43 protein-coding genes are annotated in these 41,212 nt (G+C 66.2%); 24 read left to right on the top strand and 19 right to left on the bottom strand.

Going from position 1 to position 41,212, the window contains the following annotated elements:
• Both F9K20_RS19085 and F9K20_RS19080 read right to left on the bottom strand, forming a co-directional pair.
• Nucleotides 1-367: Clp protease N-terminal domain-containing protein (locus F9K20_RS19085; protein ID WP_291005709.1), on the bottom strand; the 367-nt coding region annotated here is incomplete at its 3' end.
• A gap of 135 nt (nt 368-502) precedes the next feature.
• Nucleotides 503-1,228, bottom strand: a complete 726-nt coding sequence (locus F9K20_RS19080) for an SOS response-associated peptidase (protein ID WP_291005706.1) — start codon at nt 1,226-1,228, stop codon at nt 503-505.
• Here F9K20_RS19080 and F9K20_RS19075 point away from each other — a divergent pair.
• From F9K20_RS19075 to F9K20_RS19065, 3 genes are all read left to right on the top strand, one after another.
• Nucleotides 1,227-1,685, top strand: coding sequence for an NUDIX hydrolase (locus F9K20_RS19075; RefSeq protein WP_291005703.1), 459 nt, complete (start codon nt 1,227-1,229; stop codon nt 1,683-1,685). The two genes, F9K20_RS19080 and F9K20_RS19075, sit on opposite strands and share 2 nt — an antisense overlap.
• Before the next feature lie 40 nt (nt 1,686-1,725).
• Nucleotides 1,726-2,124, top strand: a complete 399-nt coding sequence (locus F9K20_RS19070; protein WP_291005699.1) for a TIGR02301 family protein — start codon at nt 1,726-1,728, stop codon at nt 2,122-2,124.
• 169 nt (nt 2,125-2,293) lie between these two features.
• Nucleotides 2,294-2,539, top strand: coding sequence for a hypothetical protein (locus F9K20_RS19065; protein ID WP_291005696.1), 246 nt, complete (start codon nt 2,294-2,296; stop codon nt 2,537-2,539).
• A gap of 5 nt (nt 2,540-2,544) precedes the next feature.
• Here F9K20_RS19065 and F9K20_RS19060 read toward each other — a convergent pair whose 3' ends face one another.
• A complete protein-coding gene (locus F9K20_RS19060) occupies nt 2,545-3,210 on the bottom strand; it encodes a LysE family transporter (protein WP_291005693.1) in 666 nt (221 codons plus the stop codon).
• 75 nt (nt 3,211-3,285) lie between these two features.
• Between F9K20_RS19060 and F9K20_RS19055 the strand changes: the two genes are divergently transcribed.
• Nucleotides 3,286-3,906: a hypothetical protein gene (locus F9K20_RS19055; RefSeq protein ID WP_291005690.1), complete on the top strand. Its 621-nt coding sequence runs from the start codon at nt 3,286-3,288 to the stop codon at nt 3,904-3,906.
• Between the two features lie 342 nt (nt 3,907-4,248).
• Nucleotides 4,249-5,178: a L,D-transpeptidase gene (locus F9K20_RS19050; protein WP_367115908.1), complete on the top strand. Its 930-nt coding sequence runs from the start codon at nt 4,249-4,251 to the stop codon at nt 5,176-5,178.
• Between the two features lie 6 nt (nt 5,179-5,184).
• On the opposite strand, the gene F9K20_RS19045 is transcribed toward F9K20_RS19050, so the two are convergent.
• Nucleotides 5,185-6,513, bottom strand: coding sequence for a dihydroorotase (locus F9K20_RS19045; RefSeq protein ID WP_291005687.1), 1,329 nt, complete (start codon nt 6,511-6,513; stop codon nt 5,185-5,187).
• A gap of 78 nt (nt 6,514-6,591) precedes the next feature.
• On the opposite strand from F9K20_RS19045, the gene F9K20_RS19040 reads away from it, so the two are divergent.
• From F9K20_RS19040 to F9K20_RS19005, 8 genes are all read left to right on the top strand, one after another.
• A complete protein-coding gene (locus tag F9K20_RS19040; protein ID WP_291005684.1) occupies nt 6,592-7,485 on the top strand; it encodes a folate-binding protein in 894 nt (297 codons plus the stop codon).
• The gene (locus F9K20_RS19035; RefSeq protein WP_291005681.1) at nt 7,482-8,093 is read left to right on the top strand and encodes a DNA-3-methyladenine glycosylase I; all 612 of its coding nucleotides are present in this window, start codon (nt 7,482-7,484) and stop codon (nt 8,091-8,093) included. The genes F9K20_RS19040 and F9K20_RS19035 overlap by 4 nt, the downstream gene beginning before the upstream one ends.
• The gene (locus tag F9K20_RS19030) at nt 8,090-8,713 is read left to right on the top strand and encodes an HD family hydrolase (RefSeq protein ID WP_291005679.1); all 624 of its coding nucleotides are present in this window, start codon (nt 8,090-8,092) and stop codon (nt 8,711-8,713) included. Before F9K20_RS19035 ends, F9K20_RS19030 begins: the two co-directional genes overlap by 4 nt.
• 115 nt (nt 8,714-8,828) lie before the next feature.
• Nucleotides 8,829-9,869, top strand: a complete 1,041-nt coding sequence (locus tag F9K20_RS19025; protein WP_291005677.1) for an NAD regulator — start codon at nt 8,829-8,831, stop codon at nt 9,867-9,869.
• A 217-nt stretch (nt 9,870-10,086) separates the two neighbouring features.
• Nucleotides 10,087-11,151 carry a quinolinate synthase NadA gene (gene nadA, locus F9K20_RS19020; RefSeq protein WP_291005674.1) on the top strand — a complete coding sequence of 355 codons (1,065 nt, stop codon included), beginning with the start codon at nt 10,087-10,089 and terminating at the stop codon, nt 11,149-11,151.
• Nucleotides 11,152-11,214: 63 nt separating this feature from the next.
• Complete coding sequence (locus F9K20_RS19015; RefSeq protein ID WP_291005672.1) at nt 11,215-12,885, top strand: L-aspartate oxidase; 1,671 nt, start codon at nt 11,215-11,217, stop codon at nt 12,883-12,885.
• On the top strand, nt 12,882-13,751 hold the full coding sequence (gene nadC / locus F9K20_RS19010) for a carboxylating nicotinate-nucleotide diphosphorylase (RefSeq protein ID WP_291005669.1): 870 nt from the start codon (nt 12,882-12,884) through the stop codon (nt 13,749-13,751). Before F9K20_RS19015 ends, nadC begins: the two co-directional genes overlap by 4 nt.
• An 88-nt stretch (nt 13,752-13,839) precedes the next feature.
• Nucleotides 13,840-14,061: a hypothetical protein gene (locus F9K20_RS19005; protein WP_291005666.1), complete on the top strand. Its 222-nt coding sequence runs from the start codon at nt 13,840-13,842 to the stop codon at nt 14,059-14,061.
• A gap of 9 nt (nt 14,062-14,070) precedes the next feature.
• On the opposite strand, the gene ppdK is transcribed toward F9K20_RS19005, so the two are convergent.
• Nucleotides 14,071-16,788, bottom strand: coding sequence for a pyruvate, phosphate dikinase (gene ppdK / locus F9K20_RS19000; protein ID WP_291005663.1), 2,718 nt, complete (start codon nt 16,786-16,788; stop codon nt 14,071-14,073).
• A gap of 339 nt (nt 16,789-17,127) precedes the next feature.
• On the opposite strand from ppdK, the gene F9K20_RS18995 reads away from it, so the two are divergent.
• From F9K20_RS18995 to F9K20_RS18985, 3 genes are all read left to right on the top strand, one after another.
• A complete protein-coding gene (locus F9K20_RS18995) occupies nt 17,128-18,537 on the top strand; it encodes a dipeptidase (RefSeq protein ID WP_291005660.1) in 1,410 nt (469 codons plus the stop codon).
• A 10-nt stretch (nt 18,538-18,547) separates the two neighbouring features.
• The gene (locus F9K20_RS18990; RefSeq protein ID WP_291005657.1) at nt 18,548-19,375 is read left to right on the top strand and encodes a ribonuclease T; all 828 of its coding nucleotides are present in this window, start codon (nt 18,548-18,550) and stop codon (nt 19,373-19,375) included.
• 124 nt (nt 19,376-19,499) lie between these two features.
• Nucleotides 19,500-19,940, top strand: a complete 441-nt coding sequence (locus F9K20_RS18985; RefSeq protein ID WP_291005655.1) for a hypothetical protein — start codon at nt 19,500-19,502, stop codon at nt 19,938-19,940.
• Nucleotides 19,941-19,965: 25 nt separating this feature from the next.
• Here the strand turns inward: F9K20_RS18985 and F9K20_RS18980 are convergent, their stop codons facing one another.
• The 5 genes from F9K20_RS18980 to F9K20_RS18960 form a co-directional block, all read right to left on the bottom strand.
• Nucleotides 19,966-20,718, bottom strand: coding sequence for a hypothetical protein (locus F9K20_RS18980; RefSeq protein WP_291005652.1), 753 nt, complete (start codon nt 20,716-20,718; stop codon nt 19,966-19,968).
• 398 nt (nt 20,719-21,116) lie between these two features.
• A complete protein-coding gene (locus F9K20_RS18975; RefSeq protein ID WP_291005649.1) occupies nt 21,117-21,959 on the bottom strand; it encodes a TorF family putative porin in 843 nt (280 codons plus the stop codon).
• A 252-nt stretch (nt 21,960-22,211) separates the two neighbouring features.
• Nucleotides 22,212-23,033 carry a TorF family putative porin gene (locus tag F9K20_RS18970; RefSeq protein WP_291005646.1) on the bottom strand — a complete coding sequence of 274 codons (822 nt, stop codon included), beginning with the start codon at nt 23,031-23,033 and terminating at the stop codon, nt 22,212-22,214.
• A gap of 289 nt (nt 23,034-23,322) precedes the next feature.
• The gene (locus tag F9K20_RS18965) at nt 23,323-23,553 is read right to left on the bottom strand and encodes a hypothetical protein (RefSeq protein ID WP_291005644.1); all 231 of its coding nucleotides are present in this window, start codon (nt 23,551-23,553) and stop codon (nt 23,323-23,325) included.
• Nucleotides 23,513-24,109, bottom strand: a complete 597-nt coding sequence (locus F9K20_RS18960) for a TorF family putative porin (protein ID WP_291005641.1) — start codon at nt 24,107-24,109, stop codon at nt 23,513-23,515. The genes F9K20_RS18965 and F9K20_RS18960 overlap by 41 nt, the downstream gene beginning before the upstream one ends.
• Before the next feature lie 362 nt (nt 24,110-24,471).
• Between F9K20_RS18960 and F9K20_RS18955 the strand changes: the two genes are divergently transcribed.
• From F9K20_RS18955 to F9K20_RS18945, 3 genes are all read left to right on the top strand, one after another.
• A complete protein-coding gene (locus F9K20_RS18955) occupies nt 24,472-25,206 on the top strand; it encodes an SDR family oxidoreductase (protein ID WP_291005714.1) in 735 nt (244 codons plus the stop codon).
• 231 nt (nt 25,207-25,437) lie between these two features.
• Nucleotides 25,438-26,799 (top strand): glucosaminidase domain-containing protein, encoded by a 1,362-nt coding sequence (locus tag F9K20_RS18950; RefSeq protein ID WP_291005638.1) that lies wholly within the window; start codon nt 25,438-25,440, stop codon nt 26,797-26,799.
• Between the two features lie 122 nt (nt 26,800-26,921).
• Nucleotides 26,922-28,340 carry a glucosaminidase domain-containing protein gene (locus F9K20_RS18945; RefSeq protein ID WP_291005635.1) on the top strand — a complete coding sequence of 473 codons (1,419 nt, stop codon included), beginning with the start codon at nt 26,922-26,924 and terminating at the stop codon, nt 28,338-28,340.
• A 15-nt stretch (nt 28,341-28,355) separates the two neighbouring features.
• On the opposite strand, the gene F9K20_RS18940 is transcribed toward F9K20_RS18945, so the two are convergent.
• The 3 genes from F9K20_RS18940 to F9K20_RS18930 all read right to left on the bottom strand — a co-directional run bounded on the left by F9K20_RS18940 (nt 28,356) and on the right by F9K20_RS18930 (nt 31,741).
• Complete coding sequence (locus tag F9K20_RS18940; protein WP_291005632.1) at nt 28,356-29,501, bottom strand: ceramide glucosyltransferase; 1,146 nt, start codon at nt 29,499-29,501, stop codon at nt 28,356-28,358.
• A 112-nt stretch (nt 29,502-29,613) separates the two neighbouring features.
• Entirely contained in the window at nt 29,614-30,612 is a 999-nt protein-coding gene (locus F9K20_RS18935) for a hypothetical protein (RefSeq protein ID WP_291005711.1), read from the bottom strand.
• 133 nt (nt 30,613-30,745) lie between these two features.
• On the bottom strand, nt 30,746-31,741 hold the full coding sequence (locus tag F9K20_RS18930) for an NAD(P)H-quinone oxidoreductase (RefSeq protein WP_291005629.1): 996 nt from the start codon (nt 31,739-31,741) through the stop codon (nt 30,746-30,748).
• Between the two features lie 127 nt (nt 31,742-31,868).
• Here F9K20_RS18930 and F9K20_RS18925 point away from each other — a divergent pair, with 127 nt between their 5' ends.
• Together F9K20_RS18925 and F9K20_RS18920 are read left to right on the top strand one after the other, a co-directional pair.
• The gene (locus tag F9K20_RS18925) at nt 31,869-32,060 is read left to right on the top strand and encodes a DUF1192 domain-containing protein (protein WP_291005627.1); all 192 of its coding nucleotides are present in this window, start codon (nt 31,869-31,871) and stop codon (nt 32,058-32,060) included.
• A gap of 369 nt (nt 32,061-32,429) precedes the next feature.
• The gene (locus F9K20_RS18920; protein WP_291005624.1) at nt 32,430-32,978 is read left to right on the top strand and encodes a DUF1465 family protein; all 549 of its coding nucleotides are present in this window, start codon (nt 32,430-32,432) and stop codon (nt 32,976-32,978) included.
• Nucleotides 32,979-33,068: 90 nt separating this feature from the next.
• On the opposite strand, the gene rpmE is transcribed toward F9K20_RS18920, so the two are convergent.
• Nucleotides 33,069-33,293, bottom strand: coding sequence for a 50S ribosomal protein L31 (rpmE, locus tag F9K20_RS18915; protein ID WP_291005621.1), 225 nt, complete (start codon nt 33,291-33,293; stop codon nt 33,069-33,071).
• A 228-nt stretch (nt 33,294-33,521) separates the two neighbouring features.
• Between rpmE and F9K20_RS18910 the strand changes: the two genes are divergently transcribed.
• Both F9K20_RS18910 and F9K20_RS18905 read left to right on the top strand, forming a co-directional pair.
• On the top strand, nt 33,522-35,348 hold the full coding sequence (locus tag F9K20_RS18910; RefSeq protein ID WP_291005619.1) for an ABC transporter transmembrane domain-containing protein: 1,827 nt from the start codon (nt 33,522-33,524) through the stop codon (nt 35,346-35,348).
• A gap of 100 nt (nt 35,349-35,448) precedes the next feature.
• Nucleotides 35,449-36,018 (top strand): hypothetical protein, encoded by a 570-nt coding sequence (locus F9K20_RS18905; RefSeq protein ID WP_291005616.1) that lies wholly within the window; start codon nt 35,449-35,451, stop codon nt 36,016-36,018.
• A gap of 5 nt (nt 36,019-36,023) precedes the next feature.
• Here the strand turns inward: F9K20_RS18905 and F9K20_RS18900 are convergent, their stop codons facing one another.
• From F9K20_RS18900 to F9K20_RS18880, 5 genes are all read right to left on the bottom strand, one after another.
• Nucleotides 36,024-37,052 (bottom strand): peptidoglycan -binding protein, encoded by a 1,029-nt coding sequence (locus F9K20_RS18900; RefSeq protein WP_291005614.1) that lies wholly within the window; start codon nt 37,050-37,052, stop codon nt 36,024-36,026.
• A gap of 6 nt (nt 37,053-37,058) precedes the next feature.
• Nucleotides 37,059-38,111 carry a flagellar motor protein MotA gene (locus F9K20_RS18895; RefSeq protein ID WP_291005612.1) on the bottom strand — a complete coding sequence of 351 codons (1,053 nt, stop codon included), beginning with the start codon at nt 38,109-38,111 and terminating at the stop codon, nt 37,059-37,061.
• Between the two features lie 104 nt (nt 38,112-38,215).
• Nucleotides 38,216-39,019 carry an inositol monophosphatase family protein gene (locus F9K20_RS18890; protein ID WP_291005609.1) on the bottom strand — a complete coding sequence of 268 codons (804 nt, stop codon included), beginning with the start codon at nt 39,017-39,019 and terminating at the stop codon, nt 38,216-38,218.
• A gap of 91 nt (nt 39,020-39,110) precedes the next feature.
• Nucleotides 39,111-40,178: a hypothetical protein gene (locus F9K20_RS18885; protein ID WP_291005607.1), complete on the bottom strand. Its 1,068-nt coding sequence runs from the start codon at nt 40,176-40,178 to the stop codon at nt 39,111-39,113.
• Nucleotides 40,175-40,816, bottom strand: a complete 642-nt coding sequence (locus tag F9K20_RS18880; protein ID WP_291005605.1) for a thiamine phosphate synthase — start codon at nt 40,814-40,816, stop codon at nt 40,175-40,177. The genes F9K20_RS18885 and F9K20_RS18880 overlap by 4 nt, the downstream gene beginning before the upstream one ends.
• A gap of 153 nt (nt 40,817-40,969) precedes the next feature.
• Here F9K20_RS18880 and F9K20_RS18875 point away from each other — a divergent pair.
• Nucleotides 40,970-41,212, top strand: a 243-nt coding sequence (locus tag F9K20_RS18875) for a hypothetical protein (protein ID WP_291005603.1), incomplete at its 3' end; no start/stop codon positions are given.

The raw sequence follows: 41,212 nt of genomic DNA, 5'->3' as shown, positions 1-41,212 counted from the left end.
CATCGGCACCCATCGCCGGCGGCTCGCCCGCGATGGCCACGGCGCTGTCACGGCGCAGCGAGGCGACACGCACGCCGCGCGCCTCCAGCGCCGCCGCCGCACCTTCGATGCGCGTCATGGCGAGCAGGAGGTGCTCGAGCCGCACCTCGGCCGAGCGGTAGGCGAGCGCCACGTCGTAGGCGTGGTTGGCACAGGCGAGCAGCGTCTCGTCGACCCAGATGGGGCCCGAACGCTGCGCCGCTCGGGCGCCCGTGGGCCCCGGGTGCTGCGGCGCGTGCGGGGAAGCCTCGCGCCAGCCGGCCGGATCGGTCGAGGAGGCGCTCCAGCGTGACGTCCTCAGGTCGAGATCGGGCCCCCGGTAGTCCATGCGCACAACTCCTCACCAATCTGGCGCGCACCTTACCCCTGAACGACCGCCACGGCGAGGGCCGGCAGGGCACACCCGCCACCAGGCACTTACGGCAAAAACTGTGATTTCAACAGCTTCGCAGGCATCGCGGTTCTAGAGCAACGTCCCCGTGCTCACCGGCTCCTGCACCTCCGGACCCTCGTTGCGCGGGTTGTTCAGCTTGCGGCTGACCTCGACGATGTCGAGGTAGCCGTCGGGGGCAGGCGTCAGAAGGTGCATGATCTCCGCCGTGGTGCCAGCGCGGCAATCGAGCCAGACGTCAAAATGCTCGGGCGCGATGATTACCGGCATGCGGTCATGCAGCACCGAGACGGCGCGGTTGGCAGCGGTGGTGAGGATGGCCATGGTTTCGATCTCGCTGCCGTCGGCGCCGAGCCAGTTCTCGTAGATCGCCGCCATGCCCATGGGCCCGCGGCGTCGCGGCCGGACGAGATGCGGGCGCTTGCCGCCGACGCTGCCCGTCCATTCGTAAAAGCCGTCAGCGGGGACGAGGCAGCGCTTGTGGCGCAGGGCGGCACAGAACGACGGCTTGTCGGCAGCGCTTTCTGAGCGCGCGTTGATCAGCATCTTGAAAGCGCGCGGATCCTTCACCCACGAAGGGATGAGGCCCCAGCGCACCAGTGCCATCTCGCGCTCGCCCTTGGGAGTGTTGCGAACGATGGCGACCGGTTGCGAGGGCGCAATGTTGTAGCGCGGCGGAAACACCGCCTCGTTGAGGTAGCGAAAATAGGCGCGCACCGCCTCGGGCGGCGATGTAAGAGTGTAGCGCGAGCACATTGGCTCAAGGTAATCGCTCGCGGCGGGCGGGAGAAGTCGCATGCGTGGCTTCGATACAGCTGAGCGGCCGCAGGGTCCGTGGCCGCGCGCGGGCGCCAGCGCCGTGCTGTTCCGCGGCTCGACGGTGCTCCTCGTGGAACGCGGCGAAGCGCCGGCGCAGGGGCTGTGGAGCCTGCCGGGTGGATCGATCGAGGCGGGCGAGCCGGCCGAGGATACGGCACGCCGGGAGGTGCGCGAGGAAGCAGGTCTCGAGGCCCACATCGTCGGGCTGGCCGGCGTCTATGACATCATCGAGCACGAAAGCGACGGGACGGTGCTGCTGCACTATGTGCTCGCCACCTATTTCGGCCGCGCCGCCGAGGGCGATCCGCGTGCCGGCGGCGATGCGCGGGACGCGCGCTTCTTTCCGCTCGATGCGCTCGAAGACCTGCCGATGACGCCGGGCACGCGGTTCGTGATCGCGGAGGCCTGGCGGCTTCTTGCCGCCGGGGGTGATTAGGCGCCTCCGGAACGTCCAGAATCGGTGCTAGTGTCCGCACATGCATTACTTCTCGAAAGCGTCCGGGAACCGCCTGCCGACCCTGTTGGCCGCCGTGATGCTCGCCGCCGCAACGCTCCCCGCGGCTGCGGCCCCCGACAGCAAGCCCTACGACGACCGGCTGTTCCGCCTGTCCGAGATCCTCGGCGCCGTGCATTACCTGCGCGAGCTGTGCGGTGCGGAAGAAGGCCAGCAATGGCGCGAGCGCATGGCGGAGCTGTTGCAGTCGGAAGGCACTTCGGCGCTGCGCAAAGCCAAACTGACACGCAGCTTCAATAAAGGTTATCAAAGCTACAGCCGCACCTATAACACCTGCAGCCCGTCGGCGCAGAACGCCATCAACCGCTTCCTGGCCGAAGGCGCTACCATCGCCGACACGCTGGTGCGGTCGGTGCCGTGACGCGCGGCGATGCGCGCGGCGATCCAATGTTTACTGTGAACTCGGAGTGCCCTTTTCGGTGCGCTTGCGCGTGATATGCAGCTGCATCGGCAGCCGCGCTCGTGCGCGCTGCCATTTCTATCGACCCGCGACCGGGGCCGGGGGGCCTCTGGGTCGAAAGGGGGAAACGATGCAGTTGTTCGAAGGCCTCGATGCCGACGATTCGACCTACCGGGCTCTATCGCTGATCCTCGAAGCGTGGGACGAGGGCACCGAAAGCGGTGTGCCGAACGAGCAGATGGCGTACGCGGCCCTGTTCACGGCATTGACCGATCTCGTCTCGCAGTTCGGCGAGGAAGCCGTGGTGAAGCTGGCCAACGGGCTGGAGCGCCGCATCCGCGTGGGCGAATTCACCCTGCACCGAACGCGGCAGTAGCGCGCCTACAGCAGACCGAAGCGCTTGGCGACGACCTCGCCAACCAGCAACAGCCCGAAGCCGACGAGCAGCAGCCCGGCGATCTGGTTGATGAGCTGCAGCCGCGCCAGGCTGAGGCGGTGGCGGAAGCGCGCGATGAGATGTGACAGCGACAGCCACCACGCCAGGCTGCCACCCATGACCGCAGCTACGATGGTCAACGCATCGACGTAGCTCTTCACCTCGACGAAGGTCGACACACCGCCGAAGATCGCGAACAGGCCGAGCACCGCGCCGGGGTTGGTGATGGTGAGCAGAAATGTCTGGGGAATGTCCCAAACGAAATCGCGCAGGGTCTCGGCGCGCTCCGTCGCCGGCGTCACGGGCACGAAGCGCGGCGCGGAGAAGTAGAGCTTCAGCCCGAAGGCAACGAGCACCAGGCCGCCGAGCAGCTGAATGGCCAGGCGGTGATATTGCACGGCGCCGGAAATGGCGCCGACGCCCAGCGCCGCGCACAGCGCGATGAGGCCGTCGCCCAGCATGGCGCCCAGCCCCGCCGCAATGCCTCCCCAAAATCCGCGCTCGATAGCGCGCTGAATGCACAGCACGTTGACCGGGCCGACGGGCGCGGCGACAAGGATTCCGATGATGATGCCAACGGGGATGATGAGCGGATTGGGCAGAAACTGCATGCACCTTCCTTTGCCGGTCCGCATCGCGAGCCGAATGTCGCCCGTCATCTCCTCGCGCAGCGCCGGAGCCCGGTGATGCCATCGATGGTCGAGGGACGTTGGGTAGGCTTGCCGGTATTGGTACTGGCGGTGGTAGGCCTTGTCCATGCGGCCCCCGCGTCGGCACTGGAAAGGCGCGCCGCCAACGAGCAACTGCAGACCCCGCCAGCGTCAGTCAAAAGGCTGCCGAAACCGGGCGAGGACACGGGGCCGCTGCCGGCTCCCGTCGAGGAAATGCGCCAGGCCATTCTCGCCGCCGCCCATTCGGGCAACATCGAGGACCTGCGCGAGCCGCTCGACTGGAACGAGTTGAAGCCCGAGGTCGCCGCGGCGCCCGGCGAAGACCCGATCGCCTACTGGAAAAGGACCTCCGGCGATGGCAACGGCCGCGAGATTCTCGCCGTTCTAGCCGACATCCTGCCGATGCGGGCGGCCGAGTTGCCGCTCGGCAAGGATCTCGAGAACAACATCATCTACGTCTGGCCGTATCTTGCCGAGATGGAGCTCGATAAGCTCACGCCCGCCCAGGAGGTCGACCTCCTGCGCCTCGTCGGCCCGGCGGAAGCAAAAGCCATGCGCGAGAAAAAGAAATGGACGTGGTGGCGGCTGACGATTGGCGCCGACGGCACGTGGCATTCCTTCAAGAAGGCCGAGTGAGTGGCGGCGCAGGCCTTGCCGCACACCGGCACCTCGACCGCAGCTTGGAGCTCGCGGAAGAGATCAGGAACGCCGCCAAGTCGGTGCGCTGGCGCTCATGGACCGCAGCGAAGCGCAAGTCATGGCGGCGGAGTAAGTCAGGGCTGCACGATGGAGCAATTGCGCGGCAAATCAGCCGCGCTTGGTGCCCTCCCAAGATGGTCGAGCAGAACTGCAAAAGGGCGTGCAACCTGAAGCAGCCCCGAGCGTTCCCAAGTCTAGCAACGCAGAGAGCCGGCAACGGGACTTGCCGCTTCGGGCGTTGGACTCTGGGACCCTTCTCGCAGCTTTGGGGATTGCAGCATGATCTGGCGAGCAGCGTTGGCAGCGGCGACGGTGATGAGCTTTGCCGAACTCACGCCGGCATCGGCGCAGGGATTCCCCGGCTGGGAAGATTATGGACACCGGCCGTTCTGGGAGCAGCAGCCGCGCGGCCGTCACCAGGGGCGTGACGACGATGACGATGATGCATGGGGCAGTGAGGACAACTACCGGCGCGCACCCATCGTCCGCAGCGGCGGCCCACGCCCGATGATTGCACCGCAGGCGCCTCCGAAGGTGGCCTTCCACAGCAACTTCGTCGCCAACTCGATCGTCATCGATAGTGAGAGCAGAGTGCTCTACTTCATCCTCTCGCCGAGGGAGGCCTATCAGTACCCGATCTCGGTCGGTCGCGAGGGCTTCTCGTGGACCGGCAGCGAGGTCATCAGCCGCAAGCAGGAATGGCCCGACTGGCATCCGCCCAAGGAGATGATCGCGCGCGATCCACGCCTGCCCGACAAGATGACCGGCGGCCTGAACAATCCGCTCGGCGCGCTGGCGCTCTACCTTGGCAACACGCTTTATCGCATTCACGGCACCAATGAACCGAAGAGCATCGGCCGCGCCGCCTCCTCCGGCTGCTTCCGCATGATGAACGAGCACGTGCTGCACCTGGCCTCGATCGCGCCAAAGGGCACGCTCGTGACGGTGATCAGGAGCCTGACGCCTGCGAGGAACGTGGCCGCTGCTCAGCCCCCAGCGACACCACGGCCGCCGCCTGTCGCTCGGGACACACCACCCCCGGAGCACAGCGCCTCCGCACCCGAGCACGAGCCGCGTTCGGCGTGGCCGGACCGGGATTGGGATGAAAATAGTGCAGAGCGCTACGACGACGAGGACCGCGAAGCGTTTGAGCAGCGCGAAGCGCCGCCGCCCCTGCTCCGCGGACTCTTCGGCCTTGGACCGCTGTGAGCGCGCCTAGAAGCCTTCGAGGAACCCGACAGGGGCGCCGTGCGCGTTCGCGATGATCTCGCCCTGCCACATCACGCGCCGCCCGCGCACAAAGGTGCCCACCGGCCACCCCTTGACGCGCTTGCCGTCGTAGGGCGTCCACCCGGCACGGCTCGCCACCTGCACGTTGGTGATGGTTTCCTCGCGCTTCAAATCGACGACGGTCAGGTCGGCGTCGTAGCCGACGGCGATGCGCCCCTTGCCGCGGATACCGAACAGCCGCTGCGGGCCGTGGCTCGTCAGATCGACGAAGCGCTCGATCGATAGGCGCCCGGCGTTCACATGGTCCAGCATGATGGGGACCAGCGTCTGCACGCCGGTCATGCCCGAGTGCGAGGCGGGATAGGCGTGGTCTTTCTCCTCACGCGTGTGCGGGGCATGGTCGGAGCCGAGGACATCGACGACGCCGGCGGCGAGCCCGGCCCAAATCGCCTGCCGGTGACGTTCATCGCGCACCGGCGGGTTCATCTGCGCGTAGGTGCCGAGTCTTTCGTAGCAGTCCGGCGCCACGAGCGTCAGATGATGCGGGGTCACCTCGACGCTTACCCAATCCTTGTGGTCGGCGAGGAACGCCATCTCCGCCGCCGTCGACACGTGCAGCACGTGCACGCGCCGCTTGTGCTTCTCGGCCAGGCGCACGAGGCGCCGCGTCGAGATGATCGCCGCCTCCTCGTCGCGCCATTCGGGATGCGAAGCCGCATCCCCGGGCCTGCGCAGGTGCATGCGCTCGACGAGCCGCGCCTCGTCCTCGGAATGGAAGGCGGCGCGGCGACCGAGGCGCGCGATGATGCGGTCGAGCGAGGCTTCGTCGTCGACCAAGAGATCGCCGGTGGAGGAACCCATGAACACCTTGATCCCAGCTGAGCCTTCGAGCTTCTCCAGCGCCGGGATGTCGTCGACGTTCTCGCGCGTGCCGCCAACGTAGAATGCAAAGTCGCAGAACATGCGGCTGTGGGCGCGCGCCACCTTGTCGGCCAGCGTCGCCGCCGTCGTCGTCAGCGGCTTGGTGTTGGGCATCTCGAACACGGCCGTGACCCCGCCGAGCACGGCGCTGCGCGAGCCGCTCTCGAGGTCTTCCTTGTGCTCCAGGCCCGGCTCGCGGAAATGCACCTGTGTGTCGATGACGCCCGGCAGGACGTGCAGGCCGCAGGCGTTAATGGTCTCGCCGGCCTTGCCGGGACCAATGTCGCCGATGGCAGCGATACGCCCGCCGCTAATGCCTATGTCGCGCACGCCAACCCCGTCGTGGTTGACGACGGTGCCCCCTTTCAGCACGACATCGAACGTGGTGCTCATGGCTCGACCCGCGGCTTGCCTCCGGCCCGCGCCCCGCATACGTAAATCGGACGCCGGTTGCAACCGGAGCGGGGAAACATGGCTGAGACGAAGATAGCGCTGCTGCCCGACCGCGGCGTCGTCAGCATCACGGGCGCCGACGCGGAAAAGCTGCTGCAAGGCGTCATCACCAACGACATGGATCTGCTGGCCAAGCAGCCGGCGCTGCACGCCGGGCTGCTGAGCCCGCAGGGGAAAATCCTATTCGACTTCTTCGTGGTGAGGACCCCCGACGGGTTCTGCCTGGAGACGGCGCGGGCCAAGGCGGCAGACCTCGCCGAACGGATGAAGATGTATAAGCTGCGCGCCAAGGTCGAGATCAATGACGTTTCCGCCGACTATACGGTGGCGGCGATCTGGGGCGGCGCCCATGCCCCGCGCGGCGAGGGTCCCCTGTGGTTCGCCGATCCGCGGCTTCCAGAGCTCGGCTATCGCGAGCTCACCACGCTGCGCTCCGACTGGGCGCTCGGCGGCGAAGAGTGCGATAGCGCCACGCAGGACGACTATCACGCGCACCGCATCGGTTTGGGTGTGCCGGAGGGCGGCAGGGACTACGCATTCGGCGACGCATTCCCGCATGAGGCGCTGCTCGACCAGCTGCACGGGGTCTCCTTCGACAAGGGCTGTTACGTCGGGCAAGAGGTCGTCTCGCGCATGCAGAATCGCGGCACGGCACGGCGCCGCATTGTGCCGGTCGTCGCGGAAGCAGCGTTGCCGGCGAGCGGTGCGGCGATCATCGCCGCCGGCGTCGAGATCGGAACCCTCGGCTCGACGGCCGGCACACGCGGACTGGCGATGCTCCGTCTCGACCGCGTGGCCGAGTTCGTCGAGAAAGGCGAAAGCCTGCGCGCTGGCAGCGTGGCGGTGCGCGTCGAGATACCGGCGTGGGCACGGTTCACGCCTGCGCCAACATCGGCGGGCTCAGCGGCATGACACGGCCACACGCGCGGGCGCCGATGCGTTGCACCTGGGTTGGCGATGACGCCGAATATCAGCGTTATCACGACGAGGAATGGGGCGTTCCCTTGACGAACGACCGGGCCATCTTCGAGAAGCTGGTTCTGGAGGGCTTCCAGGCTGGTCTGTCGTGGATCATCATCCTGCGCAAGCGCGAGAACTTCCGCCGCGCCTTCGACAAGTTCGACCCCGAGCACATCGCCCGCTATGGCGCCCGGGATATCGCGCGGCTGATGGGCGATGAAGGTATCGTGCGCAACCGGGCCAAGGTCGAGGCGACGATCGACAACGCCAAGGCCTATCTCCGTTTGCGCGAGCGCACCACATTGAAGAAGCTGTTGTGGGACTTTCTCGGCCACGCCGGCCCGGTGCAGAACCGCGCTCGATCCATGACCGACATTCCGGCCGAGACGGAGCTGTCGAAGCGCATCTCAAAGGCGTTGAAGGCCGAAGGCTTCCGTTTCATCGGGCCGACCACCGTCTACGCCTTCATGCAGTCGTCGGGGATGGTGAACGATCATCTCGTCGACTGCTTCCGCTATGCGGAGTGTGCAAGGCTGCAGCGAGCGAGCGTGCGGTCATGAGCAGCCGCGAGGAAAGCAAACCCGCTGGTCGCGCCTGGCAGCGCATGCTGTCGGGGCGCCGGCTCGATTTGCTCAACCCCTCCCCGGACGACGTAGCGATCGAGGACATCGCGCATGGCTTGGCGCGGGTGGCCCGCTGGAACGGGCAGACGCTGGGCGCACATGCCTTCTCCGTCGCCCAGCACGCGCTGATCGTCGAGGACATCGCCTACGCCCGCAACCGCGAGTGGCCGGCACGCTGGCGGCTCGCGACCCTGTTGCATGATGCCCCAGAGTACGTCGTCGGCGACCTCATCAGTCCCTTCAAGACGGCCATCGGCCTCGACTACAAATCCTTCGAGTTGCGTCTACTCGCCGCAATCCATACCCGCTTCGGGTTGCCGGCCGAATTACCGGGCAATGTTCAGGCGGAGATCAAGGCCGCCGACCGCATCGCCGCCTACTTCGAGGCCACGCGCCTGGCGGGTTTCAGCGAGCCGGAGGCAACGATTTACTTTGGTCAGCCGAAAGACTTGGACGCAGCGACGGTTGCGGCCTTGACGGCCCTCGAACCGCTGCCTGCCAATGCAGCCCAGACGGCGTTTCTCGATCGATTTTGGGATTTGATTGAACGTTTGTGAGCATTGCGCGTTGTGAAGGCGAACGCCGGACGGGCGCACTGCGTTCGGAAAAGCGCCACGTTCGAATTCAAGCCTCCGTTGCAGGGGGTCTCCAACACCACTTGGAGGACAGCCAATGTCGTATAGCCACCAGCTCAGGGAGACGACGCAGCGGGTGAAAGGCGAGCTTGACCCTGGAACCGCTGCCGGCACGGCCGGGGTGGAGATCGGCCTCAACGCGGCCATCGTCGCGGTGACCGACAACGAGCCCGTCGTGCTCATCATCCGCAGCGAGGCGGATTCGGCCGGTGCCACGGACGGTCTGCCTTTCGGCCCCTTCTCGCCGTTGCAGCATCGCACCTTCGAAGGCGGCCTGCGCGCCTGGGTGCATCGGCAGACGGGTCTGGAGCTCGGATACGCAGAGCAGCTCTACACCTTTGGCGACCGTGGACGTCACGCCCAGCCGGGCGATGTCGGCCCGCACGTGGTCTCCATCGGCTATCTGGCACTAACGCAGGCCAAGCCGCCGCTTGAAATGCAGCATGGCGCATGGCGCAGCTGGTACCATTATTTCCCCTGGGAGGACTGGCGCCGCGGCCGCCCGGAGATCCTCGAGAGCACAATCGAGCCTCGCCTGCGCGAGTGGGTCGCATCCCAGCGGGGCGCAACGCCATTGCCGATCAGCCGACAGGAGCGGGTGCGTATCTGTTTCGGCCTTGATGGCGCGGCGTGGGACGAGGAAAAAGTCCTCGACCGCTACGAGCTACTTTATGAGGCGGGGCTGGTCGATGAGGCCGCGCGCGACGGACGTGAAGCCGCCCGCCAATGGAGCGAACGCCCGCGCCTTGGGGTGCCGATGCGCTATGACCATCGGCGCATCCTCGCAACTGCCATCGGCCGCGTGCGTGCCAAGATCAAATACCGGCCGGTCATTTTCGAGTTGATGCCGGATGACTTCACGCTGTTCGAGCTGCAGCGCACAGTGGAGGCCATCCTCGGGCCGCACCTGCACAAGCAGAACTTCCGCCGCCTGGTCGAAGGCGCCGGACTGGTTGAGACCACCGGCGAGGTGAAGATGCGCACCGGTGGGCGCCCCGCAAAGCTTTACCGCTTCCGCCGCGAGGTGCTGCTCGAGCGTCCCGCCCCCGGCGTTCGCGTCAAGCCGGGCAAGGCCTGAGGTGGGTGCTCAACAGGTAGGCTGGTTGCACATCTGATGGGGAACTAATTCGCCAGTCCGGGCCTACTGGCCACTGGGAGTTAGATGAGCTAATCTCTTGCTCACCCTTGGAGTGCTCAAAAAGAGCATTATATGAAGCATAACCGGCCCCGGCGCCGGCTGATTTGATGAGCCATTTATGCTCAAAATGAGCATAGTCGGCTTGAGGAGGCAAGCGATGGATACGCTCGACGTCAGCACCGTTTCTGTCCGCCGTAAGCGCCCCGCGGCGCCGGCCGAGCGGGACGCGCTGCCGCCGTTCACGGCTGAGCTCGCCGCCGAGATGGCTCCCGTGTATGCCCGCGTCCAGCACGTCGTGACGCCGATGGAGTGGCCAGCGTATGCGCCGCTGATCAAGGTCATCAACGAGCTCAAGAAGGAGCGCAACGCCGTCGTCCTGGCGCACAACTACATGACGCCGGAAATCTTCAACTGCGTCGGCGATTTCCGCGGCGACAGCCTGCAGCTCGCCAAGGAGGCCGCGCGCACCAAGGCCGACGTCATCGTGCAGGCGGGCGTGCACTTCATGGCCGAGACCTCCAAGCTCTTGAGCCCGGACAAGACCGTGCTCATCCCCGATCTGCGGGCTGGCTGCTCGCTTGCCGACTCGATCACGGCCGAGGACGTGCGCATGCTGCGCGAGATCTACCCCGGCGTGCCCATCGTCACCTACGTCAACACGTCGGCGGCGGTGAAGGCCGAGTGCGACATCTGCTGTACCTCCTCGAACGCGGTGAAGATCGTCGAGAGCCTCGGCGCCCCGCGCGTGCTGCTCATTCCCGACGAGTACCTGGCGAAGTACGTGCAGACGCAGACGAAGGTCGAGATCATCGCCTGGAAGGGCCACTGCGAGGTGCACGAGCGCTTCACAGCCGAGGACATCGCAGCGATGCGCGCGGCCGATCCGGGCATGAAGGTCATCGCGCATCCCGAGTGCCCGCCCGACGTGATCGAGGCTTCCGACTTCACGGGCTCGACGGCGGCGATGATCAACTGGGTGACCAGCAAGCGGCCGCGCAAGGTAGCGCTCATCACCGAATGCTCAATGGCCTCGAACGTTGCCGTCGAGGCACCGGACGTCGAGTTCATCCGGCCGTGCAACCTGTGCCCGCACATGAAGCGGATCAGCTTGCAGAACATCTACGAGGCGCTGCGCGACATGAAGTACGAGGTCACCGTCGATCCGATCGTCGCCGCCAAGGCCCGCCGCGCGGTCGAGCGCATGGTCAATCTCACCAACTGACGCGGCTCCGGCGGGCGCCCTCCCGGCGTTCTGGCGCAGCATTCCGTCCCCTCGGGAATGTCCATGACACACAAGCCCAATCGGTCCAGCGCACCAGGCTTCCGCGCCGCGCGCGATGAACGTCTCGGCGCCGAGGGCGACGTCGTCATCGTCGGCGCCGGATTGGCAGGGCTGTTCACCGCGCTGAAGCTGGCGCCGATGCCGGTCACCGTCGTGGCGGCGGCGCCGCTCGGCCAAGGCGCATCGACCGGCTGGGCGCAAGGCGGCGTCGCGGCGGCCGTCGGCAGCAACGACCGCGCCGATTTGCACGCCGCCGATACGGTCGCGGCCGGCGCCGGCATCGTCGATGCCGAAGTCGCACGCTTCGTCGCTGCGGACGGCCCGCAGCGCATCGCTGACCTCAGCGGCTACGGCATCCCCTTCGACCGCGACGACAGCGGCGCGTTCGCGCTCAGCCAGGAGGCGGCGCACACGCGCCGGCGCGTCGTGCACGTATCGGGGGACCGCACTGGCGCCGCCATCCTCGAGGCGCTGATCGCCAGGGTGCGGGCTACGCCGTCGATCCGCGTTCTCGAGGGCTACGAGGCGGACGAGCTGATCGTCGCAGATGGACGCGTCGAGGGGGTTCGTCTGGTGCGTACCGTCGCCAGCGGGAAGGAAGTTTACGAGTATTTTCCAGCCTGCGCCGTGGTGCTGGCGACGGGTGGCGTCGGCGCCCTCTATGCGGTGACGACCAATCCGCCCTATGCGCGCGGTGAATCCATCGCCATGGCGGCGCGTGCCGGCGCGGTGATCGCCGATGCAGAGTTCGTGCAATTCCACCCGACCGCCATAGACGTAGGGCTCGACCCTGCGCCTCTGGCAACAGAAGCCCTGCGCGGCGAAGGCGCGACCCTGGTCAATGCGCACGGCGAGCGCTTCATGACGAAAGTCGATGCGCGCGCCGAGCTTGCCCCGCGCGACGTGGTGGCGCGGGCGGTATTCACCGAAATCGCAGCCGGGCGCGGCGCCTATCTCGACTGCCGCACGGCCATTGGCGAGCGCTTCGCCTCCGCCTTCCCGACCGTTTACGCGCTTTGCCAGAAGGCGGGCATCGATCCCGCGCGGCAGCTCATTCCCGTCGCGCCGGCGGCGCACTATCACATGGGCGGCATCGCCACGGATGCGCGCGGGCGTTCGAGCGTGCCGGGCCTGTGGGCCGTCGGCGAAGTGGCGTCGACCGGCCTGCACGGCGCCAACCGGCTCGCCTCCAACTCGTTGCTGGAGGCGCTGGTGTTCGCCGCGCGTGCCGCCGAGGATATCGGGCATCTGGAGCGGGGCGGCGGGCATGCGCCGCGCACCAACCTGCAGCGCGTCGGCGACGTCGTCACCGATCATGCCAAGACGCGCGGACCGGCAGTGATGCGGCTGCGGCGCGTGATGAGCGAGCACGTCGGCGTCGTGCGCAATGCGCATGGCCTGAAGAAAGCCATTGCCACGCTGCGCGACATCGAGCGCCAGGCTGGCTCCGATCGCGTGCTCGCCAACATGGCCGTGGCGGCGCGTTTCATCGCTGTGGGCGCGCTCTTGCGCGAAGAGAGCCGCGGCGCGCAGGCGCGCAGCGATTTTCCCACTCCGAGCCCCGCGTTCGCGACGCGCGCGTTTCTCACTCTCGAGCACGTCGATGAGATCGGTGCGCGGCCGCTGGCCACCGTGCCGAGCGGGTGGCAGTGGCAGGCCGGGGCAGCGCGATGAGCGGCGCTGCTCCCGAGCTGCGTCTCCCAAGCTCGGTCGTCGACAAGGCAGTGGCCGAGGCGCTGGCCGAGGATCTCGGCCTCGGCGGCGACATCACGACCGAGGCTACGATCCCTTCCGGAACGCGCGCCGCGGGCGTCATCGCCGCGCGCCAGCCGGGGACCATCGCCGGCGTGCAGCTTGCCGAGGCGGCGTTCAAGACGCTCGATCCGTTCGTGCAGTTCGATGTGATCGCCGGCGACGGCCGGCGTGTCGAAGCGGGCGGCACGATTGCGCGCGTCGGTGGTGATGCGCGCGCGCTGCTCGGCGCGGAGCGCACGGCGCTCAACTTCCTCGGCCATCTCAGCGGCATCGCCACGCTCACGGCGCGTTACGTCGCCGAGGTTGCCGGCACGCGCGCCCAAATCGTCGACACGCGCAAGACCATGCCGGGCCTGCGCGCGTTGGAGAAGTTTGCCGTGCGCTGCGGCGGCGGGGTTAACCACCGCTTCGGTTTGTTCGACGCCGTGCTGATCAAGGATAACCACATCGTCGCCGCCGGCGGCATCGGCGCCGCGCTGGAACGCGCGCGGGCACGCGCTGGCCACATGGTAAAGGTTGAGATCGAGGTGTCATCGCTCGATGAGCTCGTCGAGGCGCTGCGGCTCGCTCCCGACGCAGTCCTACTCGACAACATGCCGGTTGCGATGCTCAAAGCGGCAGTGGCGGAGGTTGCGGGGCGGGTCATCACCGAGGCGTCGGGAGGCATAACGCTCAACACGGTGCGCGCGATCGCCGAGACAGGCGTCGATCTCATCTCGGTCGGCGCGCTGACGCATTCGGCGCCAGTGCTCGATATCGGGCTCGACTTCAACACGCGGTCATAGACAACCGGTGTTCAACGCTTGATTTCGCCATAGTTGCTGCGCAAATCACCGGTGTGGGCAGTGTGCCTGTCCTCTAGGGGAGGACTTTATGGACTCTTTACGCGGCATTGTGATCTGGGGTGGCGTGGCACTTGCCTCGGCGATCATTGCCGGGCTGCTGGCCGGCGTGAAAAACCGTGACTACTCGTCATGGATCGCGTGGTGCTTCGTGTTGCCGCCGCTCGTCCTCGTTCTCTTGTTGCTGCCGCGCTACGAAGGTTCACGCCCCAAGCAGCCGCGCCTCGATGAGAGCGAAGGCCGTCACTGGTAGCTCGACACGTCAATCGGCCACCGCCTTTCCGGTGCGCGCACTGATTGATGCCTGCGCCGCGGCGAGCCGCGCGATGGGCACGCGATAGGGCGAGCACGACACGTAGTCGAGACCCACGCTGTCGAAAAACGCGATCGACTTCGGATCGCCGCCATGCTCGCCGCAAATACCCACCTTCAATCCCGGCTTTGCGGCGCGACCGCGCTCGACCCCGCAGCGCACGAGCTCGCCCACACCCTCGACATCGATGGATACAAACGGATCGACGGCAAAGATCCTCTGATGCGCATAGGCTTCGAGGATGGGTGCGGCGTCGTCGCGGCTGAGGCCGAGGGTCGTCTGCGTCAGATCGTTGGTGCCGAAGGAGAAGAACTGGGCCCCGGTTTCGCCTTCGGCGACTTCGCCGGCGCGCAGCGCCGCGCGCGGCAGCTCGATCATCGTGCCGACGAGAAAGTCGAGCTTGTGCCCCGTTTCCTTCTCCACCACGGCGGCAGTGCGCACGATGACCTCGCGCAGGATGGCGAACTCGCCGCGGTAGGCGACGAGCGGCACCATGATCTCGAGCTGTACGCGCTCGCCGGTCCGCTTTGCCACGGCGATCGCCGCCTCGAAGGCGGCGCGCGCCTGCATTTCTGGAATCTCGGGATATAGGATGGCTAGCCGGCAGCCGCGGAAACCCAGCATCGGATTGAACTCCGATAGCTGCGATATGCGTTGCTCCAGCTTCTCAGACGAGACACCGAGCTCGGCGGCGATGGCAGGAATTTCGGCGGCTTCGTTCGGCAGGAACTCGTGCAACGGCGGATCGAGTAGGCGCACCGTGACGGGTAGACCCGCCATGATCTCGAACAGCTGCTCGAAGTCGGCGCGCTGCATGGGCAGGATCTTGGCCAGAGCCGCGCGACGCCCAGCGGCGTCCTCGGCGAGGATCATCTGGCGCACGGCAAAAATGCGTTCGGCATCGAAGAACATGTGCTCGGTGCGGCACAGGCCGATGCCCTCGGCGCCGAAGTCGCGCGCCTGACGCGCGTCGCGGGGGGTGTCGGCGTTGGTACGCACGCTGAGACGCCGCTCGGCGTCGGCCCATCCCATCAGCATAGCGAAGGCGCCAGAAAGCTGCGGCTCGCGCATTTTGGCGCGGCCCTTCAGCACTTGGCCGGTGCTGCCGTCGATGGTGATGACGTCGCCCTTGTGCAGGGTGCGCCGGCCAACCTGCAGCGTTCCAGCCTTGGCGTCGATACGCAGCGCACCAGCACCCGATACGCATGGCCGGCCCATGCCGCGCGCCACGACCGCAGCGTGGCTGGTCATGCCACCACGTGCCGTGAGGATGCCGACGGCGGCGTGCATGCCGTGGATGTCCTCCGGGCTGGTCTCGAGACGCACGAGGATGACATCTTGGCCATGGGCGCGCTCCGCCTCGGCCTCGTCGGCGGTGAATACGATCTCGCCGGACGCCGCGCCCGGCGAGGCCGGCAGCCCCCTCGTCAGGACATCCTTCTCAGCGTCGGGATCGAGGGTCGGGTGCAGCAGCTGATCGAGCGCCGCGGCATTGACGCGCATCACCGCCTCTGACTTGGAGATCACGCCCTCCTCGGCGAGATCGACGGCGATGCGCAGCGAAGCCTCCGCGGTGCGCTTGCCGGAGCGCGTCTGCAGGATCCACAGCTTGCCATTCTCGATCGTGAACTCGACATCCTGCATGTCCCGATAGTGCTTCTCGAGCCGCTGGAAGATGCTGCTCAGGTTGGCGAACAGCTTGGGCATCAGCACTTCCAGCGACGGGTTCTCGTCCCGCGCCTCGCGGCGCGCTTTCTCGGTCAACGCTTGCGGGGTGCGGATGCCGGCGACCACGTCCTCGCCTTGCGCGTTGATGAGGAACTCGCCGTAGATCTCCCTGGCGCCGGTCGAGGGGTTGCGCGTAAAGGCGACGCCGGTGGCGCTGCTTTCGCCGAGGTTGCCGAACACCATCGCCTGCACGGTGACGGCGGTGCCCCAACTGTCGGGGATGTCGTGCAGCCGTCGATAGGTGTTGGCCCGCGCGTTCTGCCAGGAGCCGAACACGGCGGCGATGGCACCGTAGAGCTGCTCGGAGGTATCCTGCGGGAAAGGACGGCCAAGGTTGTCGACGACGGCCTGCTTGTACTCCTCGATGATTTCGGCCCAGTTCTCAGCCGTGAGCTCGGTATCGGAGGCGAGCGCGTTGAGGTTCTTGAAGTTCTCCAAGAGGTCCTCGAACACGCCGTGATCGACGCCGAGCACGACGTCGGCGTACATCTGGATGAAGCGGCGATAGCTGTCATAAGCGAAGCGTCGGTCGCCCGACCGCGTAGCAAGCCCCTCGACCGTCGCGTCGTTGAGACCGAGGTTGAGGATAGTGTCCATCATCCCCGGCATCGAGGCGCGCGCCCCCGAGCGCACCGAAAGCAAGAGCGGACGGTTCACGTCGCCGAACGTGGCGCCCACCTCGTCGCCGATCAGGCGCACGGCCTTTTCGACCTGCGGCCTGAGGCCGTCGGGCAGCTTGCGCCCGAGCGCGTAGTAGGCATCGCAGACCTTGGTGGTGATGGTGAATCCGGGCGGCACGGGAAGCCCGAGGCTCGCCATCTCGGCGAGGTTGGCCCCCTTGCCGCCGAGCAGCTCCGTCATATTGGCGCGGCCGTCGACATAGCCGGCCGCAAAGGCATAGACCCACTTCGGCTCGGTCTGCCCAGACCTGTCCGCCATCTTGTCTCTTCCCCGCGGCGTTATCGCTCGCTCCGCTGCGTGTGATGGCATATCAGCCTCCTCGCCTGCTCGGAAGGTGGGCGATCTTGCCCACTAGTGTCCCGATTCCGAAGTTCGCGAGAGTCTGCAGCTGGGCCAGAAGCTAAGGGACACTAGAATCATAGACTTGCTAGTGTGATTCAGATCGAGAAATTCGCTCGACACCGCGCCGTTGATGATGGCGAATTTCTCGATCATCACACTAGGGAAACTGCGAGCTGCGCCTGTGCGTTCCTCGCCGCCTTTGACGCCGCCGCTGGCATATTTCACTGTGGCGGCGCCGACCGGGGAGAAGAGCCTATGAGCGAACAGCTAAACCAAGTCCTCACGACGCTGGACGATACGAGCGATGCGGCGCTGGCGCGGCTGTTCCAATTGCTCCGTATCGAGAGCGTGTCGACCGATCCGGCCTACAAGGCCGGCTGCCTGGAGGCCGCCGACTGGTGCGCCAACGAGTTGCGCGACCTCGGCTTTGATGCGCGCGTCGTGCCGACGACCGGCCACCCGATGGTGGTGGCGCACGACAAGGCCGAGCGTGCACCCGGCGTCCCGCACGTGCTGTTCTACGGCCACTACGATGTGCAGCCGGCCGATCCGGTGAACCTGTGGAACTCGCCGCCCTTCGAGCCGATCATCGCATCCGACGCGGCCAACGGTCAGGTGATCGTGGCGCGCGGCGCCGAGGACAACAAAGGCCAGATGATGACCTTCTTCGAGGCGATGCGCGCCTGGAAGGCCGTGGCCGGCCAGCTCCCCATCTCGGTGTCGGTCGTGCTCGAGGGCGAGGAGGAGTGCGGCTCACCCTCGCTGCCGGCGTTCCTGGCCGAGTATGGCGCTGAGCTCAAAGCCGACGTTGTGCTCGTCTGCGATACCGGCCAATGGGACAAGGACACGCCCGCCATCACCACCATGCTGCGCGGGCTGGCGTCGATCGAGGTGACGCTCACCGGCCCGGCGCGCGATCTGCATTCCGGCATCTACGGCGGGCCGGCGCTCAACCCGATACGCCTCCTGGCGCGCATCATTGCTGCCATGCACGACGACAACGGGCGCGTAACAATTCCCGGCTTCTACGACGGCGTTTCCGAGCCGGCGCCGGCGCAGAAGGAGCAATGGAATGGGCTCGGCTTCCGTGGCGAGGATTTCCTCGCCGCCGTCGGCCTGAAACAAGCGGCGGGCGAGACCGACCGCTCGGTGCTGGAGCAGCTGTGGTCGCGGCCGACGCTGGAATTCAACGGCATCACCGGCGGCTATCAAGGCGTGGGCACCAAAACGGTCATTCCGTCGAAGGCATCGGTGAAGATCACCTGCCGCCTCGTCGCCGGCCAGGATCCGAACAAGGTGCTTGCCGCCATCGAGGCGTTCGTACGCGCGCGCCTGCCTGCCGATTGCCGCGCCGAGTTCACGAGCAAGCAAGCTGGCACGGCGATTTCCTTTGCGACCGACACCGCCGCCATGCAGGCCTGCGCCGCCGCGCTTGCCGACGAGTGGGGGCGCCCCGCCGTGCTCATGGGCTCGGGCGCCTCCATCCCCATCGTCACCTCGTTCAAGGAGGCACTCGGCTGCGACAGCCTGATGATCGGCTTCGGCCTCGACGATGACCGCATCCACAGCCCCAACGAGAAATACAATCTATCGAGCTTCAAGAGGGGCGCGCGCAGCTGGGCACGTATCCTGGAGCGCCTTGCGAACGCCACGTCGGCGACGTAGTCAGCAGCACATGAACGTGCGCCACATCACTCTGCTGTTGCTGACGGGCACCGCTGCACTTGCCGCCGCAGCCACGTGCGCGCAGGACCTGCACAAGGCGCCCTGGCCGAGCGAAGTTTTCAACCCCACGCCGCAGCAGAACGTTGCCGGCAAGTTCGACTACTACACGTTGGTCATGTCGTGGAGCCCCACGCACTGCGTCACCGCGCAGGAGGGTCGCGACGAAGACCAGTGCGCACGCCTCGACGGCCTGCGCTACGGCTTCGTGCTGCACGGCCTGTGGCCACAATACGAGCGAGGGTACCCGGAGGCCTGCCGCATTGGGCGCAAGCCGTTCGTTCCCCAACCGGTCATCAACAGCATGCTCGACATCATGCCGTCGGGCGGTCTCGTCATCCATGAATACAAGCTCCACGGGACGTGCTCGGGGCTCGACCCGGAGAACTACTACAAGCTGTCGCGCCGGATGTTCGCGAGCGTGCGCATGCCCGAGCGCTTCAGGAACCCGTTCGAACCCCAGTTCATGGCCCCGCGCGAGATCGAGGCTGAGTTCATGCGCGCCAATCCTTGGCTGCGGCCGGAGATGATTGCCGTCACCTGCGGCGGTCCCGGCAATCGGCTGCGCGACGTGCGCATTTGCCTGACGCGCGAGGGAGCGGGTCGCGCGTGCGGACAGAATGAAAACCAGCGCAAGCTGTGCCGCGCCGACCAGGTGCATGTACCCCCGGTACGCTCGACGCGGCGCGAGGACGGCACCACCTCGTCGAATCGGCTGCAGCCCAAGCGCGATCGCGGGTTGCCGCGGCCGCGCGTCATCGAGGCGCCCGCTCGCTTTTGACGCTCGACCGCAGCCGGCGATAGCTGTGGAAATCGGCACGCGCGCAACGGCCGCCGCGGAGCTGCCGCATTGCCCGGTGGCTGCCCGCTTCGCAGACTCCTCTCGTGATTCTGGGGGCGGGGCCATGCGGGAAATTGAGGCGGCACAACCAGTTTGGCGGTCGACGCAGCGCGCCTCTCTGCAGACGCGCGCGCCGCATGCCTCGCCTCCCCGCCGCCCGGGGCGCGGCACCGCCTTGGGAGCAGCCCTCGGTTTCGCGTGCGGGGCGATCTTCTGGCACGGCGCCGGTCTCTCCACGCTCATTTTCACAGATCCACGCGATGGTGGTGGTAGCTCCGCCGCGCCAGCGCGCCGCGCGCAGGTTGGCGCCGAAGCGCTGGAGACGGGGAGCCTGCCGACGATCTACCGCGTCGATCCGGCGGCCTGCACGAGCCTCGAGCTCGACCGCCGCTCCAACCGCACGGTCGTGCGCCCGTGCCCGTCCGACGGCTTGGCACTGCGGCTCGACCAGGGCGATGACCGCGAGGATCTCGCTAACCTCGCTGCCGACTACGGCATGCGCTGAAAGCGTCGTCTCTGAGATCGGGTGCTTACGCCGCCTTGCGCAGCCGCTCGGCGCGCCAGCCATGCGGCGGCACGGCGATGTAGCCGAGCCCCACCGGCGCATGCTCCTCGCAGAGGATCGTCGGATCAATGCTCCAGCGATTAGCCAGACGCATCACGTGATCCTCGGTCGGATGCAGGATCAGCTCGCCGCCGGCATCGCCCTTGCGTCCACGCACGCCGCGCAACTCGAAGAGCTTCAGCCCCAGCGCTCGCTCCTCCTTGCTCGGCCGACCCTTGTTCCAGATGATGCCCTCGTCGCTCACCGCAAAGGCGCGAACGAGCCGGCCATCCTTCACCCGTGCCCAGGCGTAGTAATCGATGGGCGGGTAGCTGAAGTAGTACTGCACCTCATCGAAGCGTCCGCCGAGCTCAACCAGCAGAGGTGTGCATTTGTCGACGAAGCCGCTCCCCAATGGATGCGGGAGCGGCAGTCCGACGACGAACGTCCAGCCATCGACGGGCGGCGAGACGAAGATGCGCGCGGCACCGAGCCAATCGTCGTAGACGGCCCCGATACCCGAGTTCCAGTTGCACGGGGTCGCTGCCTCGAGCCGCATCGCCTCGATGACCGACTCCGCATCGTCGCTGCGGATGGCGAGCCACGCCATGGCGCAGCCGAAGGCGCGCGGTCCATCCGGGTTTTGCGCGAGGACGAGGCGCTTCTCCCCGGCGCCGCGGGCCAGCCAATAGGCCCCCGCGACGGTGAATGCGATCATGCCGAAGATGATGATGAGCACGCCGCGCCCGTGTTCTGCCTGTTCGCCGCGTTTATGCTGCGCGTTGGCCGGCGCAAGCAATATGCGGGGATGGTGCGATTGGGGAAAAAAACATCGGCCAGGCGCAGCGCGGAACGAGGCCAGCTTGCGCCACCGCCGGCAGCGGGTATCCGGCGGACGCCGCAAAGCTGGCCTCTGGCCTCGCGGAGCGCGCCATTTGAGGGCGTCTGGCGTGCTCTGCGTCTTGGCTGCCGGGGCCACCGCTGGTCAGCCAGCGAACGGCCGGCGGCCAAATGCTGCAAAAAGCACGCGTACGGATAGCTGAGGTCTGTGACAGGGCTGTGTCGGCGCAAGCCGAATCGAAAAGGCGGCGGGCTGCGCGCCCACCGCCTTCAAATTGATGTCAGCCTGACAAGCCCTTAGGGAACGACGACCTTGGCCGAGAAGACGAAGCGCTCGTCGCACAGGAAGTCGGCGGCGCAAATAGGGCCGAATGCATCGCCGCCAATGTTGGTATCCCAGTACCGGAAGTCGAAGCTGATATTGTCGACGGCCACGTTGAGGCCAGCGTTCCAATAGTAATACTCGTCGTCGTTGCCATTGACGTTGACGAAGTAACCCTCGTCCGAATCTCCCTTCTGCCAGCCGACCACGCCGTTGATCACCGGCGTGAAGATGTGGACCTTGGGCAGCGTCCAGGCAGCAAAGGTCTCGATCGTCCAAACCGGCCCGGTCTCGAAAACGTAATCCGGCGAATAGAAGACGGTTGTACCGGTGACGAGGCTCGGATGCAGTGCCGACCAGCTGTAACCTGCCTTGAACTCAAGATAGTTCAAGTCGGGTAGAGGAACCGAGTCCGGATTGGCGCCGGGATACGAGTAGTAGATGACGCCGAAGTCGAGGTTGATGGTGCCGAACGGAGAATTCCACGTAGGCTTGATGCCTCCGTACCAATCGACCTCGGCATCGGCGGGCGGGGCATCGGCAAAGTCGACCAGCGAGGCCCAAACGCCAGCATAGAGGATGCCCCAGGCAATATCGACGCCGCCTTGGATAGCCGGGTCATTGTCGGTCTGAGACACGCCGCGGAACACGTAGTCCGAGGTCGCGCCGATATTGAACGAGTAGGTGAACTTGCGGCCCTCGTCGACCGCCGCCGGTGCAGCGACCTCGTAGCCGTCGGCGAGCGCGCCGCCCACACTGGCGACAAGCGCTACACCCAGCGCGCCGCACACCGACAAGAAATTCCGTGAACCGGTCATGATGAGGTCCATCCCCCGTTTGGCATAGACGCGCCCACCGCCCCTGCCGCAGACGCGGCTTTGGTTCAGGAGGCCCGAGAAGCTGCTTCGACACAAGGCAGATTTTGACCCTAGGAGGCGGCTTGCTGTGCCGGTGTGGCGCGCTGGCCACGACTTCTGAATTACCTGTTAACGCGGGGTGCGCGCCGCCCCACAGCAATCGGGGCCGGGCAGATGCCCGACCCCGATCAAGGACCAGCTGAGAGAGCCAGCTTACGGCAGCACGACCTTGGCCGAGAACACGAAGCGGCCGTCGCAGAGGTCGTTGATGCAGGTGAGACCATCCGAGACCGCGTTGGAGGCATCGGTCCCCCAATAGCGGAAGTCGAAAATCAGCTTGTCGACCGCCAGCGCGAGACCCGCATTCCAGTACCAGTACTCGCCAAAACCGTTCCAGAGATCGTAGGAGTCTCCGCCGGTCTGATAGCCGACGACGCCGTTGATGGTGGGCGTGAACACACCGATCTGGTGGAAGGTGTAGCCGGCCTGGCCCTCAAAGGTCCAAACGCTGCCCGTCTCGGCGAAGTAGTCGGGCGACCAGAAGATGTAGCCGCCCAGCGCGAGCTTCTCGTGGATGGTGCCGCTGACGCCGGCCTTGAGCTCGACGTAGTTGAGCTGGGGATAGTCGACGGGCGTGATAGGGCCCTCACCCGGGTAGGTGTAGTAGATGACGCCAAAATCGAAGGTGGCCGGGCCCCACGTCGGCTTGATGCCGCCGTACCAGTCCATCTCTACCTTGGCGTCGTTGTTACCCGCTTCGAAATCGACGCCCGAAGCCCACCAACCGGCGTAGAAGATGCCGTAGCCGATATCAATGCCGCCTTGGATGGTCGGATCATTGTCAGTCTGCGAGATGCCGCGGAAGACGTAGTCCGAGTACCCGCCGATATTGAAGGAATAGGTGAACTTGCGGCCTTCGTCGGCAGCTGCCGGGGCCGCAACCTCGTACCCGTCGGCGGCGGCGGTTCCGGAGATCGCGAAGAGCGCTAGTCCTACCGCCCCGCACAGGGCAGCAAGCTTTGAAGTGTTCGTCATGTGAAGCCAATTCCCTCTTGCTTTCGAGGGCAAGAACGCGCCCAACCGCCAGAAACGACATCCGCGGTGCGCGTTACGGGAATCCACGGCGTGCGATCAGGAACGCCTTAATTCACCGATGTTCACAAGATGCAATCAGGTTATCCCAATGATGTAGGTCAGAAGGCGTTGCGCGAGAGCAACTTTGCCTTAAAAATCAGGCTTATATCTGATCGGAAATTAGGCACATGATGCAAAACGGGGCCGATTTTCTCGGCCCCGTTGCAGGGATTTGATCTGCTTGGTCGGATCAGGGCAGCGCGAGGGTCACAGAGAATACGAACCGCTCGTCGCAAGTGCTGGGAAGAACACCGAAGCAATCAGTCTCGCCAGCATCGGTATCCCAGTAGCGGAAGTCGAAGGTCAGCTTGTCAACGGCGAGGGCCAAGCCCGCATTCCAGTACGTGTAGTCAAACACATCGAGTGCAGCCGTTTTGAAGTCATAGTGCCCGACGACGCCGCTGATGGTCGGCGTGAACATATGGAAGGTCGGCAGCGTATAGGCCAACGTTCCTTCGTACCCAATACTCGACGTCGTTGTAATCGGGCGAGTAGTAGACGGCGGCACCGGCCGTCGTGCTCTTGAAGATCTCGCCGCTGACGCCGGCCTTCAGCTCGAGAAGCTCGGGATCGAACCCCGGGCTATAGCCAGGGTAGGCGTAGTAGATCACACCGAAATCGAACGTCGCCGGCCCCCACGTCGGCTTGATACCGGCATAGTAGTCAACTTCGATTTCCGCCGTGTCGAGGGCGGTGCCGAAATCGACGTTCGAAGCCCAGATGCCGGCATAGAAGATGCCGTAGCCAATGTTGATCGAGCCCTGAATCGCAGGCTCGTTCTCTGTCTGAGAAATACCACGAAACACGTAATCGGACGTGCCCGTCGCGGTGAAGGAATAGGTGAACTTGCGGCCCTCATCGGCCGGGGCATCCTTGACGCTGCCCTCGTATCCGTCGGCGAGGGCGCCGCCGGTCAGCGCCAGAAGCGCGATACCCGCTGCGCCGCACAGGTTAATTACTCTACGAGACTCGGCCATGATGGAACTTTACCCCCGTACACTACTGACCCACTCAAAGCGCCGAACTCGTCTTTGCCGCTTGAACGGCGTACTCGAACGCTTCTGGAGTGTAGAAAAAGCGTAAACGGGGCTTGCCACAAGCCGAATCAGGGTCGCGCAACGTCTCGTCTGCAACCCTGTAGCTGGAATGCAACGAACTGCAGGTTTTGACTATAAATTGCCCAAAAGACGCATTGTGATAGGGCATCGAACGATACTGACTTGGATCAAGGACTGGGCGGCTGCTCAAAAAGGATGCAGCGTCCATGCACCGGCAATTGGACCCATTGGAGGCGCGGCGCTGGCGAAGCGCCAAGGGAGCTGCGATCATCACCACTCGCATGCCGCACGCCCCCTCGCAGACAGCCCTCATCACCGGCGCCGCGCGCCGCATCGGACGCGCCATCGCGCTCGATCTCGCCGCCCACGGCTGGCGCGTCGGCGTCCACTATCGGCATTCGCGCGCTGAGGCCGAGGCGCTTGCCGCCGAGATCGGCCGCTTGGGCGGCATGGCAGCGGCGCTGCATGCAAATCTCGCCGATTTCAACGACGTGCAGTCACTGGTCGGTCGCTGCGCCGAAGCGCTCGGGGCCCCCAGCTGCCTCGTCAACAACGCCTCGGAGTTCTTTCTCGACACGATCGGCTCGGTGACCCCGGCGGGGTGGGACACGCACCTCGACATAAACTTGAAAGCGCCAGTGTTTCTCGCCCAGGCGCTGTACGCCAACTTGCCGGAGGGCGTCGAGGGCAACGTCATCAACATCATCGACCAGCGGGTATGGCGGCCAACGCCCGATTTCTTCTCCTACACGATCTCCAAGGCCGGTCTGTGGACGGCGACCCAAACGCTGGCGCAGGCGATGGCGCCGCGCGTGCGCGTTAATGCCATCGGCCCCGGGCCGGTATTGCAGAGCGTGCACCAGACGCAGGCGGACTTCGCCGCCGAGACCCTATCGACGCCGTTGCAGCGCGGCCCCTCGCTGCCTGAGATTGCCGCAGCTGTCCGTTTCATCCTGGCCACGCCGTCGATGACCGGCCAGATGATTGCGCTCGATGGCGGCCAGCACCTCGCCTGAGCAGCCTCCCGGAGGTTTATGCGTTGAGGCTGTTTACCGCGCCGGCGGTAATGCTCAACGCCACAATTCCGCTCCCGCGCGCCCTAACTGGCGCCCAAATGCTGCGGCTTTCTCGTAAGCCTCGGGGGTCCGACGAATCGTAAACCGCCTATTAACGTTAAGCCTTTAAGAACGTTTGGTGGTTTCGTCGGGCGCTCTGACACGCAGCGCCGCGTTTAGACGGGTGTTCTCATGAAGCGCCTCTTCGGAGCATCGCTCACCATCGCTCTTGCCGCAGTCTTCAGCCCATCAGCCTTCGCGGCCGAACTTCCACAAGTCAAAATCACCGCCACCAACAATGTGCCCGAGTGCGCCACGCCCGGGCGGCTGATGGCATACCTGCAGTCCCGCAACCCGCGGCTCGACCCGCGCTTCGAGGGGGTCGCCACAGAGTATATGCGCCACGGAGCGGCCCTCGGCATCCGTTGGGATATCGCCTTTTTCCAGATGATCCTCGAGACCGGCGCGCTACGCTTCACCGGCGATGTGCGCGCCGACCAGAACAACTTCGCCGGCCTCGGCGCGTCCGGCGGGGGCGCGCACGGGGAGCGCTTCGCCGACATCTCGAGCGGCGTCAAAGCGCATCTGCAGCATCTTCTGATGTACGCCGGCGAGCGCATCGACAATCCTGTCGCCGAGCGCACCCGCAAGGTGCAGGAATGGGGCGTGCTGACCGATTGGCAAAAGTCGATCGACGGCCCGATGACCTATACATTGGTCGCCAAACAGTGGGCGCCGACCTCGCGCAACTACGTGCGCGATATTTCGGCCATCACCGACGGTTTCTATGCCGGCCACTGCAACGGCGAGGATCCAAACCCAGGCCTCGTGCAGGAAGCCATGCAGGGCCAGCCAAAGGCCAAGGCGAAGGCGAAGAAGGCGTCGACCGCAGTCGCCGCCGCCTCGCCGCCCGACGCAGCTCCGGCAGCCGAGCCGGCGGCCAAAGCTTCCGGCGCCGAGATCGCCAAGCGCAACATCGAGGAGGAGCGCAAGCAAGGCGCCCCGCTCAAGGCGCTCGGCGCCAGCATGGTGGCCGCTACGTCCGAGCCCGCCAAGAGCGTGGCCGAGCCGAAGCTGCCGGGGGAGGATGCTCCTCCGGTGACGCTGCTCAACGCCAAGGCCGAATCCAAGCCGGCGACGACGGCGGAAGCAACGCCGGAAGCCACGGCGCCGGCCGCCAAGACCGATATGAAGGCGAAATCGAAGCCGGAGGCCAAGTCGCTGGCCAAGGCCGAGCCGAAGGCGGATGCCAAGGGCGCCCCCGTGCAGACAGCCGCGCTCGGCAGCGCCGCAACGCAGTTGAAAACGCCGCCCGCCAAGAGCGCCAAGTGCAAGGTGTGGACGGCGAGCTATGGCGGCCAGCGCGCCGTCATCATCAAGGCCAATGGCAACGGCACCGTGAACTACACCGTGCTCGACGTTACCGAGGCCAACGAGAAGCGCGAGATCGACGCTTACATTGCCGCCTATGCCAAGGGTGGCGAGAAGGTCGCCTCCTTCCCCAGCCAGACCAAGGCGCTGAGCAAGGCCTTCGAGCTCTGCCCCGAGGGCTGAGCCTAGCGGGCGCGGCAGCCGAGCTGCGCCCGTCTCGACCGACGTGTCCCCAGCAGCCGTCTTGACGAGTACGTAGCAACGCCATGGTGACCCCATTGACGGCGAACGGGCGAGTTTCGTTTTTGAGCATCACACTGCACCGGTTGGCCATCACGGTATTGATGGCAGGCGTTGCCACAGGCGCCGCCGCCGCGCCGCCGAAGATCCGCACCGACACCGACAATGCGGTGCCTCGTTGCGTGACGCCCAAGCGCCTGATGGCCTTCATCAAGACGCGCAATGCCAACCTCAACCCGCGCTTCGCCGACATCGCCAGCTCCTACAAAAAGCACGGCGAGATCTGGCGCGTGCGTTGGGACTACGCGTTCTTCCAGATGGCGGTCGAAACCAACTTCCTGACCTACCGCAAGGGCAACGGCGGCTGGGGCGACGTCGATCCCAGGCAGAACAACTTCGCCGGCCTCGGCACCACCGGCGGCGGCGTGCCGGGCGACAGCTATCCCGACGTCAACACCGGCGTGCTGGCACAGATCCAGCATCTCGTCGTCTATTCGGGCGAGCGCATCGACGAGCCGATCGGAGCACGCACCAAGCTGAAGCAGGATGACATCCTCGCGGCGATGGCCGCCAAGAAGGGGCGGACAACCTTCGCCGATCTGTCGCGCCGCTGGGCCGCCGACCGGCACTATGGCGCCTCGATCGAGTGGGTGGCGAACAACTACCGGCAAGCGTTCTGCAAGGGCCCCGATCCAGTCGAGGAGGCCGAAGACAGCGCGGCGCCGCACAAGCAGGCGAAGCGGGCGGCAGTCGAGAAGCAGGAGCTGGCGCGTGCCGCCAACCTCGGCGGTCCGCAGCCTGTCGACGCCCAGGCCGCGCCAATCGCAGCCCCAGTGCGCACCATCTGGTCGGCAGCCGATGGGCCGGTCGCGTCGGCGACGGCGGCCGAGGTTGCCGAGCCGGCGCCGTCAACAGCTGCCACCGTCGAGGTGCACCCGGCCCCGCTGCCGGCGCGCAAGCCCGCGGTCGAGTTGACGGATGGTGCAGGGCCAGTCGTTGCCGAGCAGGTCGTTCAAACCGGAGAGGATCCGCCGCCGGCCGTTGTCGTCGCAAGCGCTGCGCAGCCCCAAGCTTCGCCCGCAGCGGTCGTAGCTGCAGAGGCAGCGCCTGCAAGCGCGCCCACTGAGGCAAGCGCGGCTCCGACTGCCTTTGCCTACGCCGGCGCGCTCGGCCAGGCGCTGCACGGGCCCGCCTCGGCGCCGAAAGCCACGCCCGGAGGCAACTGCCGCGTCACCAGCGCCAGCTACGGGGGCAAGAAGGCACTTCTGGTGCGCTCGGCACCGGCGGCCGAGGTGCATTACACGGTGCTGACCGTGCTCGAAGGTTTCGAGGCGTCGATGCTCGCCAACTACCTCAAGGCACACGCGCCGGGAGGATCGAGCGTCGGCGAGTTCGCGAGCAAGGATGCCGCGCTCGCCAAGGCCAGGGAGCTCTGTCCGAGTGCGGCGGGGGCTCCCCAGAGCGAGGGAGCCAGCGCAGGCTAGTGAAACTGCGATGCCTCAGTTGCTCGGCACCGCGTCGGCGAGGTGCATGTCGTTGCCGCGCCAGCTGAACGAGTTGCCGAGCCAGGCCTGTACCCAAACCACCGGCAGTATGAGATCGCGCGCCACCCAGGCGAGCGGCGATAGCGCCGTGAGGTGCCAGCCGGCAGCGCGGGCGAGAACGGCTTCGCAGCCATACCAGGCGGCAGCGAGCGCGGCGACGACACCGACGCTCGTCACATCGAGCGCGGCCGCCACATAGGCCGCTGCCAGCAGCGGGGCGGCGCTTCCGGAGAGAATTTCAGGCAGGAAAAATAACGGGAAGGTCGCACGGCGCAGCTTCGCCCAGCGCACCTGCCGCGACCAGATCTGCTTCGCGCCACGCCTGCCGAGCGGCTGGCCGAAGGCGCGGTCGACGAGGCGCACGCGCTTGCCGGCATGCCTGACGACCTTGGTCGCCGCCGCATCCTCGGCGATCTCTGCCCCCAGGGCACGAATGCCGCCGGCGCGCTCGAGATCGGCGCGGCGCCACAGCATGGTCTTGCCCTGCGCGAAGCCCAAGCCGACCGTGTCGGCCGCGTACTGCCAGCGCGCCTGATACGTGTTGAGGAAAGCGCACTCGACCTCGGCCCAGAAGCCATCGGGCATACAGCCGATGGGCGGGGCGCAGAGCAGCCCGGTGTCGGCGCGCCAGCCGGCAAGCAGGCGCTGCAGGTAGTCGGTCGGCATCAACACGTTGCTGTCGGCCATGACCACCCAGGCGTGCCGCGCGGAGCGCCAGCCCTTGATCAGGTTGTTGAGCTTGGGATTGGAGGTGAGCGTATCGCGGCCGATCAGCAGCTTGGCGTCGACCTGCGGGTATTCGCCGATGAGGCGGCGGATGACCGGTACGACGGGATCGTCGGCGTCGTCGCAGCAGAGGATGAGCTCGTAGCGCTGGTAGGCGAGCTGGAAGCTCGAGCGCAGGGTAAGCTCATCGTGCGGATCGAGGCCGCACACCGGGCGCAGCACGCTGATGGGCGGCAAGTTCGCGCTGTTGACGGTGGTGAACGATGGATCGTCGGTGCCGCGGCGGGAGCGGTAGACTGCCAGCAGCGCACTGGTGAAATGCAGCAGTGTAGCGAGACATACGAAAAGCACGCAGCCCCAGGCGATCTCGTTCATCGGCGACCTTGCGCAACATGAGATTGCACAAGTCTTTCATCGGAGTCCGTGACACGTTGATGACAGCAACGTCGGCATTGCGACGCAGGTCTCAAACTGGGTGCAAGCGTGGTTACTCGGCGGGGGCGAGGTATTTGAGGGCGACGTTGGACAAAGCGCCGCCGACGACGCACGGCACACCCATGTACACCTGCCCCATGACGCCGGCGGCAACGCAGCCGAGCGCGAACACCGTTTGTCCGGCCTGCCCCCACCAGGAGAAGTTGCGGGCGTTCTCCGAGCCCTTGGTCTTCAGCTCCTCGATGGAGGCGAGCGCCTCCTTGCGGATTTGCGCCAGCTCGAACGTTTCGGCGCCTTCTATTACCTCGGCAAGCGGCTTCTCGACCGCCTCGGGCTGGTGCGGCAGCGACGTCTTCAGGTAGCTGAGCAGGTCGTGATCCTTGGACGCGTTCTGCGCCAGCGTCCACTTCACCATCGAGCCGATGGTGAGCTTCTCGACGTCGTTTCTGTCGCGCGACCAGGCGAGCGTGCGCACCAGGCGCTGGATCGGCTCGGAGGAGCCGGTCGCGAAGTAGTAGCCCCAATTGGCGTCGACGGCGATGGGGCTGTCGAGCGGTAGGTCGCGCAGAACCGGGAGCTTGCCGTAGAGATAGCGCTCGATGATGACCTTGCGCGCCGGCATGCGCTCGACGAACTTGCCCATCAGCTCCTTCCAGTCGGCAAGCCCGGAATAGGCGATGGCCTTGACCACGACCACCTGGTCGGGGGGCGGCATGGGGAACATGTCGGCAATGAGCTTCTCGGCTTTGTCGGGATTGGAGCCGATGACGCCGGCGATGAAGCCGACATAGATGCCGGCTTGCTCGACCTCCTTGAACTGGCCCTGCTCACGCATCGCCTTGAAGGCGTCGGGCAGGCGTTCGGGCGTCGGATTGTGCCGGTAGTCGTTGATCCACGACAGGACGATCTCCGGCCGGGTGAAGGGCGGAGGCGGCGGTTCCTTCTTCTTCTTGGCGGCGTCGGCATCGCCGGCAACCGACGCGACCGCCAGCGCGACGGCGAGGAGACCGGAAAGGCAGAGAAGCTGACGCATGAAATGACCAACCCGCACGCTCAAGTGCGCATCCTTCCCGGCAATTGCGGCCTTTCCCGGCTCACCCCGAGCGCGGGCCGGCACAAGAGAAAACCGCGTATTGTCAATTTGATGGCAGCCCCGCCCCCGCAACCGGGGCAAAACGATAACCCTAAACCGTCAAGACGATCTTGCCGACATGGGCGGCGTCGAGGCGGACGTGCGCGGCGGCGGCTTCCTGCAAGGGGAAGGTGGCATCGAGGATGACTCGCACGCGCCCCGCGCCGATGAGCGGCAGGACCTTATCCTCGACGGCACGCGCTATGGCTGCCTTCACCTCGTTGGAGCGGATGCGCAGCGTCGAGCCCGTGACCGTCAGCCGCTTGAGCATGATGCGCATCATGTCGATTGTCACCTTGGAGCCTGCCTGGAACGCGATATTGACGAGGCGTCCATCGTCGGCGAGCGAGCGGATGTTGCGCTCGACGTAATCGCCGCCAACGATGTCGAGGATGACGTCGACACCGCGCCCGCCCGTCTCGGCCTTGACGACCTCGGCGAAGTCCTCGGCCTTGTAGTCGACGGCGCGCACCGCCCCGAGCTCCAAGCAGGCCGCGCACTTTTCCGGCGAGCCGGCGGTGGCGATGACCTTGGCGCCGAAGGCGGTGGCGAGCTGGATGGCGGCGACACCGATGCCGCTGGTGCCGCCGTGCACGAGGAACCACTCGCCCGGCTTGAGGCCGCCGCGCTCGAACACGTTGTGCCAGACGGTGAAGAAGCCCTCCGGGACCGCGGCGGCCTCGATCATCGACATGCCATCGGGTACCGGCAGGCAGGAGCCCCCATCGGCGAGGCAGTACTCGGCGTAGCCGCCACCATTGACCAGCGCCATCACCTTGGAACCAACCGGGAAGCGGCGTGCCTCAGGGCCAGTGGCGACGACCGTGCCGGAGACTTCGAGACCCGGAATCTCCGAGTGCCCCTTCGGCGCCGGATAGAGGCCGAGGCGCTGCACGACATCGGGCCGATTGACCCCGGCCGCGGCGACCTTGATCAGCACCTGCCCGTGCTCGGGCTGCGGGACGGGAATTGTCGTCGGTTGCAGGACCTCGGGCCCCCCTTTGCCGACAATGGCGATGGCGGTCATGGTCTCGGGCAGCGCGGTCATGGTCATCCTCGGTCCGGCCTCTATCGACCTGATGCCCGAGCCGGACCGCCGAGACAAGCTACTGCCCGCCCGTTGCCGAGGCGGGAAGGTTGGAGCAGACTCGCATCGGCGGTAAACGAGGCATGAGATGGACTGGGACGACATCGCGCCGAAAAAGCCGAAGTCCGGCGCTACCGTCGGCGACAACCTGGCGACGCTCTCGGTCGCCGAGCTCGAGGCGCGCATTGCCGAGTTCGAGCGCGAGATCGAGCGCGTGAGGATCGAGCTGGAAGCCAAGCGGCGGCACGAGCAGGCGGCGAGCGCGCTGTTCAAGAAGTGACGCTCATTGCTTCGGCATTCGCCTCGCAGCCAGGCAATTGCTCGCGCCCGGCAGGGAGCGCGCCGGCAGCCCCACAATCGTAATCGGCGCGTTGCTCACGCATCGTTAGCCATTAACGGATTGTTAGGGTTAGGCCGGTAACCTGCCGTTATCCAGTCACCTGGATCCCGAGCGGCACGGCCGCTCTGTTTGACGCCTCCCTGTTGACTTCAGAGCCGCTGCAAAGCGGCTCTTTTTTTGCATATCCCCAATTGTGTCGGGAACCGGCGCGCTCTCGTCCCGCTTTTGGTCATGTTGTTAACTATGGCTTGGCAGGATGCGTGCGTGGTATTGATGAGCTGCAGGTGAGTGAGTGTGTCAAATCTAGTCATGAGCAACGTATCGCGTGCTGAAGCGGCGTTAACGGCAAGCAGCGTCACCGTATCGTTCGGTGAGCGCTTCCAGGCTTCCGCTCAGTTCGACGTCGTCTTCAAGCAAGGCATGGCGCTCGTCGAGCGCACCGCTGCTTACCTCGAAGGGCCGGGCCGCGCCGAGGCCAAGCGTCTGCCCGCTGCCGTCAACGTCCTCTACGCCAGCGAGAGCATGCGCCTCACGACGCGGCTTCTGGACATGGCGTCCTGGCTCCTCATCCGCCGCGCCCTCAAGGAGGGCGACATCAGCGAGACGGAGGCGCAGAGGAAGCGCAAGGGCGTCACGCTGCAGGCGCCGGCGCGCTCGTCGCACGTCGCCGGTTTCGGCGAGCTGCCCGAGACGCTGCGCGGGCTCGTAGAAGAAAGCTACGCGCTGCAGGATCGCATCGTGCAGCTCGATCGCGCCATGAGCATCAAGTCCGACAACGTCGGGGCGGTCGCCGAGTCCATGCTGGCTAATCCCGTCGGCAGCCAGATCGACAAGCTGCGTGTCGCCTTCGGCTGCTGAGCCGAAGCGCAATTAACGAAGCTCGCAAGCAAAAAGCCCGGCCGTTGTGCCGGGCTTTTTTCTAGGCGAGTGGCAACGGCCGTTGGCCGCTCAGAACAGGCCTTCGAACTTCTTTTTGAAGCGCGACAGACGCCCACCACGGTCGGTGAGGCGCTGATCGCCGCCCGTCCACGCTGGGTGCGACGTGGGGTCGATGTCGAGATGCAGCTCGTCGCCTTCCTTGCCGTAGGTCGAATAGGTGATGAACTCGGTTCCGTCGGTCATCTTGACCTTGATCTGATGGTAGTCGGGATGCAGATCGGGATCGTTCTTCATGGGTGCGCTCGCAATAGCTTGCCCGCTGGCAAACAGCCTCTTCTGTCGGGCAAAATGGGTGTTCGGAGCGGCCTCTATAGTCGAGATGGTTGGCCGGCACAAGCGCAACCCGAAGCCCCCCTTTCAAGCCGCGCCGCGGCCTGATGCCACTTGAGCCGTCCCACCCCGTCGGGCATGGTCCCCTTCAACTTACGCCCGGCCGCAATCGGCCGCCAAAAGAGCAACGTCGTGAACCGCGACAGCATCGCCCAAATAGACGGGGTCAAGTCCGCGCCTAGGGAGGACGACCAGGCCGAGCAGCGGCGTTTGGAGCTGCGTCCGCTGCTGTCGCTCTGGCCCTACCTTGCGCGCCATCGCGGCAAGCTCATCCTCGCCGGCACCGCGCTCGTGATCGCCGCCATCTCCATGCTGGTCATTCCGCTGGCCGTGCGCCGCGTGATCGACCTCGGCTTCGGCTCGCACGACGACGTGTTCATCGACCGCTATTTCGCGATGCTGATCGTCATCGGCCTCATCCTCGCCGCGGCCAGCGCCGCGCGCTTCTACTACGTCAACTGGCTCGGCGAGCGCGTTGTCGCCGACTTGCGCAGCGACGTCTTCCGCCACGTCGCCGATCTCGGGCCGGCGTTCTTCGAGCGTACGCACTCCGGCGAGCTGATGAGCCGCCTGACGGCCGACACGACGCAGATCAAGGCGATGGCCGGTTCCTCGCTGTCGCAGGCGCTGCGCAGCTTGATCATGCTCATCGGCGCGCTCGTCATGATGTTCGTCACCAGCGTGCATCTTTCTCTGCTGGTGCTGCTGGCCATTCCGCTGACGATCATCCCGCTCATCGCCTTCGGGCGTCTTGTGCGCCGCCTGTCGCGCCGGGCGCAGGACACCCTCGCCGAGGCATCCGCTTTTGCGGCGGAGAACCTTGCCGCCTCGCGCACCATGCAGGCGTTCACCTACGAGAAGGCGGCGGCCGCGCACTATCGCAGTGCAGTGGAGCTCGCCTTCGATGCCGCCAAGGAGCGCATGCGCGCGCGCGCGGCGCTCACCGCCCTCGCCATGTTCCTCGTCGTCGCCAGCATCGTCGGCGTCCTATGGTTCGGCGCCGCCGCGGTGATCGATGGCAGCATGACGGTCGGACGCCTCAGCCAGTTCGTGCTCTACGCCGTGTTCGCCGGAGCCTCCTTCGCACAGGTGTCCGAGATCTGGGGTGAGGTCAGCCAGGCGGCGGGCGCGGCCGAGCGGCTGACGGAATTGCTCGCCATTCAACCGGAGATCCGCTCACCTGCCGTACCTGTCACACTCCCCTTGCCGCCGCGCGGCGAGGTCGAGTTCAGGGAGGTGCGCTTCGCCTATCCCGGCCGTCCGAAGCTGCCGACCCTGGGCGGGATTTCGTTCCGCGCCAAGCCGGGGGAGACGATCGCCCTGGTGGGGCCGTCGGGCGCCGGCAAGAGCACCGTCTTCAACCTGCTGCTGCGCTTTTTCGACCCGCAAGCGGGACAGGTGCGCGTCGACGGCGTCGATGCCCGCGACGCAGACCTTGGCGCGCTGCGCGCGCGCATGGCGCTGGTCCCCCAGGACGTGGCGCTGTTTGCCGGAACGGTCGCCGACAATATTCGCTATGGCAGCCCCGGTGCCGACCTCGAAGCGGTGCGGCGCGCCGGCATCGCCGCGCAGGCGGACGAGTTCATCCGCGCGCTGCCCGACGGGTATGAGACACGACTAGGGGAACGCGGAGTTTCGCTTTCCGGCGGCCAGCGCCAGCGCATCGCCATCGCCCGCGCCATCCTCAAGGATGCGCCGATCCTCTTGCTCGACGAGGCGACCAGCGCCCTTGACGCCGAGAGCGAGGCGCTCGTGCAGCGCGCCCTCGAGCGCTTGATGATGGGACGCACGACGCTCGTCATCGCGCACCACCTTGCCACGGTGCAGAAGGCAAAGCGCATCCTCGTCCTGGACAAGGGCCGCATCGTCGAGGAAGGCACGCACGCTGAGCTGATGGCCAAAGGGGGCCTCTACGCGCGGCTCGCGGAAATGCAGTTTGCGGCCGAGGCCGCCGAATAGCCTCAATCCGCGTCTTGCTAGCCGCGCGAAGAGGAACTGCGAGGGAGGAAGCGGCGTACTCTTCGTTGAACGCCGACAAGAACTGGAGGGGATGAAGCCTATGGAACCGGAACTCGAACCCATGCTCCCACGCGAGCCGCGCTCAGCCGCGCCGGCTCCTTTGTGGGTCTGGCTGCTCATAGTGGCACTCGGCGCCATCAGCATCTACGCCGGCTATGCGGCGCTGTCGGCGCGCCAACTGCATCACGAGGGCGAGAGCGCGCGGGCCGATCTCACGCAGCAGCGCGACCGGCTGAAAGCCAACGTCGCCGACCTCACGCGGCAGGTGGAGCAGGCGAACCGCTCGCGCGACGAGGTCGAGAACGCGCTGAAGCAATCGCGCGCCAACACCGAAGCGGCGTCGGCGCAGATCAGCGATCTGCAGCGGCAAGTGGGTGAGTTGCAGCAGAAGACAGGCGACATCGAGCGCGCCCGCGCGGCGGCCGAAGCGAGTGCCAAGGAGGCGATCGCGGCGAAGGAGGCAGCCGACAAGGAGATCGCCGGCCTCAAGACGCAACTGGCGGCGGCGCAAAAGAAGCTCAACCAGGCGCTCGCCGATCTGAAGAAGGAGCGCGAGCAGGTCAGCCCCGTGCCGATGCCGCCGCCGGCAACGCCTGCACCGGCGCCCTAGGGGCGTTAACGGTTGGTCAGCTTCAGCTCGATGCGGCGATTGCGCTGCAGGCTTGCCTCGTCGATGCCCGCCTCCAGGGGGCGGAATTCGCCGTAGCCGGCCGCCACTAACCGCTGCGCAGGGACGCCGCGGCTGATGAGGTAGCGCACCACCGAAATGGCGCGCGCGGTCGACAGCTCCCAGTTCGAAGGGAAGGTCGGGCTGGCGATGGGTCGGATGTCGGTGTGGCCATCCACCTGCAGCGCCCAGTCGATCTCCTTGGGGATCTCCCTCTCGAGCTCGATGATGGCCGAGGCCAGCTGATCCATAGCGGCCAGCCCCTCAGGGGTCAGCTGGTTGGAGCCGGACGGGAACAGCACCTCCGATTCGAATACGAAACGATCGCCGACGACGCGGATGTCCTTGCGATTTTTCAGCAGCTCGCGCAAGCGACCGAAGAAATCCGAACGATAGCGCTGCAGCTCCTGCACCTGGCGAGCCAGTGCCGCGTTGAGGCGGGCGCCGAGATCCTTGATGCGCGACTGGCTCTCGGCATCCTTCTTCTCAGAGGCTTGTAGCGCCTCGTTGAGAGCGGCGATCTGCCGGCGCAGCGACAGCAGCTGCTGATTGAGGAGATCGACCTTGGCAAGCGCCTCGTCGGAGACCTTCTTCTGGCTCTCGATCTCGGATGTGAGCCCGGAGATGCGCGCTTCCGCCGCCTTGGCCGCTTCATCGCCCGACAGCGCCGTGCCGGAGAGCTTGGTGTTCTCCTCGCGCAGGCTCGACAGCGTCGCCTGCAGCGCGGCCAGCTCGTCCTCGGCCGATTTGCTCTTGCCCTTTTCGAGCGAGAGGAGGTTGGTCAGCTCGGTGATCTGCAGCGTCAGCCGCTTGAGCGCGGTGTCCTTGCCGCTCGCCTCCTGGCTGGCGAAGTACTGCGCCAGCATGAAGATCGACATCAGGAAGGTAACGACGAGCAGCAGCGTCGACAGCACGTCGACGTAACCGGGCCAGAAGTCCGCGTATTCACTGCGCCGACGCGTGCGTACGCCCGCCATGCTGCGCTACCCTCGACGTCGCATGTTCGAGGCGAGCTCCTTGAGCGCGCTCGCCACTTCCGAGTGCTGCGCCGCCTGCTCGTCGACCCATTCGCGCACGACCTTCTGCTCGGCGCGCATCTGCGAAACGAGCTGGTTGACGCCGCGCGCCAGCTCGCGCAGCTGCTCCTCGCCGCCCCCGCCGTGCGCGCCGATGGCGCCCGCCATCGACTGGTCGGCGAGCCGCGTCGACAGATCCTCGACGGCGCGCTGCATGTGCAGGATGGCGCTCGACAGCTGGCGGCTGACTTGATCGGCGGAGACGTTGGTGCCGGGGGTGAGCTCAGTGATGCCCGACAGCCATTCCTCCAGCTCGTTATAGAAGCGGTTGTGGGCATGGCTGGCCTGCAGCTCGAGGAAGCCGAGGACGAGCGAGCCCGACAGACCGAGGAGAGACGCCGAGAATGCAGTGCCCATACCCTTGAGCGGCGCGGCTAACCCGTCCTTTAGATCGGAGAACATGGTCACGTTGTTGGCCGCGTTGACGTCGACTGCGTCGATGGCGCTGCCGACGGATTGTATCGTCTCCAGGAGGCCCCAGAAGGTGCCGAGCAGGCCGAGGAAGATCAGCAAGCCGACCATGTAGCGACCTGTGTCGCGGGCCTCGTCGAGGCGCGAGCTGATTGAATCCATGATCGAGCGCAGCGAGGCGGTCGACAGCGACAGCACGCCGGTGCGATCGCGCAGCATCGCCGCCATGGGTGCCAGCAGCACCGGCTGATGCGAAATGGCGAGGCCCGGATCGGCAATGCGGAAGGCGTTGACCCAACGGATCTCGGGATAGAGCCGTATCACCTGCCGGAAGGCGTAGAGGATGCCGAGCAGCAGCACGCCGACGATCAGGCCGTTGAGGCCCGGGTTGTTCATGAACGAGGTGATCAGCTGCTTGTGCAGGATCGCCGCCAGGAAAGCGACGAGCGTCAGAAAGATCAGCATTCTGATGAGAAAGACACCCGGCGGCGTCAGCGGCCGATGGGCCAGCGCCGATACGGCTGGGTCGTTCTGTCGTCTTCTGGCCATCCCGGAGCTCCGCCCGCCGCTTTTCTCAGCTTCGTGACATTACCCGATGCCAATGACAGCACAAACGGGGCAACATCGTGCCCGCCCGCGGCGAAGGCGTGGCGTCAGGCGCCGGCCGGGGCAGCGGCGAGCAGGGGAAGAAATTCCTTGTGTAGCGTGCTGTTCGTGGCAAGCACTTCCGACTTGTCGAACATCGCGGTGCCGCCGGCCAGATCGCTGACGGTGCCGCCTGCCTCGCGCACCAGCACGATGCCCGCTGCCATGTCCCAAGGCTTGATGCCCCGCTCCCAATAGGCGTCGAAGCGCCCGGCAGCGACCCAGGCGAGGTCGAGCGCCGCCGAACCGGTGCGGCGCACCCCGGCAACGTATTTGATGACCTCTTTGATCTCGCGTGTGAAGGCTACGTGCCCTGGGCGGCCGATGTGCGGGATACCGGTGGTCACCAGCGCGTCGGAGAGGTTCTTGCGCGCGGCGACGCGCAGCCGGCGGCGATCGTTGAGGAAGGCGCCCTTCCCCTTCTCGGCCGCGAACAGCTCATCCGAAATCGGATTGTATATGAGGCCGGCGACGAGCTGGCCTTCGCGCTCGAGCCCGATGGAAATGGCAAACAGCGGCACGCCGTGCAAGAAGTTGGTGGTGCCGTCGAGCGGATCGACGATCCAGCGGTGGCTGCGATCGTCGCCGACGACCTCGCCGCGCTCCTCCATGAGGAAGCTGTACCCGGGGCGCGCTTTGGCGAGCTCGCGGTAGATGATCTCCTCGGCCTTGTGGTCGGCGGCGGAGACGAAGTTGCCCGGTCCCTTGACGGAGACTTGCAGCTGCTCCACCTCGCCGAAGTCGCGGGCAAGGCTGCGCCCCGCCTTGCGAGCGGCGCCGATCATGACGTTCATAAGCGCTGAGGCGGGCATCGAGTGGATCCTTCGGGGCGCCGAGGAATGGGGTGCAAGGCGCCCCGACTAGACCCAGACGCGTCCGCTGGCAAGGCCGCCAACCGCCGCTTTAGAATAGCCCCGCCTTCTCGCGCCACTCGCTGGCCGCCTGCTGCGCGGCCACCTGCTGCGCCTTGGGCAGCTTGCTGACGAGCGCGTCGAGCGCCTCGTCCTTGAGCCCGCCGGCCTGGGCGATGAGCCGCCACTTGGCCGCCTCCTGCGGGTTCTTTTTGACGCCGACGCCCTCGGCATAGACGTAGGCAAGCCGGTTCTGCGCCGAGGCAAGACCCTTGTGTGCGGCGGCGCGCAAATAGGGAATGGCCTTCGGCTCGTCCTTGGTGAGACCAAGCCCGCGCAACAATACGACGGCGTAGTCGAACTGCGCCTCCGCCATGCCCTGCTCGGCCGCCTTGCTGAGCCAGCGCGCCGCCTCGAGCGCACTCGGCTCCACGCCGGAGCCGTTCTGATAGAGGCCGGCGAGATCGTACTGGGCCACCGCGATACCCTTTTCCGCCGCGTAGCGGATATGCATGGCGGCGCGATAGGGGTTCTGCGGCTTGCCGTCGCCTTTGAGGAAGAGCAGGCCGAGATTGTAGTTGGCGAGCGGATGCCCGGTGCGCGCCGCCTTCTCGAACAGCTCCGCCGACTTGGCACGGTCCTTCTTGACGCCGCGTCCTTCGGCATACAGCACACCGAGGGCGAAGGTCGCCTGCACGTCGCCCAGCTCATCGCCGCGCGCGTACCACTTGGCGGCGGTCTGCGGCTCCTTGCTGACGCCGAGCCCCTCGGCATAGAGGCGGCCGAGCAAGGTGTGCGACTGCGGGTCGTTGCGCTTGGCGCCCTCGTCGGCGAGCTTCAACGCCGTGAGATACTGACCTTGATCGAAGGCGATGTAGGCGGCCTCATCGCCGGTGGGCTCCACGAACGACTTGCCGAAGCTTCCGTCTTTGGATTTCTCCGACCCTTTCACGACCGGCGCGTTGGAGAACGTCGCGCTCGGTGCCGTCTTCACCGGCTTGCCGCGCCGCGGCTTCGGAACCTCGGTCGACTCCATGATCCACGAGCTGGTCTCGGCGGCGGCGGGCTGCGCGAGCACCAGTGCGCCGAACAGCAGTAGCGTGACGCGGCGCGCGCTCATGCCAGCGCCTCACGCTGGCTCGCGGCTTCGGCGATGCTGCGCGCCAGGGCCCTATACTCGGCCGGTGCCAGCTCGACGCCGAGCCGCATGGCGATGAAGTCGGCACCGGCTGCGGCCAGCGCCGTCGCATCCGCTACAGTTTCAACGTCGAAGGCGACGCATGGCACCTCGAAGATCTCGCTCCACCACGCGATGAGCTCGAGCCTCCGCTCGGCGGCGCCGGCTCGATCCTCGACGTGCGCGGGAATGCCGAAGCCGGCGTAGTCGGCGCCGTGCTCGGCGATGGTCATGGCATCGTGGCGCGAGCGGCCGACGTCGGCGCCGACGATGAAGCGCGTGCCGAGCACCTCGCGTGCCTCGCCGTACCGCGCCTCGATGTCCTTGCTCCACGGCAGGTGCACGCCGTCGGCGCGCAGGGCTCGCGCAAGCTGCGCGTCGCCTTCGATGAGGGCAGCGATGTCCCTCTTCTGGGCAAGCTCGACCAGCGGGCGCGCCGTGGCGGCGGTGAGCGCGCCGCCGGTGCCGGCGGCGATCAGCAGCGTGGCCGCGGCGGCAGCATCGAGCACCTCGGCGAGCCGCCGCGCATCGGCGCTCGCCGCGGTCACGACACACAGCCTCGGCTGAACCTCGAGCCCCATCGCCACGTTTCCTCAAACCCCGTGTGAGCACAGCCTATTAGGGCGCATTGGGGCGGAAAAGCGACGCCTTTGTGAGGGCCGCTCACGGGGCCACAACCTCAACAACATTTCCGCCCTATCGCTAACGATAACAACAAGGAGCCTGGCCGACGCATGAGCCGCCGTCTGTTCTACACCGCCATTTCTATCACCGCGTTCAACGCCGCAGCTCTATCGACGCTGGCGGCCGACGGTACGCATCCCCTCCAGGCTTTCGAGCTCGCGCAGGCACCGGAAACGGATGCCGGCGGCGGCGCGCCGCCGCCCCCTGCGGCCGAGGAGCAGCCGCCACCCCCAGCGCAAGCTCAGGAGCCGCCTCCACCTCCTGCTGCCGCGCCAGGCGAGCAAGGCGAAGAG

Origin of the sequence: Hyphomicrobium sp. (assembly GCF_009026145.1) — a bacterium.
GTDB lineage: Bacteria > Pseudomonadota > Alphaproteobacteria > Rhizobiales > Hyphomicrobiaceae > Hyphomicrobium_A.
Note: the sequence above shows the minus strand (reverse complement) of the source record. Positions and strands in the feature narration are given on the sequence as shown.

What these genes read in the sequence shown, in the direction of transcription:
- F9K20_RS18920 (WP_291005624.1), top strand. Translation starts at nt 32,430, where the DNA reads ATGAGCAACGTATCGCGTGCTGAAGCGGCGTTAACGGCAAGCAGCGTC.
- F9K20_RS18955 (WP_291005714.1), top strand. Translation starts at nt 24,472, where the DNA reads ATGCCGCACGCCCCCTCGCAGACAGCCCTCATCACCGGCGCCGCGCGC.
- F9K20_RS18960 (WP_291005641.1), bottom strand. Translation starts at nt 24,109, where the DNA reads ATGGCCGAGTCTCGTAGAGTAATTAACCTGTGCGGCGCAGCGGGTATC.
- F9K20_RS18970 (WP_291005646.1), bottom strand. Translation starts at nt 23,033, where the DNA reads ATGACGAACACTTCAAAGCTTGCTGCCCTGTGCGGGGCGGTAGGACTA.
- F9K20_RS18995 (WP_291005660.1), top strand. Translation starts at nt 17,128, where the DNA reads ATGAGCGAACAGCTAAACCAAGTCCTCACGACGCTGGACGATACGAGC.
- F9K20_RS18900 (WP_291005614.1), bottom strand. Translation starts at nt 37,052, where the DNA reads ATGGCGGGCGTACGCACGCGTCGGCGCAGTGAATACGCGGACTTCTGG.
- F9K20_RS19025 (WP_291005677.1), top strand. Translation starts at nt 8,829, where the DNA reads ATGTCGTATAGCCACCAGCTCAGGGAGACGACGCAGCGGGTGAAAGGC.
- F9K20_RS19030 (WP_291005679.1), top strand. Translation starts at nt 8,090, where the DNA reads ATGAGCAGCCGCGAGGAAAGCAAACCCGCTGGTCGCGCCTGGCAGCGC.
- ppdK (WP_291005663.1), bottom strand. Translation starts at nt 16,788, where the DNA reads ATGGCGGACAGGTCTGGGCAGACCGAGCCGAAGTGGGTCTATGCCTTT.
- F9K20_RS18895 (WP_291005612.1), bottom strand. Translation starts at nt 38,111, where the DNA reads ATGGCCAGAAGACGACAGAACGACCCAGCCGTATCGGCGCTGGCCCAT.
- F9K20_RS18950 (WP_291005638.1), top strand. Translation starts at nt 25,438, where the DNA reads ATGAAGCGCCTCTTCGGAGCATCGCTCACCATCGCTCTTGCCGCAGTC.
- F9K20_RS19080 (WP_291005706.1), bottom strand. Translation starts at nt 1,228, where the DNA reads ATGCGACTTCTCCCGCCCGCCGCGAGCGATTACCTTGAGCCAATGTGC.
- nadC (WP_291005669.1), top strand. Translation starts at nt 12,882, where the DNA reads ATGAGCGGCGCTGCTCCCGAGCTGCGTCTCCCAAGCTCGGTCGTCGAC.
- F9K20_RS19040 (WP_291005684.1), top strand. Translation starts at nt 6,592, where the DNA reads ATGGCTGAGACGAAGATAGCGCTGCTGCCCGACCGCGGCGTCGTCAGC.
- F9K20_RS18925 (WP_291005627.1), top strand. Translation starts at nt 31,869, where the DNA reads ATGGACTGGGACGACATCGCGCCGAAAAAGCCGAAGTCCGGCGCTACC.
- F9K20_RS19055 (WP_291005690.1), top strand. Translation starts at nt 3,286, where the DNA reads ATGCCATCGATGGTCGAGGGACGTTGGGTAGGCTTGCCGGTATTGGTA.
- rpmE (WP_291005621.1), bottom strand. Translation starts at nt 33,293, where the DNA reads ATGAAGAACGATCCCGATCTGCATCCCGACTACCATCAGATCAAGGTC.
- F9K20_RS18985 (WP_291005655.1), top strand. Translation starts at nt 19,500, where the DNA reads ATGCGGGAAATTGAGGCGGCACAACCAGTTTGGCGGTCGACGCAGCGC.
- F9K20_RS18890 (WP_291005609.1), bottom strand. Translation starts at nt 39,019, where the DNA reads ATGCCCGCCTCAGCGCTTATGAACGTCATGATCGGCGCCGCTCGCAAG.
- F9K20_RS18940 (WP_291005632.1), bottom strand. Translation starts at nt 29,501, where the DNA reads ATGAACGAGATCGCCTGGGGCTGCGTGCTTTTCGTATGTCTCGCTACA.
- F9K20_RS18990 (WP_291005657.1), top strand. Translation starts at nt 18,548, where the DNA reads ATGAACGTGCGCCACATCACTCTGCTGTTGCTGACGGGCACCGCTGCA.
- nadA (WP_291005674.1), top strand. Translation starts at nt 10,087, where the DNA reads ATGGATACGCTCGACGTCAGCACCGTTTCTGTCCGCCGTAAGCGCCCC.
- F9K20_RS19015 (WP_291005672.1), top strand. Translation starts at nt 11,215, where the DNA reads ATGACACACAAGCCCAATCGGTCCAGCGCACCAGGCTTCCGCGCCGCG.
- F9K20_RS19005 (WP_291005666.1), top strand. Translation starts at nt 13,840, where the DNA reads ATGGACTCTTTACGCGGCATTGTGATCTGGGGTGGCGTGGCACTTGCC.
- F9K20_RS18880 (WP_291005605.1), bottom strand. Translation starts at nt 40,816, where the DNA reads ATGGGGCTCGAGGTTCAGCCGAGGCTGTGTGTCGTGACCGCGGCGAGC.
- F9K20_RS19060 (WP_291005693.1), bottom strand. Translation starts at nt 3,210, where the DNA reads ATGCAGTTTCTGCCCAATCCGCTCATCATCCCCGTTGGCATCATCATC.
- F9K20_RS18885 (WP_291005607.1), bottom strand. Translation starts at nt 40,178, where the DNA reads ATGAGCGCGCGCCGCGTCACGCTACTGCTGTTCGGCGCACTGGTGCTC.
- F9K20_RS18930 (WP_291005629.1), bottom strand. Translation starts at nt 31,741, where the DNA reads ATGACCGCGCTGCCCGAGACCATGACCGCCATCGCCATTGTCGGCAAA.
- F9K20_RS19035 (WP_291005681.1), top strand. Translation starts at nt 7,482, where the DNA reads ATGACACGGCCACACGCGCGGGCGCCGATGCGTTGCACCTGGGTTGGC.
- F9K20_RS19070 (WP_291005699.1), top strand. Translation starts at nt 1,726, where the DNA reads ATGCATTACTTCTCGAAAGCGTCCGGGAACCGCCTGCCGACCCTGTTG.
- F9K20_RS18905 (WP_291005616.1), top strand. Translation starts at nt 35,449, where the DNA reads ATGGAACCGGAACTCGAACCCATGCTCCCACGCGAGCCGCGCTCAGCC.
- F9K20_RS19050 (WP_367115908.1), top strand. Translation starts at nt 4,249, where the DNA reads ATGATCTGGCGAGCAGCGTTGGCAGCGGCGACGGTGATGAGCTTTGCC.
- F9K20_RS18965 (WP_291005644.1), bottom strand. Translation starts at nt 23,553, where the DNA reads ATGTTCACGCCGACCATCAGCGGCGTCGTCGGGCACTATGACTTCAAA.
- F9K20_RS19075 (WP_291005703.1), top strand. Translation starts at nt 1,227, where the DNA reads ATGCGTGGCTTCGATACAGCTGAGCGGCCGCAGGGTCCGTGGCCGCGC.
- F9K20_RS18975 (WP_291005649.1), bottom strand. Translation starts at nt 21,959, where the DNA reads ATGACCGGTTCACGGAATTTCTTGTCGGTGTGCGGCGCGCTGGGTGTA.
- F9K20_RS19045 (WP_291005687.1), bottom strand. Translation starts at nt 6,513, where the DNA reads ATGAGCACCACGTTCGATGTCGTGCTGAAAGGGGGCACCGTCGTCAAC.
- F9K20_RS19065 (WP_291005696.1), top strand. Translation starts at nt 2,294, where the DNA reads ATGCAGTTGTTCGAAGGCCTCGATGCCGACGATTCGACCTACCGGGCT.